This is a genomic window from Acinetobacter sp. WU_MDCI_Abxd143, assembly GCF_025514195.1.
GTDB classification, from domain to species: Bacteria; Pseudomonadota; Gammaproteobacteria; order Pseudomonadales; family Moraxellaceae; genus Acinetobacter; species Acinetobacter pittii_H.
In genome coordinates, this window is sequence record NZ_JAHPTH010000005.1 from 1 (window position 1) to 57,671 (window position 57,671).

The following is a 57,671-nucleotide window of genomic DNA, read 5'->3' on the forward strand; positions in this document are numbered from 1 at the left end:
GAAGCATAGTGATATGTGAAGCTGACCAATACTAATTGCTCGTGAGGCTTGACTATACAACACCCAAGCAGTTGTATATGAAGCATCAATCGATTCATAAACATGCAAAGCAACTTGATTTAGTTGAATGCTTAGTTAAAATGAACAACGTAAAATCAGACCAATCAGCCCAATCTGTAAAGATTTGGAAAACGCAACGTATCACATAGTGAATAAAACGAAGCAAGTATCCATACCAGTTGTGCTGGCGACCATAGCAAGAGTGAACCACCTGATCCCTTCCCGAACTCAGAAGTGAAACCTCTTAGCGCTGATGGTAGTGTGGGGTTACCCATGTGAGAGTAAGTCATCGCCAGCTCATTATTCTAAACACCCCCATTCTAATGAATGGGGGTGTTTTTTTATTGCGCGGGAAAAATATATTTGTAGGGAATAAATATAAAATAGTAAGGAAGAGCTGTGCTATAAATAATAAGAAAATTAATCTATTAAGTATGCATAATAAGGGAAGAGCAACTATGATAATTTATGGTGATGTCGGTTCGGGTAATTGCTATAAGATAAAACTATTACTTTCCTTATTAAATATTAATCATAGATGGATCCACGTTGATATTTTAAACAAAGAAACTCAAACAGCTGATTTTTTATCTTTAAATCCTAATGGAAAAATACCTGTATTAGTCCTAGAAGATGGTCGCGTTCTGAGTGAATCGAATGCTATCTTAGGTTACTTGGCTGAAGGAACAAAATTTATTCCTACAGATCCTTTTATTAAAGCCAAAATGTACCAATGGATGTTCTTTGAGCAGTATAGTCATGAACCATTTATTGCAGTTGCTCGTTTTATTAATAAATATTTAGGGTTACCACCAGAAAGAATAGAGGAATACCATAATTTACAGCCAAAAGGCCATAAAGCACTATCTATTATGGATAAAGCTTTAGTAGATCACAACTATCTTGTTGGAGATCAATTAACTATTGCTGATATTGCCTTGTATGCATATACGCATGTCGCGGAAGAAGGTGGTTTTGATTTGGAGCTATATCCAAATATTCAAGCTTGGTGTCAAAGAATTCGAAAATATTTAGGTTATGTAGATATGATTTAAATAAAAAAGAACTCATATAGAGTTCTTTTTTATTTCTGAAACTCTGATTTAGAAATGTGCTTCCAAGCCTACATATGGGCCTTTAAACTCAAATTTAAGGTCATTGTTATCGTAGTCATCTAAGTCGATATTAAGTACGCGATAGCCTGCTGTTAGGCCAAGATCAATTAGTAGGTTATCTGCAAATTTATATTTTACTTCTGCCAGTGCATCTGTAATTCGCGCATCATCAAAGTTTGTATAAGTTGCTTCACCTTTAGCACTTAAGCCTGTAAAAGGTAGTTTTACTTCACCTGACAAATAAGCAATAGGATATGTTTTATCAATATCCACGCGCTTACCTGTGTACGCAGTAATATCACCATTTAATATAGTTGCACCAAGACCAGCATCTACACTTACGATATTATCTAGTAACTCGTAGTAGAGGATAAAATCGCTATGATCTAAATCAACTTTATAATTGGCTTGACCTAAAGTTTCTGATTTAGTTTCGGTATCTAAATTTACATAACGAATTTTGGCATTGGGAATAAATGGAATTGGGTGCTCTACTGCTAATGAGATTTGAGCACTACCTTTTTGGTCTAAGTCTTGATCTTCGGATGATTGAGAAGACATATTCGCTTTACCGTCATAAAACCAGTAACTGACGTCTCCTTTTATTCCTACGAAGTCTGCTTGAGCAAAGCCACTTAAGCCCATCCCGAGCGTTAATAAAGATATTTTTAATATTTTCATTTTTACATCCACATAAAAGAAATCTTTGAGCGCATGATATAGACATCTTGCTACAGATGCATTGATAAAAAATAAAGATCTGAGGTGTGTGAGATGAGTAAATTTTTTATCCTTAAAAAAGTTTATTTATTTCAAAGAATTAATATTTTCTATCTAATTTAAATGAATTTAATCTTTTAGAAAATTTAGTATAAATTTTGTCAATCCTATCGGACTTATTAAATTTTAATTGATAACTGGAGAGTTAAAAATAAATTAGTGGATAAGTTGAGTAATTAAAGGAGCTTTTTTAAGAGTTGGCAGAAAATGTCATTGAACAATAATGTTGAGCTACAAGTAGTAGAACGTAAATATTAGCTGAAAAATAACCAATTGTGAAAAAAACTCAGAAAATTCGTAAAATTTCTGACGGAAATTACAGTAAAAAGAAATAAAAACAGGTATTGTTCAGCTATATAGGGGCAAAAAATGGACAAAAATCTTTAAGGAAGAATTTTCTATTTTTGCTTGTTTGTTAAGGGAATAAAAATACTCAAAAGGTGCTTTTTATTTTCTACAAACACAAAAGTATTTTTTGGTTCTTTTTTTGCATGCGGAATAACAATCAACAATAGCAGTAAAAATAAGTAATCTTTTAACATTAGGTGTTCTATGACAGATTCTCGTGAAAACTGGACGTCACGATCTGGTTTTATTATTGCAGCCGTTGGTTCGGCTGTAGGCTTAGGTAATATTTGGCGCTTCCCATACGTTGCTTATGAAAATGGTGGCGGTGCGTTTCTTATTCCCTATCTATTGGCACTCATTACTGCTGGTTTACCGTTGCTATTTTTAGATTATGCGGTAGGTCATCGTAGTACTAACTCCCCGCCTAAAGCTTATCGTGCCCTATTTAAAGGCGGAGAAACTTTAGGTTGGTGGCAGGTTTGTGTCTGTATTATCATTGGTTTGTACTATGCAAGTGTACTCACTTGGGCTGGTAGTTATGTTTATTTCTCTATTGGCCAAATGTGGGGAAGTGATCCAGAAGGTTTCTTCTTTAATACCTATTTGCAAACCACAAAAGCAACTGGTTTTGATTTACAGTTTGTAGGCCATTTATTCTGGCCGATTGTTGGGATTTGGGCACTTACTTTAATCATTCTTTATGGTGGTGTGAAAAAAGGTGTGGAATTATCAAATAAGATTTTCATGCCTTTATTATTTATTCTCTTCACTATTTTAGTGATTCAATCATTACGTTTACCAGGCGCGGTTCAAGGCTTAAATGCTTTCTTTACGCCGAACTGGTCAGCAATGATGGATTATAAAGTTTGGTTAGCGGCTTATGGCCATACTTTCTTCTCCCTCTCTGTCGGTTTCGGGATCATGGTGACTTATGCATCTTATTTGAAACCAAAAACGAATTTAACAGGTTCTGGTTTAATCGTTGGTTTTGCAAATGCATCAACAGAGATTTTGGCTGGTATTGGTATCTTCGCAGCGCTTGGTTTTATGGCACATGCTGCAGGTACTGAAGTTAAAGATGTGGTGAGTGGCGGGATTGGATTAGCATTTATTGCATTCCCTAAAATTATTTCAAGTTTAGGTGCAGGTGCCGATTTATTTGGCTTCTTATTCTTCTCTTCCCTTTTCGTCGCTGGTATTTCTTCGATGGTGAGTATTTTGGAAGTACCTATTGCAGCAATGCAAGATAAATTGAAATGGGGTCGTAAAAAAGCTGTAACCATTATTGGTGGTGGTAGTGCGCTTGTATCAATTATTTTATTCTCAAGTGTAAACGCAATTAAACTGGTTGATATCGTTGACCACTTTATCAATAACATCGGTATTATTGGCGGTGCTTTACTTTCTATTATTACCGTGGCTTGGTTTAAACGTTCTGCTCTAATGGAACTTCGTGATCACGTTAATCGCATCTCAACTATTCAATTAGGTAAGGGATGGGATTTCACTTTAACAGTCATTACATCATTAATCTTGTTAACTACACTCAGTATGACTGTATTTAATTTGATCAAAAATGGCTATGATACTTATAGTATGAGCTTACAAGGTGTATTCGGCTGGGGCAGTGTGATTTTCTGTGCAGTCGTTGCAATCGTTTTAAGCAAAATGAAAGATCGCTAGGAGAATAGAATAATGAATACTTCAGCAATCGTGATGATGGTAATTTCGATGGTGTTTTTATGGGGTGGCTTGGCTTTATCCATTATCCATTTATCGAAACATCCTGAAGAGTTAGATGACGTTTTAGAAGAAGTAAAAGATCAGCACACACTTTAATGCTGATCGAGTAAAAAAGCAGGCTTAAAGCCTGCTTTTTTTATGCAATTTTTTGGATTTTACAATAATAAAACCCATCACCAGACTGCCCTTCTGGCAGTAATTGTCGGCCATGAGTTTGCTCGATTCCCCAATCAGCTTCAATTTTAATCTCTTTTGCATTTGGATTTTCAGCAAAAAATTTCATCATCTGCTGTTCATTTTCAGCTTTTAAAATTGAACAGGTGATGTAAAGCAATATACCGCCAACTTTGAGTTGTTGCCACATGTGGTCCAATATCTGCTTTTGTAGCTCAATGGTTTGAGCTATATCACTAGATTGGCGTAATAGGCGTATGTCAGGATGACGACGAATAACCCCTGTAGCAGAGCAAGGTGCATCGAGCACAATACAATCTACTGGCTGTGCAGGTACCCATTGAGTTGCATCGGCTGCCAAAATCTCTGTATGACTTTGATCAAGTGCTAAGCGATTTAAGTTCTCAGTTACACGCAATAAACGGCTTGGGTCCTGATCAATCGCAATGAGCTGAGCAGGTTTAAATTTTTCAAGTAAATGAGCAGTTTTTCCACCTGGGGCAGCACATGCATCAACTACTATTTTATCGTTCAAATCTGGCAATAATGTTGCGCAAAGCTGAGCGTGTTCATCTTGTACAGAAAACCAACCTTGTTCAAAACCGGGTAGTTGAGTAATTTGTACAGGTTGTTCAAGAACAATACCTGCCTCAGACAAAGTACATGCACGTGCCTGAATTTCTAAACTCTGTAATTTTGCTAAATAAGCATCGCGGCCAATATGACGCTGGTTCACCCTTAAGGTTAAAGGCGCGACTTGCTTCAAAGATTGGCAGAGAGATTCCGTTTGTTCACCCCAATCCTTTTTTAAGCGTTTGAAAAGCCAACTTGGTAAGCCATGCGCCTGCTGTAAACCTTGCTGAAAGTCATCAGTTTCACGAGTAGCTCTGCGTAAAATTGCATTCACAATGCCGCTGAGTGCAGGGAATCCAAGTTGTTTTGTCGCATCTACTGTTTCTGAAATAGCGGCATGCGCTGCAATACGCGTGCATAAAACTTGATAAAGACCAACATAAAGACAGGTTTCTACTGTCTCATTATTTAAAGGCTTGCTGAGTAGAGGTAGGCTAATTGATTTAAGAGCAAACCATTGGCGCAATGTACCTAAAACAAGTTCGTGAAACAAAGCGCGATCACGCTCTGCGACCTGATTCAGCTGTGTATTTAAAATACTAGCGAGTGATTGGCCTTGCTGAACTTTTAATAATGTCTGGACGACTTGAGCACGCAGGTTAAAACGTGACGAATTTGAGGTAACCTGGCTCATGGCAAAATTTGTCCTACGTGAAGTTTTTGAGTTTGTGCAATTTGTTGAGCGTTTAATGCTTTACCACCCGGCCACTGCACGCTAGTCAGACAAATAAACGTATTTTCACCGCAAGCAACGTGCACACCTTGTTTATCGATTGCAATAATTTCACCAGCTTGAGCATTCGCTTTGCTTTGGCTAGAAACTAGAGAATTCCAGACACGCAGAGCATTATTTTCATCTAACTGAATGAAGGCAACTGGCCAAGGGTTGAATGCACGAATATTTCGGTCAATTTGGGTAGCATCAATTGACCAATCAATACGAGCTTCTGATTTTACAAGCTTATGAGCGTAGACCGTTAAGCTTTCGTCTTGAACTTCGCGTTCTGCCAAATATTTTTGTAGTGTTTCTTCTGACTCAAGTACCGTACAAATTGCTGTTGCACCTTGAGCTGCGAGTTTGTCATGCAAAGTCGCTGAGGTATCTTCGGCTGTGATTGGGCAGTATGTTTTATACATCATATCGCCTGTATCTAAACCGGCAGCCATTTGCATGATGGTGATACCAGTTTCGTCATCACCCGTTGCAATCGCACGTTGAATTGGTGCTGCTCCACGCCAGCGTGGTAATAATGAACCGTGAATATTTAAACAACCATATTTAGGTGTATCGAGCACAGTTTGTGGAAGAATTAAACCATAGGCTGCAACCACCATCACATCTGCGCCTAAAGCTGCAAGTTCTTGTTGAGCTGCTAAACCTTCTTCGGTTGAAGCTTTGAAGTGAAGAGGTTGATAAACAGGGATACCAGGTTCAAGCGCAAGCTGTTTTACGGGAGATGGCGTTAGTTTTTGTCCACGACCCGATTTACGATCTGGCTGAGTATAAACCGCGATAATTTCATGGGAAGTTTTTAATAAAGCCGCCAATGCTGTTGCAGCAAATTCGGGGGTGCCAGCAAAAATAATTTTCACAAATGCAATCCAAAAAGAGTTTAGGCGTAGTATACGTGAAAAACGATTGAAGCCCTAAACTCATGGCGATTGAGCATTTTAGTTTTTAAATAGTGAACAAAAAATTATTGAAAAACTTTTATTGATAAAAAAAGGTTATGAAAAAATAAAAAATTATTCATGTAAGTTTTGCTAAATATTGACTGTCTATTACTGTTCTTGGCTTTCAGAATATTATTTGCTTCTATAGAATGGAGAATGATCAAATTATGATGATGAGTCAATATTCCGACTGATCTAACGCTATATCAGTATCATCCGCCAGAGCGGGAAAAATTCCGCTCAAGCACAACTTGTTGGAAACACTAATGCCTGACTATCGTTCAAAAACATCTACACACGGAAGAAATATGGCTGGCGCACGTGGCTTATGGCGTGCAACAGGAATGAAAGATGAGGATTTCGGCAAACCGATTATTGCGGTGGTCAACTCATTTACCCAATTTGTGCCGGGCCATGTACATCTTAAAGATCTAGGGCAGCTTGTCGCAGCAGAAATTCAGGCAGCAGGTGGTGTTGCTAAAGAGTTCAATACGATCGCAGTAGATGACGGGATCGCAATGGGGCATGACGGCATGCTTTATTCATTACCATCACGTGATTTGATTGCTGATTCAGTTGAATATATGGTGAATGCACATTGTGCTGATGCAATGGTATGTATTTCTAACTGTGACAAAATTACTCCGGGAATGCTCATGGCTGCGATGCGCCTGAATATTCCTGTTGTTTTCGTGTCTGGCGGACCAATGGAAGCTGGTAAGGTTAAGTTCCGCGGTAATGAAAAAGCGATTGACCTTGTTGATGCAATGGTTGTTGCGGCTGATGAAAGTTATACAGACGAAGAAGTTGAAGAATTCGAACGTTCGGCATGTCCAACCTGTGGTTCATGTTCAGGGATGTTCACTGCAAACTCAATGAACTGTTTAACCGAGGCTTTAGGTCTATCTTTACCGGGTAATGGTTCGATTGTTGCGACACATGCAAACCGTAAGAAACTATTCTTAAAAGCAGGCCAACTTATTGTTGAATTGGCTAAGCGCTATTACGAACAAGAAGATGCAAGTATTTTACCTCGTTCGATTGCAACAAAGGCTGCATTTAAAAATGCGATGACCCTTGATATTGCAATGGGCGGTTCAACCAATACCGTTCTGCATTTATTGGCTGCGGCAAGTGAAGCAGAAGTTGATTTTACAATGGACGATATTGACGAGTTATCACGTCGAGTTCCTGTATTGTCGAAAGTAGCACCTGCAAAACAAGACGTTCATATGGAAGATGTTCATCGTGCTGGCGGTATTATGGCTATTTTGGGCGAACTTGATCGTGCGAAGTTGCTTGACGTATCTGTACCGACTGTACACGAGAAAACTTTAAAAGATGCGTTGGATAAGTGGGATATTATTCGTACTGAAGATGCAGACGTTTATGAATTCTATCGTTCATCACCAGGTGGTGTTCCAACTCAAGTTGCATTCTCGCAAAATCGCTATTATTCAACGTTAGATGGCGACCGTGAAAAAGGCGTTATCCGTAATGCAGAACATGCATTCTCTAAAGATGGTGGTTTAGCTGTTCTATACGGCAACATTGCGCTTGATGGTTGTATCGTGAAAACTGCAGGCGTTGATGAATCAATCTTGAAATTTACGGGCACAGCACGTGTATTTGAAAGCCAAGATGCAGCTGTAGATGCAATTTTGGGTCATGACATTAAAGCTGGTGATGTTGTTGTGATTCGTTATGAAGGTCCACGTGGTGGTCCAGGCATGCAAGAAATGCTGTACCCAACTAGCTATCTTAAATCGAAAGGTTTAGGAAAAGACTGTGCATTGGTAACAGATGGTCGTTTCTCTGGTGGTTCATCAGGTCTTTCGATTGGTCACGTTTCACCAGAAGCAGCTGAAGGTGGTGCAATTGGTTTGGTTGAAGATGGCGATACCATTGAAATCGATATTCCAAACCGTACCATTCACTTAAACGTTGATGATGCGACTATGGCACATCGTCGTACAGTGCAAGAAGCGAAAGGCTGGCATCCGAAAGAAGAACGTAAACGTAAAGTATCAAAAGCGTTAAAAGTTTATGCAATGCATACAACAAGTGCAGCGAAAGGAGCTGTACGCGTTCTATAAAATATTCAATTTTAATAATTGATTAGGAATCATGCACCCTTTAACACGATGAATTGCTATCATGTTAAGGGTGCATTTTTCATGTCTGGTAAAAAAAATCAGCTTGTAGAAAAAGGTGTTTTTAGATCATTCTATGGGTTTGCCATAAAATGGTGATAAAATCTTCACCTACGTAGAAACTTGCTAAAAACATGACTTATTTTCTGCGTGAACTAAGGTAGTTATATTTCAATCTCGACTACTGTTTTACCTTGCATTATGATCAAAACAATCTTTGATCTCGCTTAGGATTTATTTTTAGAGGCACAACTCATGTCACTGCTACGCCGTTGGTTTGACCCTATTCGATCGAGCTGGTTTTACCAAAAGCCTTCTCGTCAAGCGGTGTTACCCACGGAAAATGGTTTAAGTATTTATTTACGACTTGATGATGTGTATAGCTATTTGGCTGTTCAGCAATTGTCTCAGCTAGATGAAATTTTAAGTGATGAACTTAAGCCTTTAAAAATTATTATTTCCCATACGGCTTCTGAACCTCCAAACAGCATGTCGCATGAAGAGTGGCAGAATTATTGTCTGAATGATGCCAAGATATTAGCCAAACAACATCGTTTCGGTTTTGATGAATTTCCAGAAATCCCAAGCCCAGAATCTTTAAAACAAGCGGCAGTCATATTAAAAAGAACCCCATTACAAGGTCAGAATTTCTTCCATTTACTAGAAGATATTTTCCACATGCTTTGGCAGCAACAATATGGAAAGTTGCGTACTTTACATGCTATGGCAGTTAAACATCAGCTTCCTCAACATTTTTCAGAACGCATTTTTACGGATGAGCCTGTACCTGCGGCATACTTTGAATTTGGTGGACGTAAATATCACGCAGTAGATGATTTATTACGTTTAACTCGTCGTCTGAAGCAGCAAAAGTTACTGACGGGCAATCCAATTTTTTTAATTAATCATATCGAATGGCGTGAACATTTGATTAATGATGCTGAAGCACTTACCGAGATTCAGACCCTTCATCCTGAGCTTGATATCTATATTGCTTTAGAAGATCCAATGAGTTGGCTGTTACTTGCCTATATTAAGGAAGAACTGGCTGATTATTATGATATTCAACTAAAAGTTTACCCTTTAAGTTATCAAGGTCGAGACTGGTTTGACTGGAGTTTGGCGACACGTGTTTCTAAACGAACAGGTGTGGCCTTTACACCATTTTGTCGCCCTACTGAGGAAAGCACATTAGAGATGGCAAAGCTTTTCTATAGTGTGCAAGAGAATCAGCAAATCGATACAATTTTTACGATATTGCAGGCAGTTTGGACAAAAGGAAAAGATTTATCTTTCTTAAAACATTTCCAACAGTTACAGCAACAACTTGGGATTGAGCAGCTAACCGACCAAGATGTGCAATCTGTTTTGGAGCAGAATGATGCACTTTGCAAAGACAAGCATCAGCCTGATTTGCCAGTTTTAGAGCTGCGTATTGATGGTCAGAGCTACGTATTTAATAGCTTGTATCGTGTATGGATGATCGAAAGTATTTTTAGCAATGTATTAGAAGAGAAATATAAAACAGCCTCAACTTTTAATTGAGGCCTACTTCTAAAAACAAGAATAGGGCAATACCTGTTTTTTCCGTAGCATATCCTTTAAGGAATCGGAGATAAACAGTGACTTTTTTAGCAATTATTATGGTGGTCTTTGCCTTCGCTGGCATGATTAAAGGCATGATTGGTTTAGGATTGCCCGCAGTATCTATGGGCTTACTGACCATCGCAATGAGCCCTTTTCAGGCAGCTTCTCTTCTGATAGTTCCTTCAATGGTCACCAATGTCTGGCAACTTTTTGCTGAAGGACATGTCTGGGCTTTTATTCGCCGTTTCTGGACGTTGCTTGCGGGCATTGTTGTGGGCTCAATATGGAGCTTTCTACCCACTTTAAGTCAAAGTCATGGGCATAGTAGTGAAATTTTATTGGGCTGTATGTTGGCCTTATATGGACTCTATGGTCTGTGCGTGAAGAAACTTCCACACTTAGGGAAGTATGAACGTTGGCTATCACCGATTATTGGATATATCGGCGGGGCAGTGACTGTAGCAACTGGTGTCATTATTATTCCAATCGTTCCTTATTTGCAGTCTTTACATTTAAAGCGTGATGAGTTGGTTCAGGCTTTAGGACTAACGTTTACTGTCTCTACCATTTGTCTTGCAGTCTTTTTACACCACAACCCTATGTCGGGAATGACATTGGATTATCGTTTATCTTTTGCTGCATTATTGGCGGCTCTCGTTGGAATGTGGTTAGGTAAAAAAATCCGTTATCGGTTAAATGAGCAGTTATTTCGCCGTATCTTTTTTATAGGTTTGGTGTCATTAGGTCTTTATATGATTTTGCATTAAGCCAATTTTTCAGGACGATGCTGCAATAAAAAATCTGCAAACTGTTGGTAACTGCTAGGCAGCTGGTTAAAATTTTGGGTCGCCAAAAGTAGTTTGCGATTTGCCCACGCGCCTTGCAGTTGAATGGAATGAAAATTGTAGTTTGATTGCAAACGCTGTGCGGCACGAGCTGGCATAATCGCAATTCCGACACCTTTGGCGACTACCTCAGCAATCGCCCCAAAATTAGGTAAGCGCAAACGGTACTGTATGTTAAAGCCCAATAGCTTAGCTTGAGTTTCGATGGACTGTTGCAACGAATGGTGGGGTTTAAGACCAATAAAACCATAACTTAAAGCCTCTACCAAATTCAGCTCTTGGTGTTGAGCTAAATTGTGAGTAGGAGGACAAATCAGAACTAATGGATCACTAGCAAATTCCTTAGTTTGCAAATGGCGGGTATCAAAAAAACTTGAGACCAGCCCAAGATTTGCAACTCCTTGCGTTAATGCCTCTACAATTTCTGAACTTTCTGCCTCGTGTAAATCAATGTTCATTTCGGGATGAAGCACCAAATATTGTGGTAATAACGGAGGCAAATATTCACTTTGTGCGGAAGAGTTACACCAAAGTGTTAATGCTTCTGTTGTCGGCTGTCTGAACCGCTGCATTTCTTGTTCGAGTTGATCTTTTTGAGCTAAAAGCTGACGAGCATGCTCTACAAATGCATGTCCAGCTGTGGTGAGTTCCACTCCCGTCGTGTGGCGAATAAATAAGGGCGTTTCAAAATATTGTTCGAGTTTTTTGATGCGTTCGCTGGCAGCTTGAAGTGAAATTGCAGAGCGGTCTGCACCTTTGGTTAGGCTACCCGTAGAGACAATATGAAGAACCAGCTGTAAATCAAAAAAATCAAAACGCATGACAGGGAACGTATTGAAGGCTAAAAAGTCATCATACTAAATCGTAATAAAAAAAGGCAGCTTGCGCTGCCTTTTTGAATTTAGATTTTATCTTTTAAACTAAACAGCCAATTTAAAATAATGGCTGCAAAAGTTGCGGTACCAATACCACCTAAATTGAAGTTACCGAACAATAATTCAAAGTTACCGGCACCTAAAATAATCGTGACTGAAGCAACAATTAGATTTTTATTGTTAGAAAAATCAACTTTGTTTTCAATCCAGATTTTTGCACCGGCAATGGTAATTAAACCAAACACGACAATAGATGCACCTGTTAAAACAGCACTTGGAATCGTACTAATTACCGCACCAAATTTTGGAGATAAACCCAAGAAAATGGCGAAGACACCAGCGATGACGAAAACAATGGTTGAGTACACACGAGTGACTGCCATCACACCAATGTTTTCGCCGTAAGTGGTCATCCCTGGAGCGCCGACACTACCAGAAAGCGTTGTTGCCAAACCATCTGCAACAAATGCTTTACCTAATTGTGGAGTCAAGTTTTCACCAGTCATCGCGCCAACAGCTTTAATATGTCCTAGATTTTCTGCTACTAAGATGAGCGCAACTGGCGCAATAATTAGCATAGCATTCGTGTCAAAAGTAGGATGCGAAAAGCTTGGAATCCCAAACCATGCGGCTTGTGAGATCTGGCTAAAATCGATTGGTTTACCTAAACCTAGCCCATTGGTGGTGAGGGCATAAATCACATAAGCCAAGATCAAACCAATCAACAGAAGCAAGCGTTGCAACAGGCCACGAGTAAAGACTGCAATACTACCCATACAAAGTACGGTAATTAAGGCCATCCACATTTCAAATGGTTGGCCTGCAACACCTTTAATCGTAACAGGAGCAAGGTTCAGACCAATAATCATCACAATGGCGCCAGTCACGACAGGCGGCATGAGTTTTTCAATCCAGCGTGTACCCGTAAGCATCACAATAAAACCGATAATGGCATAAAAAACGCCACATGCTACGATTCCACCTAAAGCCATAGATAGATTTGGATTGGCACCTGAACCTGTAATATGCCCAGTTGCAGCTGCAACCACCCCAATAAAGGCAAAACTTGATCCTAAATAACTCGGAACACGACCACCTGTAATTAAAAAGAACAAGATGGTACAGATGCCAGACATTAAAATAGCAAGGTTAGGATTAAAACCCATGAGTAAAGGTGCTAAAACAGTTGCTCCAAACATGGCAAATGCATGTTGAATACCCAAAACAGCACTTTGAACGGGTGGGAGATATTCATTGGTAGAGACTGGCCGATGGTCAATATCACCTTGGTAAGGCTGCCATTTTGGAAACCAATTGGACATAAAATAAGCTCATTATTCTTTAATTGCTGCCATGATACTCTTTCTTGAGAGTGCATTTAATCTCTACAGAGAAGTATATGAGTGAAAAGTAATTATTTTTTAACGATTGGTATAATTTTAAAAAAACTAAATGTGCGTATTTAGTTATTTTTTTCTCATAAATATTAATTTTATGATTTTTAAAAAATATTCAAAAAAATAGAAAATCGGGGAAAATTTAAGAAAAATAGAGAATTTTGTAAGTAAAAAGCAGCACATCAAGATGCACTGCTTTATAAAACAATTGGTAAAATTAGCTTAGCCTGTATTACGTAAGCCAGCAGCGATACCCGCAATACTCACCATAAGTGCATGGTCAACAGGGGTGTTTTCTGCCTGACGCTCAGCAAGATAATCACGACGACGCTTCATGAGTTCAGCCTGTAAAAGATGCAAAGGAAGTAAGTATGGTTTACGAACCTGCATAGATTGATCAAGAACCTCGTTGTTACTCAGAAGCTTTGATTCATCTTTCAATTTAAGTAGCGTTTCAACAGCATCTTTTAGTCGTTGACGTAATTGATTACCGAGCACTTTTAAATCTTCATCTTCAGTCAAATGAGACTCGTAATAGAGTGCAATGTTGGCATCGGATTTAGACAATACCATTTCCAGCATATCAATCAGCGTCTGGAAATAAGGCCATTGCTGGAGCATTTCATCAAGCGTTGCTTTTTGCTGATCGGCAATCACTTCATTAATTGCTGCGCCAGTACCTAGCCATGCAGGTAACATCAAACGGATTTGTGTCCAAGCAAATACCCATGGAATCGCACGTAAAGACTCAATGCCGCCACTCACTTTTCGTTTTGCAGGACGCGAGCCTAAAGGTAACATTTGTAATTCAAGCTCAGGGGTAACCGTACGTAAATACTTCACAAAATGTGGGTTTTCACGAACTGTTTGACGGTAGACCTTAACAGAATGATCAGTCATGCGGTTCATGAGTTCACGCCATTCAGTTTTAGGTTCTGGTGGTGGTAATAAGGTCGCTTCAAGTGTTGCTGCGGTATAGATTTCAAGGTTTTGCATGGCAATACCTTCTAGACCGAATTTGAAGCGAATCATTTCACCTTGTTCTGTGACACGGATTGCCCCAGAAATTGAACCAGGAGGTTGCGAGAATAGAGCTTGTTGGGTTGGTGCGCCACCACGGCTAATTGAACCGCCGCGACCGTGGAATAATGTCAACTGTACGCCGTGTGTTTGAGCAATTGCTGTTAGCTCTTCTTGAGCACGATATTGCGCCCAGTTGGCAGACATGAAACCAGCATCTTTTGCAGAGTCGGAGTAGCCAATCATGACTTCGTGTTTACCCTGAATGTGCTGTTTATACCAATGCATATTGAACAGCGTATTCATGGTAGTTGCAGCGCCATCTAAATCTTTTAAAGTTTCAAATAGAGGAACTACACGTAAAGGGTGTTGAATACCTGCTTCTTTTTGCAATAACAACACAGCTAAAACATCACTTGGATATTCAGCCATCGAAATAATATATGCCCCTAAGGATTCAGGCGGTTGGTCTGCCAAAGTACGCATGGTTGCAAATACTTCTTGAACATCTGGATGACCAATTAAACTGCCCTCAGGTTCATTAATATATTTCGGTAAAAGCGGGCGCTTACTTTGTAATTCTTGAATGAGGAAGTTTTGGCGTGCTTGCTCAGTCCATGATTCAAAATTACCTAAACCTAAATATTCAGTAATTGCTGAAATTGCTTGGCGATGACGGCCTGATTCTTGGCGAATGTCGAGTTTAAGTAGTTCAATACCAAAACAGTTCACACGATAGATGAAGTCGAGAAGCTGACCATTCGCAATTTCAGGTAGGTTACTGTCGATTAAAGAACGGTAGCACAGCAATAAAGGCTGTAAGAGTTCGTCTTTGCTTTTAATGACATTGCTGTCGTCTGCTTCTAAGCCTTGTAAACGCTGAGCTAACCAGTGGCGAGTTGCTTTTAAACGCTCGCGTGTTGCACGTAAATATTCACGATAAGGTTCTGCATGTTGGCTACCAATTGCTTGAATCATTTCTTCAGAACAAGTCTGGATTGAAAGTTCCCAACGTAAATTTTCGATATCTCTTAAATAGAGGTCGGCAGCTTGCCAGCGTGATAACCAGAGTACTTCTTGGGTAATTTGATGAGTAACATTTGGGTTACCATCTCGGTCTCCACCCATCCAAGATGCGAAACGTACTGGTGCAATATTAAGTGGTAAATTGAGTTGACAGTTTTCTTGAACTAATTCATTTAACTCGCGAATGAATTTAGGTACAGCATTCCAAAGTGTTTGCTCAATTGTGGCAAATCCCCATTTTGCTTCATCGACTGGAGTAGGGCGGTGCTGTCTAATTTCATCTGTTTGCCAAGCTGAACTAATTTGTTGCTTTAAGTTCGCAAGTGCACTTTGACGTTCGCGTGGAGTAAGTTTTTGCTGATCAAGTTGTGAGAGACAAGCATTGATATCATCATATTTTTGAATGAGGGTACGACGACTCACTTCAGTTGGGTGCGCCGTAAGTACTAACTCAATCTTAAGATCACAAATTTGCTGGAACAGTTTTTCTGTTGAAATACTTTTATCTTTAAATTTTTGAAATAAGTGAACAAGCGGATTCGGAGAGTTTGCATCCGAATCAAATTCTGCCTGTCTGCGGCTACGGACCACATGATATTGCTCGGCAATATTGGCAAAATTGAGGAAGTGAGAAAAAGCGCGGGTGAGAGGTAATAGCTCTTCATCGGGCAGTTCTAAAAATAATTGTTCTAATTGCTTTTCGGCTTCAGCTTGACCATCACGTGCACCTTTGGCAAGAGCACGGATTTGCTCGATCTGATTAAACAGTTCTTGTCCTGCATGTTGTTTTAGGGTTTCACCTAACAAATTACCAAGTAAGCGGACATCCTCACGCAGTGGCGCATCGATTTGCTGAACCATGCTATTTTCTCCTGTTCTTATTCTTATCGAATATAGCGCGATTAACAAACATTCCAAGCTTTGAGCGTAAGAAAATGTGAATTTTTGCTTAAAAAATAACATTTAATTCACTTGTAGTGTCTTAAAAGCTGGCATGCACTCAGCGTAACTTTTGACAATCGGACTTTGGTTTAACTCCCATATTTGAGTAAGAATAAATGAATTGCATCGCGAATAATTTGCTCTAGCTCCTGAGCATTTGGGGCAGCAGTAATGCCCAGTAAAACCTTGTGATGACGTACACCAAGCAATAAAGACAAAAGAAGCTCGGTTTGATAGGTTGGGTTATCGGCTTGGATAAAACCTAATTCAGCCGCTTTTTGGAAGAATGCGGCTAATTGATTTTGCAGTCGAGTATGTGATGCATCAAAAAACTGTAGGGCGAGTGGGCTCTGTTCTGCTGCAAGCTCTAATAATACGTGATCAAGCTTTAATGCTTCAGGTGAATAAATAATCTGCAAAGCACGTGAACATACGATAAAGAGTGTTTGATAGAAGTCTGCTGATGTATCTAAGTCAAATTGTTTAGTATCCAGTGTCTCTTCACAAGTTTCTGTAATCGCACAGATAAATAGATTCACTTTATCTTGAAAGTGGTTATAAACCGTGAGTTTAGTAACGCCGGCTTCCTGTGCAATCTGGTTCATGCTAGTACCGTGATAACCGGATTTTAAAAAAATAGCTTTCGCGGCTTGTAGGATACGAGCACGCTTTTCCAGATCTTTGGGGCGACCACTTTGATTAACTGTTTGCACAAAATCCTCTAATAAAAGTTTAAAAAAATAAATATTTATAAGTTTTTTTTAATTAATGTACCCATAGGTATATTAATTAAAAAACAAACAAACTATGATGCAAGCATATTGTGCCTTAAAAAATCAGTTTGAATAAGAGCGATAAGATATGAATCTGTTAAAACCTCTCATCATGAGTATGGTGATTGTTTGTACGGTCACATTAATGGGATGCAGTAAAGAAGCACCCAAAACAGAAGAAATACCCTATGTGATGGTGGCGCAACCATTAACCACACTCAATGAACAAAAAAGCTATGCAGGGGATGTGCAGGCTAGACAACAAACGGCTTTGGCATTTCGGGTTGGTGGACAAGTTACTGCACGCTATGTGGATGTAGGCGACCGAGTTAAAGTTGGACAAGTATTAGCAAAACTCGATGTGGCAGATGCGCAGTTACAATTAAATGCTGCTAAAGCCCAACTGGATAATGCACAGGCTTCAGCGAAAACAGCAGCAGATGAACTTAAACGTTTTCAACAATTACTCCCTATTAATGCAGTGAGCCGTTCGCAATTCGATACGGTAAAAAATCAATACGATGCGGCACAAGCGGCACTACAGCAAGCTCGTTCTAATTATGAAGTTTCTGCCAACCAAACTGGTTATAACCAACTCGTTTCTAATAAAAACGGGGTAATTACTGCGCGAAATATAGAAATTGGACAAGTGGTTGCAGCAGGACAAGCTGCTTATCAACTTGCAATTGATGGAGAGCGTGAAGTTGTTATTGGTGTTCCTGAACAAGCGGTTACCGAGATTAAAGTTGGTCAAGCCGCTTGGATTACCTTGTGGTCTAAACCGAATGAAAAATTTGCTGGTTATGTACGTGAAGTTTCTCCTGCAGCGGATCAGTCTCGTACTTTTACAGTCAAGGTAGCACTTAAAGAAGGTCAATCTGTTATTCAGCTTGGACAAAGTGCACGTGTATTTTTTAGTTCGACTCAAACCAATGTGATGAGTGTGCCACTTTCGAGTGTTTCAGCAACAGATAATCAGCCTTATGTATGGGTCGTTAATGCGAACCAGACTTTGCGTAAAGTACCTGTTACGGTTGGTGCATATGGCAAAGATAGTGTACCTGTATTATCTGGCTTGGCTCCAAATGATTGGGTTGTGATTGGCGGTGTACATTTGCTACGTGATAAACAGAAGATTCACCCGATTGATCGTGAAAACCGTGCGGTGAAAATTCAGGGAGCAACCCAGCCATGAAATTCAATCTCTCGGAATGGGCGTTAAATAATAAAGGTATCGTCTTTTATTTTATGCTGTTACTTGGCATTATCGGCGCGATCTCTTATTCAAAACTTTCACAAAGTGAAGATCCACCATTTACCTTTAAAGTTATGGTTGTACAAACCTATTGGCCTGGAGCAACAGCGAAAGAAGTTTCAACGCTGGTGACTGACCGTATCGAAAAGGAACTCATGACAACAGGGCAGTATGACAAGATCATGGCTTACTCCCGCCCGGGTGAGTCGATGGTTACGTTTGTTGCCAAGGACTCGCTGACATCGGCACAGATCCCTGACGTTTGGTATAACGTCCGTAAGAAGGTGAATGATATTCGCCATGAACTGCCAAACGGTGTACAAGGCCCATTTTTTAACGATGAATTTGGGGACACTTTCGGTAATATTTATGTATTGACAGGCAAAGACTTTGATTATGCACTTTTGAAAGAATATGCAGATCGTTTGCAATTACAGCTTCAACGAGTCAAAGATGTCAGTAAGGTCGAATTGATTGGTCTACAAGATCAGAAAATCTGGGTTGAGATTTCTAACACTAAAGCGGTACAGCTCGGAATTCCAGTTACAGCGATTCAAGAAGCCTTACAAAAGCAAAATAGTATGGCAAGTGCAGGTTTTTTTGAAACAGGCACAGACCGTATTCAAATTAGAGTAAGTGGTCATCTACAAAACATTGATGAAATTAAAAAAACACCTTTATTGGTCGGTGATAAAACCATTCAGCTTGGTGACGTCGCTGATGTCTACCGTGGTTTTAGTCAACCTGCTCAGCCACGTATGCGTTTCATGGGTGAAAATGGTATTGGCATTGCTGTTTCGATGCGTAAAGGCGGTGACATTATTGCCCTTGGTAAAAATTTAGAAACAGAATTTGCCCAATTACAAAAGACCTTGCCACTCGGCATGAAATTGCAAAAAGTTTCTGACCAACCTGTAGCAGTACAACGCAGTATTCATGAGTTTGTGAAGGTACTCGCTGAAGCAGTCATTATTGTCTTGTTAGTGAGTTTTTTCTCTTTAGGCTTCCGTACGGGATTGGTGGTTGCTTTTTCTATTCCTTTAGTTTTAGCAATGACCTTTGCCGGTATGAGTTTATTCGATGTCGGACTGCATAAGATTTCACTTGGTGCTTTGATCTTGGCGTTAGGTCTGTTAGTCGATGACGCGATTATCGCCGTTGAGATGATGGCCATTAAGATGGAGCAGGGCTATAGCCGAATTAAAGCCGCCGGATTTGCGTGGAAAACTACCGCATTTCCAATGTTAACCGGCACCCTCATTACTGCGGCAGGTTTTTTACCGATTGCTACGGCTCAGTCTAGTACAGGTGAATACACGCGTTCTATCTTTCAGGTCGTGACCATTGCTTTATTAGTATCTTGGATTGCAGCAGTTCTATTCGTACCTTATTTAGGTGAAAAGCTATTACCAGATTTTACTAAGTTAGGACATCAGGTGCCTTGGTATGTTCGCTTATGGGCAAGATTAACGAAAAAACCGCAACCGCAAACTGTGGCAATTTCACAGGACCATCATTACGATCCTTATCAATCTAGTTTCTATTTACGTTTTAGAAAGATGGTCGAGTTTTGTGTGACCTATCGTAAAACCGTGATTGCAACGACGGTGGGGATTTTCGTGCTATCTGTACTTATGTTTAAGATGGTACCTCAACAGTTTTTCCCACCTTCAAACCGCGCTGAGATTTTAGTCGATTTAAAGCTTGAAGAAGGTGCTTCTTTAACAGCAACAGAACAAGCTGTGAAAAAGGTTGAGAACTTCCTGTCTAAACAAAAGGGTATTGATAACTATGTGGCCTATGTAGGGACAGGTTCACCACGTTTTTATTTACCTTTAGATCAGCAATTGCCGCAAGCCAGCTTTGCTCAGTTTGTTGTACTCGCATCATCACTTGATGATCGTGATGACATTCGACGCTCGTTAGAAACACAAATTAAGCAATTACTTCCGCAAGTCCGTACACGTGTGTCATTACTCGAAAATGGCCCGCCTGTTGGTTACCCATTGCAATATCGTGTGTCAGGTGAAGATTTAAATCTGGTACGTAAAGAAGCGCAGCAAGTCGCTAAAGTGATCAGCGAGAACCCGAATACCACCAATGTGCATTTAGACTGGGGCGAACCAAGTAAGATTATTTCTATTCAAATTGATCAAGACCGTGCTCGACAAATGGGTGTCTCTAGTCTGGATTTAGCGAACTTCATTAATGCATCAATTACAGGTAGTGCGATTGAGCAATATCGTGAAAAACGTGAACTGATTGAAATTCGTTTACGCGGGGACCAAGCAGAGCGCGTTGAAGTGGCTTCACTGGCAAGCTTAGCTGTGCCAACGAACAATGGAACCACTGTACCTTTAGCTCAAATCGCGAAAATTGAGTATAAGTTTGAAGATGGTCTGATCTGGCATCGTAACCGCTTACCGACGATTACTGTTCGCGCAGATATCCGAACTCAACTACAGCCAGCTACAGTAGTTGGTGAGTTAGCTGAATCAATGGATAAGTTACGTGCTGAATTGCCAAGTGGCTATCTAATTGAAGTGGGTGGAACCGTAGAAGAGTCTGCACGTGGGCAAAATTCTGTGAATGCGGGTATGCCACTCTTTTTGGCAGTGGTCATGACATTACTGATGATTCAGCTCAAAAGCTTGTCTCGTTCGACGATTGTGCTGTTAACAGCTCCACTGGGGTTAATTGGTGTTGTTTTATTCTTACTGTTATTTAACAAACCATTTGGCTTTGTGGCCATGTTAGGCACAATTGCGCTCTCTGGTATGATCATGCGTAACTCGCTTATTTTGATTGATCAAATTGAGCAGGACCGACAAGCTGGACATCCAACTTGGGAAGCAATTATTGAAGCGACAGTGCGTCGATTCCGTCCAATTATTTTGACTGCTTTAGCCGCAGTTCTGGCCATGATTCCACTTTCTCGAAGTATTTTCTTTGGTCCGATGGCTGTTGCAATCATGGGTGGATTGATTGTTGCCACCTTACTGACATTATTTTTCCTACCTGCACTCTACGCAGCGTGGTTTAAGGTGAAAAAAACCGCATAAAATACATAAATTTTTTGTGAATAAAGGTGCGAAATATTGAAAACTCCAATATAGTAGCACCTGTCTTTACACAAAAAATACAGGATTATTTCACTGCATAAAAAATAGGCAAAATGCAGTGAATTGAGGTGAAATACAGATGGGGCAAGACCATATCGAACAGCATCGCCGTTATATAGTAATTTCTTATGCGTTCATGTTTCTTGCATTGTTTACGGTTATTTTTGCGGCCTTTGCTTATTTGGTCGCTCGTAAAGTGGCAGTTGTAGATAATGCAGAAGTTTGGATTCATGCGCATGCGCTATGGATTATGCGCAACGGAATTCTATTTCTATTTATGGCAATTTTTGCTGTTGTCTGGTTCATTCCGCTCTTCTTCTTTGCATGGGATAGTAATCTTTGGGTCACAGCCTCTACGGTTGCTGGCGTAGTTTTTAGCGCTATTGCGTGGTTATTTCTATTAAATGCATGGTTAAAAGGCTTGTCTAAATATTTAAAAAATAAGGCAGTTTTTTAATATATCTATTTTTTAAACATTTCCCCCTTGTAAATTCGGCTAAAGCCCCCCATTTAGTCGGCAATAGAGTATTGATAAAATTCCGTGAGGAGCACCGCCAAAAATGGCTAAACGTGATTATTATGAGGTTTTAGGCATTTCAAAAACCGCAAGTGATGATGAGATCAAAAAAGCCTACCGTAAATTGGCGATGAAATATCATCCTGATAGAAACCCTGACAATGCCGAAGCTGAAGAGAAATTTAAAGAAGCTGCTGAAGCTTATGAAGTTTTATCGGACAGCGAAAAGCGTAGCATGTACGATCGCATGGGTCATAATGCGTTCGAAGGTGGCTTTGGCGGGGGCGGTGGTGGCTTCGGCGGATTTAGTGCAGAAGATATTTTTAGCCAGTTCGGTGATATCTTCGGTGGCGCATTCGGTGGTGGTGGACGTCAACAGCGTCAACGTCGCGGATCAGATTTACGCTATGTAATGGAACTTACCCTTGAAGAAGCTGTAAAAGGGGTGAAAAAAACTATTACCTTTACTGCTCCTGCACCATGTGATGTGTGTGATGGTAAAGGCTCTAAAAATCCAAAAGATGTTGAAACCTGTAAAACTTGTCATGGTTCAGGACAAGTTCGTATGCAGCAAGGCTTCTTCTCTGTACAACAAACATGTGGTACGTGTCGTGGCCAAGGTAAAATTATTAAAAACCCTTGTCAGGCATGTCATGGTTCAGGTGTTGCCGATCGCCAACAAACGTTGGAAGTTACAATTCCAGCGGGTGTAGATAATGGTGACCGCGTTCGTTTGAGTGGTAAAGGCGAAGCAATTCGTGATGGCCAATCAGGTGACTTGTACGTTGAAGTTGTCGTTCGTGAACACGAAATTTTCCAACGTGATGGTGCCGATCTTTATATGGATGTACCAGTAAGCATTGCTGATGCTGCGCTTGGTAAAGAAATTGAAATTCCAACTTTGGAAGGCCGTGTTAGCCTTAAAATTCCTGAAGGAACTCAAACAGGTAAATTATTCCGTTTACGTGGTAAAGGCGTTCGTCCAGTACGTAGCAGCATGGTCGGTGATTTACTTTGCCGTATTGTGGTAGAAACACCAGTCAACTTAAATTCTCGCCAACGTGAATTACTTAAAGAGTTGCAAGCTTCTTTTGATGGCGAAGACAGCGCTTCTTCACCGAAGAAAAAATCATTCTTTGATCGTTTATTTGATTAATACTTGATTAGACAAGAACTTAAAAAGAAGGCGGATATTTTATAAATATCCGCCTTTTTATTGCGCTGATGTATCTTATTATTTTTATTCTGCTTAAAAGAAAAATTATGTCTGTTTACTCTGTAGGGTGAGCAACATCAATATCATTAACACTTACAGTCGGTTCGCTAGAAGCAAGAGTCGGAGCATTTTCGATCACTGTTGCGGCTACTGCTTGTGACTGTACAGCTACTTTCGGTGCTTCTGCAGTAGTTTCGCCAATAATCGGGTCAATATCTTCAACTTTAACGTCAGCATTGGCATTGCTTGTTTGAGCTGTAGGCGTTGATGTTTGGGTATTTACGTTTGTTGTAATACGCGCTTTAGATAAACTTTCTAATGTGTCTCCTGGCTGGATTGCAGGCTCTGCAAATGCCACTGAACTCATAATCCCCATCATCACTGTGAAGCTAATAATTCTCGAATGCATGCTGAACTCCTTTATAGTCATCTTTTTCTCATTCGTGGCTTCGTAGTGTGCCGATCAATTCTTTAACTTTTGTGAAAACAGATTAAATTTCAGTTCATCTCAAAAAATAATTTTTACTTTTTAAGATGAGCAAAGAGTTTTGATATAGTAGGTAAATTACGTAAAACCGAAGATTGGGAAGATTATGTCAGCAGCTCCACGCATTGGTATTTTAGGTGCAGGCGGTCGTATGGGCCGTACGCTTATTCAAGCAGTTCAACAGGCAGGCTATCAATTAGCTGCTGCGGTAGAGCGTCCGGAAAGTAGTTTGGTGGGCACGGATGCAGGTGAGCTTGCTGGTATTGGTTCAGTGGGTGTGAAGGTTTCAGGAAACTTAGCAGAAGTTCTTAAAGACTGTGATGTAATCATTGATTTTACTGCACCAGTTGCAACTGCTCAGCATTTAAAGCTTTGTCGTGAAGCTGGGGTTGCCATGGTTATTGGTACAACAGGTATGTCAGATGAGCAAAAAGCTGAGTTAGACGAAGTTGCCACCCAGATACCTGTGGTTTACGCTGCGAACTATTCAGTAGGTGTAAATGTATCAATCAAGTTACTTGAGCTTGCAGCAAAAGTATTTGGCGATACAGTAGATATTGAAGTGATTGAAGCTCACCACCGTCATAAAGTAGATGCGCCGTCAGGTACAGCATTAATGATGGGCGAAGCAATTGCAGATACTTTAGGTCGTAACTTAAAAGAAGTTGCTGTGTATGGACGTGAAGGGCATACAGGCCCACGTGACCGTCAAACCATTGGTTTTGAAACTATTCGTGGTGGTGACATCGTTGGCGAACACACAGTGATGTTTATTGGTGAAGGTGAGCGCGTTGAAGTGACTCATAAAGCGACTAACCGTATGAACTTTGCTGCTGGTGCAGTACGAGCTGCTGCATGGGTTGTGGGTCGTGAAGCGCGTAAATATGACATGAAAGATGTTTTAGGATTGAACGACGTACAGGTATAAAACCCTGTACGTATTACATGTGTAGCGAGAAAAACAAGATAGAGCAGAACATGAATAAAAAACAAATTGCCTTGACCACTCTTCTTTGCTTAAGCAGTCTCTGGACGGGGGCTGCTTCTACTGAAAAAGCTAAACTCAGCTTAGACCGTAATAATATTAAAGTTTGGACCTATCAAAAAACTGATAATCCAGTCTTTCAATATAAAGCAGAAACCACATTTGATGTGCCACTTGAACGCGCTGTTGCTGTGATTTTAGATGTAAATCGTGCTGACCAGTGGGTGCCTTATATGGGCAAAGTTGAAATGTTGTCTCAAGATGAGAAAAAAGGTGAGTTCACACTGTATATGGTGTTGGATTTTCCGTTTCCTTTGAAAGATCGTGATGTCGTTGTAAAAGGAAAAATGAGCAAGGCCGCAAATGGTGTTGTGACAATTAAAAATACCGCAATTAGTGGAAATTATCCGATACAACCTGATGTGGTGCGCTTAACACGCTATGAAGGGGATTGGACATTCCAGAAACTTGGAAATAATAAGGTGAAAGTAACCACCAGTGGTTATGCTGATCCTGCTGGTGCAATTCCGTTGAGCTTTGTAAATATGTTTGTTCAACAGCAGCCTTACCAGATGTTGCTTAAAATGAAGCGGGAAGTGACTAGTCCGATTTATGAACACCCTAAATTACCAGATATTTTAAAATAAATAGCTTAAAAAAAAGCGCCTGAGATCAGGCGCTTTTTTTATTAATCTGAACACTGCTGTAAAGCTTGTGCAGGGCTACTTTCGCGTTTGATTTGAAATAAAACCAATAACAAACCTAAGCCAGCTAGTAATGCTCCAGCAAATGATACTGCGCTATAACCCCAACCTAAATCGAGTACTAACGCGCCTGCTGCTGCTCCAACTGCGTTACCTAAGTTAAACGCACCGATATTCACTGAAGAGGCAAGTCCCGGTGCTTCATGAGCAACTGACATTACACGCATTTGCAAAGGTGGTACTAAAGCAAAGGTTGCTGCACCCCAGATCACTAATGCAATGGCTGCTCCAATCTGGCTTTGTGCAAGAATTGGGAAAGTCACCATCATCACAATTAACAGAACCAAGAAACCAATCAAAGTTTTATTAATCGACAAATCTGCAAAACGTCCGCCTAAATGGTTACCAATTGAGAAACCGACACCAATCAATACCAACATAAACGTAATGAACGTCGGTGAAGCATGGGTAAACTCAGTCAAACTTGGCGCAATATAGGTATAGAGCGTAAACATTGCACCTGCACCGAGTACGGTAGTGAGTAGCGCAAGAACTACAGGAGTACGCGTTAATACCTTCAATTCAGCTTTCACATTTGGTTTTTGGGCAACCATCCCTTGTGGGAGTGCTTTCCATAAAGCGAGCATGGTAATCACACCAAGCAAGGAAATCGCAAGGAAAGACATACGCCAGCCAATGTTTTGGCCAACCCAAGTTGCCAACGGTACACCACCAATATTGGCAATAGTTAAGCCCATAAACATGGTGGCTACAGCACTGGCCTGTTTATGTGCGGGAACAATGCTTGCCGCTACAACAGAGCCAATCCCGAAGAAGGCACCGTGGTTTAAGCTTGTGATAAGACGTGCACCTAATAAGCTCATATAACTTGGTGAAAACGCTGCGATTAGGTTACCTACCGTAAAGATCGCCATCAGTAAAATAAGCGCATTACGTCGTGCAAAACCACCAAACCATAGGGTCATGAATGGGGCACCTAGCATTACACCAAGTGCATAACCTGTAATTAACATTCCGGCTGTTGGAATTGAAATACCTAAATCGTTAGCGATGTTCGGAAGTAACCCCATTGGAGAAAATTCCGTGGTGCCAATGGCAAAGGCACCTATTGCCAATGCCAATAACGAGAACGCCGTATTTGATTGAGTGTTCATGAGTTTAGTCCCAAACTGGTGCCCATGGCTCTGGGCTAACTTCACGACTGTTACGATCAAGTTCGGCAATCATTTGCATTTCAGCTGAAGTTAACTCGATATCCTGTGCTTTTAAGTTGCTAATCAGGTTTTCACGTTTAGTCGAAGATGGAATGACTGCAAAACCACGTTGCAATGCCCACGCTAGTGCAATTTGTGCTGTTGTTGCTTTATGCGCTGCTGCAATTTCAGCGAGAACTGGGTCTTGAAGCACTTTGCCGTATGCAAGAGTCATATATGAAGTCACATCAATATTCTTCTCTTGTAAGAAATTCACAAGCTTATGGTTTTGAAGATAAGGACTTAGCTCAATCTGGTTGGTTGCAATATGCTCTACACCAATTGTGTCAATTGCTTGTTGGGTAAGCGCAATATTGAAGTTTGAAATACCAATTTGTTTGGTAAGACCTTGTTGTTTCGCTTCAAGTAGAAGCTGCATAACTTCAGGAATAGAAACGCCTAAGTCCGGTGCTGGCCAATGAATTAAAGTGAGGTCAACATGGTCAGTACGAAGCTTTTGTAAGCTCTCTTTTAAGCTCGGAATAAACTTATCTTGAGCAAAATTATCTACCCAGATTTTTGTGGTTAAAAATAAGTCCTGACGTGATACACCGCTTTCGGCAATTGCTTGACCAATCGCAGCTTCATTATCATAAATTTGAGCAGTATCAATGACACGGTAACCTACGTCTAAAGCAGTTTTAACAGAATCAATAACTGCTTGTTCTTTAAGACGGAAAGTTCCTAGACCAAAACGTGGAATATTCATGTGTTTACCTAAATTTGAATAATCATTTAACTTGATGTGCATTTTGCTGTTTTTATTGTTGCGAAAAAATAGATGAATAAGCAAAATATCTTTGATCATTAGTCAATAATGGAATAAGACATGAAATCAACAATTGAAGAGCTAGTTGCCTTTATTGCAATCGTTGATACGGGTTCTTTTGTTGCAGCGGCAGAACATTTAAAACAAACGCCTTCGGGGGTCAGTCGATCGTTAACACGCTTGGAAGCGAAGTTAGATGTGACCTTATTGGAGCGCACCACACGTAAATTAAAACTCACACAAGAAGGGCAGCAGTTTCTTGTAAAGGCCCGTAAAATCTTAAATGAGCTGAACGCTGCCGAAGAAGAACTGCAAAAGTCTGATCAGGGCACTGCAGGGCTCATTCGCATTGATTCAGCAACGCCGTTTGTCTTACACGTAATTGCGCCATTAATGCATAAGTTTCGTGAGTGCTATCCAAATATTGAAATTGAGTTAAATAGTAATGATCAGGTGATTGACCTGCTGCAACATAAAACTGATGTCGCATTTCGGTTTGGGGAGCTCAATGATTCAAGTCTTCATGCCAAACTGGTGTGTAAAAGTCGCTTATTTATCGTTGCAAGCCCTGAGTATCTAGCAATTAAGGGTACACCGACACAACCTGAACAGCTTGAACAACATGATTTGATTGGTTTTACCAGACCTACATATATCAATAGTTGGCCGATTAAAGTTGGTGATGAATATTTTTTTGCGCAATCAAAAATTAAAGCATCGAGTGGGGAAACGGTACGTCAGCTGACGATTAGAGGACATGGTATTGCACGACTATCTGAATTTGAAATTTGGAAAGATATTGAAGAAGGGCGATTGATAGCCTTATTTGAAGACCAAATTGAACATCAATATCAAAGCATCCATGCTGTGTATTATCAACAAGAGCATTTACCAAAAAGAATTCGTTTATTTATTGAGTTTTTGGCAGAACAGTTAAAAGACGGTTTTAAAAACGCTCTCTAAAAGTAGTGTAACTGTCAGTTGGGAAATGAACTTCTAAAAGTGGAGTCGTTTGTCCTTCTGATGAATGTTGAGACAGAAAATAGCTTTTTTGATGTTCTCGGCAGCTAAAATATAAAGTCGAATAAACCGAGTTCACCATTACAACTTCATTTGAGCTATTCCGTTTATATTGATAATGAGAAATCGCATTGGTCTCGTCATCAGTGCGTTGCTCCATTTTATAGTCTTGTTGATTTGTCATTTTTAAATAACCTTCTATGAGGCTTTGGCAAACAGTATGTCTGTACTGCTCATCTTTTGGTTGTTGTTGGCAACCAGCTAAAACAATAGTAAATAACAATATAGCTTTTAATTTCATGAGTTTGCTACTTTCTGAGTTGATTTCTATAGCCTAAAGGTGTTCTATAAACCAGTACAGATACAGAAATTTTTAAAAAAGCAGCACAGAATGACTTTCCAATATCAGGTTCTTGCCAATCAATTAGCACATCGTATTTATCAAGATGAGCTTAAACCTCACCAGAAACTTATTTCTTTACGAGATTTTGCTCGTCAGCACAGCATTAGTTTAAGTACAGCAAAAAGTTGTTATGAGTTACTTGAGGCGAGGGGGCTTATTTATGTAAAGCCGAAGTCAGGTTATTTTGTGGTTGCCCGTGCACAAGCTGGCCCCATTCCTGAAAGTCCAGATTTCTTATCTTTACCTCGACAAGTTTCAAATCTGGAATTGCATAATCAAATTCAGGAAGCTGCCTTACAAAGCCATCTTGTACCATTAGGCTCTATTCAGTTGACGCCTCATTTTATTCCTGTGGAAGGTTTACGTCGTTCTATTCAACGGGCTTTAAAAAATTGTCAGCCTCAAGACTTTCTTTATTGTAATAAACAAGGGCATGAGCAATTAAGAAAAGCGTTATCTGATCATTGGCGTGAAGATGGGATTTTTATCGCGGCAGAAGATATTTTTATTACCAATGGCTGCATGCCTGCTTTGTCTTTGGTGATTCAACATCTAACAGAAGTAGGCGATAGTATTTTAATTCCGACGCCTACTTTTAATGGACAGCTACAGCTTATAGCAAGTTTAAAACGGCAGATTATTGAAATTCCAGCGCATCATCGTGGTATCGATCTTGGGCGCTTAGAATCATTTATGAAGCAAGGTTTGGCTAAAGTTTGCTTAATGACAGCCAACTATCAGAATCCATTAGGATACTGTTTAAGTAATACAGAAAAACAAAAAATTGCCGAATTAGCAGCAAAGTATCAGTGCTTTATTATCGAAGATGATATTTATGGAGAGTGTGGTTACAGCGGTGAGCGACCATTACCTATACGCTATTGGGACCGTGAAGGCTATGTGATTTGGTGTGGATCGGTTTCTAAGTCGTTATCGAGTGCGTATCGCGTAGGATGGTTCTGTTTAACAACAAAGTTAGAACATTTAAGGCTTGAGCTGTTAGCCAGTAATATTGGGGTCAATACACCGCTACAATTAGGTCTAGCTGATTTTATTTATAGCCGTGGTTATAGGGAGCATTTAGAGCAGTTAAGACCGAATTTGATGCGGCAAGTCGAGGAGTATCGTAGTTGTATTTTAAATGCATTTGAAGGTATTCCAATGGCACTGAGTCAACCAGAAGGTGGTTATGCTTTATGGATGCAGTTACCTAAAACTGTAGATAGTTTGGCGCTCTATTACACTGCAAAATCTCACGGAATTACTGTAGTTCCCGGTCATGTTTTTGGTGAGGATGAACGCTATCGGCATTTTATTCGTTTAAATGCAGGTCATGAGCTAACAGCAGATGTCCGCCAAGCAATTAAAGACTTAGCGGACTGGTCACGGCAACAGATTAAAACAGCGAGTTAGTCTTATTCTGCAAAGTCTGCTTTAAGCACAATGCGGTAGCGTGCCTGCCCTGAGTGTAGACGCTCAATTGCTTCATTGAGCTGTGACATTGGAAATAGCTCAATTTGAGGCGCAATTTTTTTACGTGCAGCAAACTTTAAAAGCTGACGTAGTGCAGCAGGTGAGCCCGTAGGTGAACCAGTCACTGACTTAGCACCACCAATAAGAGAGCCAACTGAAACAGGAACAGGCTCAAGCGTAAGGCCTAAGAAATGTAAGGTTCCGTTTGGAGCCAGTGTTGCAATAAAAGCAGACCAATTTAGAGTCACATTCACGGTACTCAGCAATAAATCGAATTTACCTTTTTGAGCTTTTACTGCCGCTGTATCGCGACTATTTACCACATGGTCGGCTCCCATTGCTTTGAGTTCTTCCGTTTTATCTGGGTTAGAACTAAAAGCAGTGATTTCACAGCCCCATGCTTTAAGTAGCTTAATGGCTATATGGCCTAAACCACCAATGCCAATTACACCGACATGATGCGTTGCCTGAATTTTGTGTTTGAGTAGCGGGTCAAAAACGGTAATTCCGCCGCAAAGTAAAGGGCCTGCACTTTCAGCGTCTAAATCGTCAGGGAGGGGAATAGCCCACTGCCAACCTGCGCGAACCTTATCGGCAAAGCCACCCGCATGTCCTACGATTGTTGCAACATTTCCACCTGTACACAGTACTTGCTGACCACCAATACATTCATCACAGGCTTGGCAACTTTCAGCTGTCCAACCAATACCGACACGCTGTCCAATTTGTAGACCTTTGGCTTCTGAGCCCAAAGCAACAATTCGTCCAATAATTTCATGACCTGCAACCACAGGATACACGGTTGAACGCCATTCATTGTTTAAAACAGAAATATCAGAATGACATAAACCACAATATTCAACTTTTACCTCAACCTGATGCGGTTGTAATTCACCTGCGTCAAATTGATAGGGAACTAGTTTTTCACCTGCCTGCATTGCAGCATAAGCTTGAATCGTATTATTGCTCATCGGAAACTCCTTAAGCGGCTTTGAACCGTTCTGGTGGGTTATGAAGCTTTAAATTGACAATCGTTTTCATGATCATCGACCATGCCTACTGCCTGCATAAAAGCATAGCAGGTGGTTGGTCCAACAAATTTGAAACCATTCTTTTTAAGAGTTTTGGAAAGTTTTACGCTCAGTTCGGTTTGAGCAGGGGCCTTACGATAATCTACAACATCATTGTTTTGTGGCGCTGCATCTACAAACTGCCAAAGCCATGTAGGAACATCACCGACTTGTGCTTTGAGCGCTTGCCAAGCAATTGCATTATCGCGAATAGCTTTGAGTTTCCCCAAGTGACGAATTAAGCCTGCATCAGATAATTTTAGTTCTAGAAAATCATCTGTAAATGAAGCAATGTCTGCAATCGGATGATTAAAAAAGTGTTGACGGTAGCTTTCTCTTTTCTTTAGTACGGTAATCCATGAGAGGCCGGCTTGCTGACCTTCGAGACAAAGCATTTCAAATAATCGTGCCTCGTCGTGTTCGGGTTTACCCCATTCCTCATCATGGTAGGCAATATAGAGTGGATCGTCGGAACACCATCCGCAACGTTGAGTTTTCATGATAATGCTCCTTATATTTATCTTAGAATTTTAAAGTTTAAATAAGACCCATTCATTTGGGCGAGTATCCCAATAATACAGTTCTGCTTGTGTTAAGTCTTCAAACTTCAGCCAAAAGTCTTTGCCGACTTTGTCTGAAAAACCAGTACTGATTAGTAGGGCATCATCGCTGATTTCCATGATCCAGCCTTGATAGCTATTGCCATTTAAAATGATCTTTTGCTGGTTACCAGACTCGGCAAACTCTACTAAGCGATTGATCAGCGCTTCCGACATAAAATGTTCCTAGCGTAAATATGAATAAGGATTAACAGCACCACGACCTTTACCATCTAGATAAAGACCATAATGAAGATGAGGTGAAGTATAACGTGCATTGCCCGTATTGCCGACATAACCAATGAGGTCGCCCTTTTTGACATAGTCGCCTACATTTAAGCCACGTTTGTGACCATCAAGATGGGCATAATAATGCCATGTTCCTGCTGGGCCTAAAATCCAGATCACTTTGCCACCTAGATTATTATTACGAAGATCTGCAACGAGTCCTTCGGTTGCACTGTACACTTTGGTTCCACGTGGAGCCAAAATATCAATTCCTTCGTGACTACGGCCCTGACTCCGAGCAGCTCCCCAAGTGTCTTTTAATTCATCGCGGTCAATACCTTTTACAGGCACAGGCAGTCGATTTGGAAGCTGCATACTTTTGAGTTTGATGACTTGAGCGGGTGGAAGTTGGGCAGGTTTTTTAGGTGCACTGGCACAGGCCGCCAAAAGAATAATTAGAAAACCAAGTGAGAAATGAGAAACAAAACGTCGCACAAAATACTCCCTGTCACAGCCATATCAAAATTATTTTACTCACTATGTCATGAACGGCTTGTCGAGATCAATTTTTTCATCGCGGTTGGAACACCTTTGGCAATGGCTTGTTCCGGACTCAACCATTGGCCTTCAAGTTCAATTGCCAGATGTTCTTTTTGATCAGGTTCCACGTGGAACATATGAGCATTAAGTAACCATGTAAAATGAGTGAAGCTATGACTGATCTGAAAAGTTTGTGCTTGAGGTTGTAGTTTAAATTGTTGACTTAAGCTCAGTCGTTCATGTTCATTTTCTAAAATAGGTAAACAGAATAAACCGCCCCATAGACCATGAGCTTGGCGTTGTTGCCAGAACCATTCACCTTCGCACTGAATAATAAGAACATCTGCTGTTTTAACAGGCGGTGTTTTTTTCGGTTTTTTAAAAGGTAATTCTTGTTCTAACCCTTGCTGATAAGCCTGACAATGAGCTTGCATTGGACAATATAAACAAAGCGGTTTTTTAGGCGTACAAATGGTTGCGCCGAGATCCATAATCGCTTGAGTGTAGTCATGGTTGCGATGTGTAGGGCAAAGCTCTTCAGCCAGTTTCCACATTTCACGTTCGTGCTGTGGTTTGCTTAAATCATCTTCAATGGCAAAGAAACGGGATAAGACGCGTTTCACGTTGCCATCCATGATGACGCCATACTGGCGTAAACCTAAAGACATGAGCGCGCCTGCGGTAGAGCGACCAATGCCAGGTAACGCAATCCATTCTTCTAGCGTTTCAGGAAATTTACCTTGCTGAGTGACAAGACCAGCCGCTTTATGCAAATTGCGGGCACGAGCGTAATAACCTAGGCCAGCCCAATAAGGTGCTACTTCATCCCAAGTTGCATGACCTAAAGCTTCTACCGTCGGAAAGCGCTCCATAAAGCGATCAAAATATTGCAAGACCGTTTTCACCTGAGTTTGCTGTAGCATAATTTCAGAAACCCAAACTTTGTACGGATCATCGGCAACTTGCCAAGGCAAATCGTGACGACCATGTTGGTCGAACCAATTTAAGAGGGCATCAGAAAAAGAAAATTCAGGCATGAACAGCTATAGAAGAAAAGTAAGGGGTAAATTATAGCTGAAATTTAGATGAAATTTTGTTTAAAGCAGGCAAACAAAAAGAGTGTATTAAAACAGAGACTACTTCAAAGCGCGTAATCTCTGTTTCAATCAGATAAAAGGATTAATCCTTTTGTACACCCCAACGTTGATCAAGTTTCAACGGTTGGTTTTTATAGTAAGGAATGACATGAATGTGGAAATGATCTGAAGTTTTTCCAAAAACTTCACCATCATTAAAACCAATGTGAAAGCCATCTGGTTGATGACGAAGCTGTGTCTCATGACGGGCAATTTCAAGAAGTGTAAGCAAGCCTTGATGTTCTTTAGACGTAATGTCAAAAAAAGAACTAACATGGCGCAGTGGTGTTACTACACAATGGCCTTTAGATAACGGATTAGAATCAGGCAAAATTACGGCAAATTCATTCTTATCAATGATGTCATATTCATCAAATTCGCAATACGGACATTTCTTGTCAGTCATTGTTGTATCCTCTCATGTTATTCCATTAAACCCCGAGTGCGGGAAATAAGACTAGGCTTTGCTCTAGCTCAACGGGAGTATAGTTATTGAAGTATGGTTTAAAAAATACAGTAAAAATATTGCAAAGTCATAAACATTTAAGGGAGCAAATGCAAAAAAAACCATTTGCTCCAAATTTGCTTCTTTTATTTTAGAGTACGATCTAATAAAGCGTACATTTTAGCAAGGCCTTGTTTTTCCGCTTCGCTATTGTAGCCAAGGTCCACACCGTTCGCTTTAGCTCTTTCATCGGCAAGCGGGTTACTAAAGCCATGTTTAGCACCTTCTAAAACCACTACCTCGTGTTTAACCTCAGCAGCTTGCATCTCTTTTTCAAAATTAGCAACATCTTCTAAGGTGACCATACTGTCTAGTTCACCATGTAGAACTAAAATTTCACCCTGAATGTTGCCTTTTTGAGCAGGAGCCTTCGGTGCTAATGTGGCATGGAACGTTATAATTGCTTTAAGTGGAGCACCTGAGCGAGCAAGATCCAACACGACTTTACCACCATAGCAAAAGCCAATCGCAGCCAATTTCTCGTTATTTACCTCTGGTTGGGCAGCAAGGGTTTGCAGTGCTGCATTAGCACGATCAGTCACCGTGTCTAAATCTTCAAATGTCTGCATCATCCATTCATAGGCTTGAGCTGCTGTTGTCGTGACTTTTTTATCGCCATACATGTCAATAGCAAGAGCTGCATACCCGTGTTCAGCAAGCTCACGTGCGCGTTGCTCAGTATATTCATTACGACCCCACCACTCAGGACCAATAATGATACCTGGTACCGGTTCTTCACTCTCTGGAGCCGCAAAGTAACCAATTAAATGGCTGCCATCTGGTGCAGTATATTGAATTTCACGGGTTTTAATTGCTGTACTCATGACATTAATCCTGAAATTAAACTTGGTTTAAACACGCTTGATTAAAGCATAAAAAATAAGAAGTAAAATAAAGAACTATGTAAAAAACTACATCAAAATAAAAAGATAGATATTTCTACGCAATAAAAAAGAAGGAAACCAGTTCCTTCTTTTTATATGGTGATGATTAAATTTAAGTCCGGCCTCGGGAAATGAACCCAATTACAGCTAGAATTACAGCCACAACTAATAAAATCACGGCAAAGTCTTTAGATAGTCCTGCAACACCACCAAACCCTAATAGACTGGCAATGAGTGCAATCACTGCAAAAATTATCGCCCAACGGAACATAATGCTGTCCTCCTTATTTTTCATTGTCATTTAACTATATAGTGTGTTTTTTAGCCAGAATGTGTCGTTTATGTGGTTGAAATGTATATTAAACAATCATTTTGTGATGCCAGAAATACAGCTTCTTTTTTAGTACAGGCCACTTCAATGCTATACTGATACACCGTTTTATCTCATCAACTGTTAAAAGATTATGTCTACCGAGACCTCCCTCCGACCACTCTTCTGGAAAAATTATCCATTAGAGCAACTGACTCAACTTGAGTGGGAAGCTTTATGTGATGGTTGTGGTTTATGCTGTCTGGTCAAACTAGAAGATGAAGATACACATGAGGTGGCTTATACCAAAGTGGCTTGTAAGTTACTCGATTGTGGTACAGGGCGTTGTACGGACTACCCAAATCGTCAGCAGCAAGTACCTGATTGTTTACAATTAACGGTAGAGTCTCTAAAAACAATTCATTGGCTGCCCTCAAGCTGTGCTTATAAGCGCTTGAATGAAGGAAAAAATCTACCTTCTTGGCATTATTTAAATACGGGTTCTAGACAAAGCGTGGTTAAGGCGAAAAAGTCAGTTGCAGGACGTTGTATTTCTGAAGTTGATGTACATGAAGATGATCTTGAAGATTATGTAGTACGTTGGGTACGTTAAATAGATCTTAAAAGGCGTTGTTTGATTACAGCGTATAATAAAGTAACATTTTTATCGTCATTTTTTTGCTCATCTCCGTTATATAACAATAAAAGCAAAAGGAGATAAAAACGATGAGACGATTAGCAGCCCCCTTATTATGTAGTAGTTTTTTTTTGTTAATGGCCTGTGGGTCTAATAATACCAACTCAAAAAATCTTGAACAAAATACGACTGCGAAAACAGATCAGTCTGTTGCTGTCAAACAAACTTATCAGGTCGAAGCAGTCGCACATTTTAATGAGCCTTGGGCTGTGACCAGTCTGCCTGATCAACGTTTATTAGTGACTGAACGGCAGGGTAAATTAAAAATTTTTAACCCTAAAAATAAACAAATATTAGATGTCCAGAATGTCCCTGCAGTGAACTATGGGGGACAAGGTGGTTTAGGAGATGTCATTTTACACCCTGACTTTGCCAAGAATCATTGGGTTTATCTTAGCTATGCTACAAAAGGACAAGGCGGATCTGGCGCAGTGATTTCACGTGCGAAATTAGATTTATCTAATCCTAATCAGCCAAAACTTAACGATATAAAGCAGATTTGGCAGCAAGTACCTAAAGTCTCAGGACAAGGCCATTATGGACATCGCATGCTTTTTGGTACAGATGGTAAGCTGTGGGTCAGTTCAGGTGAACGACAAAAGTTTGATCCTGCCCAAAACATGAAAAGTAACTTGGGTAAAATCTTGCGTTTAAATGAGGATGGCACCGCGGCTGTAGGTAACCCTTTTTATAAGCAAGGTGGGGTAACTGCTGAGATATGGTCACTTGGACACCGTAACCCGTTAGGTATGGCTTTTGACCGCCAAGGACAGTTATGGGTGGTTGAGATGGGGCCTAAAGGTGGTGATGAGCTTAATATTATTACTAAAGGTGAAAATTATGGTTATCCAATTGTTTCAAATGGAGACCATTATTCGGGCCAACCTATTCCAGACCATCACACTCGCCCAGAATTTAAAGCACCAGAAATTGACTGGACTCCTGTTATCTCTCCATCGAGTATGATCATTTATCGCGGACAACAATTTCCTGCATGGCAAAATAAAGCCTTAATTGGCGGGTTATCTTCCGAAGCGATTATTGTGGTGGATTTAGAGCATAAGCCCGTGAAAGAAGTGCAAAGATTGGATATGAAAAAACGTATTCGTGGGTTGCATGAAGCACAAGATGGTTCGATTTGGGTGATTGAAGATGGTTCAAATGCGCGTTTACTCAAGCTGAGTAAGAAATCCTCTTAATGCTAAGCAAGAGCCTGTAAATAAAGAACGTGTCTCATAGATTCAAATTGTAGATTTCTGTGAGACACAATAGACTATAGCGAAAAGACGATAAAGCCATTTGAGATGTCAGACACCCATATTCCACTTCCCGAACGCCTGCGCCCAAGAGACTTGTCTGAAATTATTGGGCAAGATCATTTATTAGGTGAACATGCACCATTGCGTCAAATGATTGATCAGGGTCATTTGCCTTCTATTATTTTTTGGGGACCACCAGGCGTTGGTAAAACAACCATTGCTTTGCTTTTGGCTCAGGCAATAGACCGTCCATTTGTGAGCTTGTCCGCGCTGAATACGGGCGTAAAAGAATTACGTGAAGTGATTGCAGAAAGTGGTGATTTACTGACACCTGTGGTTTTTATTGATGAAATTCATCGTTTTAATAAATCGCAGCAAGATGCTTTATTGGGTGCAGTTGAAAAAGGCAAAATTACTTTAATTGGCGCGACCACTGAAAACCCGTCTTTTGAAGTTAATAGCGCACTTTTATCACGCTGTCAGGTCTATACCTTAAATAGTTTAGATAGTGAGGCAATTCAAACACTACTCAACAATGCACTTCAAAGCGATAAATTCTTAAAAGAACGTTATATCCATATTGAAGAATATGATGCACTGATTCAGTTTGCAGCAGGTGATGCTCGAAAAGCGCTTAATTTACTGGACTTGATTGCAAGTACTTTTGAACCAGAAGTTGAAAACACGATTACTAATGCGGTTGTGGTAAAAGTCGCTCAGCAAAATATTGCGCGTTATGACAAATCTGGCGAGCAGCATTACGACCTTGTTTCTGCCTTTATTAAATCAATTCGTGGTAGTGATCCAGATGCAACCCTATATTGGATGGCACGTATGCTTAAAGGCGGAGAAGATCCGGTTTTTATTGCAAGACGTATGTTGATTGCCGCCTCAGAAGACATTGGAAATTCTAACCCTAATGCGCTATTGCTTGCAGGTGAGTGTTTCCGCTCCGTACAAGCGGTGGGCATGCCTGAGGCTCGAATTATTCTAGGCCAAACAGCGGTTTACCTAGCAACGAGTGCAAAAAGTAATAGTACTTATTTAGCGATTAATAAGGCTTTGGAACTTGCTGAAAAAACGGCAAATTTACCTGTGCCTTTGCATTTGAGAAATGCGCCGACCAAGCTTATGAAACAGCAAGGCTATGGAATTAATTATCTCTATCCTCATGACTACCCAGAACACTTTGTGCTGCAAGACTATTTGCCGCCTGAGTTGAAGGGAACCAAACTCTATGAGTCTGCAAGAAATAAGCGTGAGGTTGAAGGTGAGCGTTTACAGCAACGCAGATGGCAGCAGGAACAATAGTTCCTGCTTTATGCTATTCCAGCTCTTCAGTGACCTGACCATAAATCAGTAGCGTGAACACACCTGTACCGCCAATAATATTGCCGATAGTGGTTGGGATGAGGAAAGTAAACAGATACTTGCCAATAGAAGCTTCTCCTTGCCAGACCAGATAGGACATTTCTGTAGAACCAACCACTACATGAGTAAAGTCACCCAGTCCTATCAAATACGTCATAAAAAAGATGAGCAGGAATTTATTACTGACCGAGGGCAACATCCAGACCAATGCTGCAATTAATAGCCCTGACATAATGCCTTTAAGCAGATTCTGGGTTGCAGAAAAGGAGCCCACATGATGTGCGAGTTCATCCAATGCTTTGTCAATATCTGGAGTAAACAGGTGAGTAGTTAGGAAAAATAAACTCGCCAAAGCTGTTCCAATAATGTTGCATAGAATCACAATGCCCCATAAGCGTCCCACTGCTCGTAATTTATCGAAAGTAAAGGGATTAAATAAAGGCACAACTGTGGTGATAGTATTCTCAGTAAAGAGTTGCATGTGACTCAAAATAGCGATCAAGAACCCAATGGTATAACCCACATTAGTGATTAAATCGGTCCAGACTGCATCAGCTGGGAGATAAGCAGCAATAATCGCTTTAAATACAAATGAAAAACTGATGACTAAACCTGCGGCAATCCCTGAAAATATCAGTGCAGTTGTTGGACGATCAAGCTCTTCGGCACCATCACGGCGGATAATTTCATAAACTAAACGGGGAGACAGTTTCTCATGTTCTTCAACTGCCATTTTTTCACGCCAGCTTAAGGTTTTCTCGACTTTCTTTTCCTCTATTTCATGGTCCATTAGATTTACTCCTCACTGAATAAATATCTTATATTTATTGTTTTATTTATTGTTAAGGCAGTGTTCAGGATAAATCTAGTCTATTCATAACAGCTTTATGTGTCTTTTTATAAATTGAATGCACAATGGCTGGATCATCAACAACAAGATTAAAGAAAAGTATAAGCTCTTAAAGTACGGATGAGCGCCATATAGTCGCCTTGAGAGGCTTTAGCAATAACAGATTCAACCTCTGCCTGACTCCAGCCTTGTTTTAAGGCAGTAGTGCTAAAGTTGTTTAATAGGACCAGAGGATTTTCACCAAAATGGATTGGATGATCCGTTACTCTCTTTTCAAGCTTAGATAATTCCATAGGTTCACCCTAGTTTTTAAATTTAATTATTGTGAAGTACTTTGTGTTTTTCTAGATTTTAGTGTTTTAAATTAAGCTTATGCAAGTGTTAATTTATTGAAATAGACAAATCTGTCTACATTATTGGACTTGTATAGTACTGAACATAAAAAAAACCGGGCTTTGGCCCGGTTTTTTTTATGAAGTTTTACTGATTAGATGTCAGATAAATCTACGCCTAAACGAGCAGCAACTTCTTCATAAGCTTCAACAACACCGCCTAAACCTTGACGGAAACGGTCTTTGTCGAGTTTCTTCTTAGAGTCTTTATCCCATAAACGGCAGCCGTCTGGAGAGAACTCATCACCAAGCACGATACGGTCATGGAACACACCGAATTCAAGCTTGAAGTCCACCAAAATCATGTTGCCTTCAGCAAATAATGCTTTTAATACATCGTTTACTTTATAAGTTAAAACTTTCATTTGTTCTAACTGTTCAGCAGTCGCCCAACCTAAAGCAATCGCTTGAGATTCGTTAACCATTGGGTCGCCTAGACCGTCATCTTTATAGAACAATTCAAATGTAGGAGGAGTTAACTCTTTACCTTCTTCTACACCTAAGCGACGGCATAGAGAACCAGCTGCGTAGTTACGAATTACACATTCAACTGGGATCATTTGAAGTTTTTTAACAAGCACTTCAGTTGGAGAAAGCAATTTTTCAAAATGCGTTTCAATACCCGCAGCAGCAAGTTTTTCCATGATGAAGGCGTTAAAACGGTTGTTCACCTTGCCTTTACGATCTAGTTGTTCGATTTTTTCGCCGTTGAACGCAGAGGCATCATCACGAAAGACTAAAATCAGATGGTCGGCATTGTCTGTTTCATATACAGATTTTGCTTTACCAGTATAGAGCAAGGTTTGTTTTAACATGAGGGAACCTTTTTAAAAAAAATGCCTAGTAAACGACTAGGCTGGCCAATTTTGGTAAATCTGGTTTAGCACTTCAGCAGCCACATCTGGGCTTGCAAAAGTGTTATCTACATTAAATAGAGCAAGAGTATGACTAGAACCTACACCAGTAAGTTTAAGCACATAAGTATTGTCATTTACTTTAATCGTCGCCTGATTGCTGCCTTGAGCGATGATGTTGAAATTTAAAGTACTTAAAGTTGCTTTGGTGTATTGCCAGATCTCGGCTGTATTTCCATCAACTTTTAACAACGGGTTTTTATTACCGTCAGTCACAAGCTGAGGACGTCCAAGCGCAGTCGTCGTTTCAGCAGAGGCATCTAGTGTCGCATTACCTTGCGTTTGTTCAGGGCGTGGCAAGGCATAACGGTTGCCACGCTTGTTTTCAAACTTCGGTGCGTTATCGATAGCGCGCTGTTCTACAGTTGGTGCAGGATACAAAGGTGTCGCTGGTCGTACAGTTGCATCGGCAGGATACTCAAGCGGGGCAAGTTGCTTGGCATTTTTATAATCTAAAGAGTGATTATTAATTGCGAAGCGACCACAACCAGCTAAACTTAAGGCTGAAACTGCAAGGACTAAACCAAGACGTAATTGCATCATAAATTGCTCTTATTAAATAATTCCCGCATCTTTTAGGGCATTGCGGAGAGGTTCGCGATATTGCTCAGCGAGAGGAGTGAGTGGTAAACGAATACCAGTATCAATCAGTCCCATCTCATGTAGTGCCCATTTCACAGGAATTGGGTTTGATTCGCAAAATAGAATATTGTGTAAATTTGCAATCTTATTGTTAAGCGTCTTCGCTTGTTGTTCATCTTTGGCAATCGCAACAGCACATACTTCACTCATTGCTTTAGGTGCAATATTTGCAGTAACCGAGATATTACCATCAGCGCCAAGAAGCATTAGTTCCCATGCTGTTTCATCATCACCTGAGTACACAGCCATCTTGCCATTTAACGCCTCAATTAAAGCTTTACCACGAGGTACATCACCTGTTGCATCTTTAATACCAACAATATTTGAGATCTCTGCTAAGCGTACAGCTGTGTCGTTTGAAAGGTCTACGCCAGTACGACCAGGTACGTTATAGAGAATAAGTGGTAATTCAACAGCTTCAGCAATCGCTTTATAGTGTTGGTAGAGGCCTTCTTGGGTTGGCTTGTTATAATATGGTGTTACAAGTAAAGCAGCATCTGCGCCAAGCTCTTTAGCAGCTTTAGTTAATTCGATTGCTTCACGGGTTGAGTTTGCACCAGTACCGGCAATAATTGGAATACGTTTATTGGCTACACGAATAATTTCTTTAATAACCTGTGTGTGCTCTTCCATGCTCAATGTTGAGGCTTCGCCGGTTGTACCGACGGCTACAATACTGTTTGTACCTTGTTCTATGTGCCACTCAACCAGCTTCTCAAGACCCTTCCAATCTACACCGCCGTCTTTCAACATTGGTGTGACGATTGCGACGATTGAGCCTTGAATGGTCTGTGCTTGCTGAGTCATTTTTAAAAATATCCTATTTATCCATCCGAATCTGAGGTAAGAAAAACAAAATGTGGGATGGTTGCAGTATTTTGATTGTCCAGTTCTAACAATAACAGATTGTTGAATGACAATTATGCAAATTATGACTGATCAGACGCATAAGAACAATACGCCTAACGGATAATCGCGATGTAAACTTGAGGAAAAGATAGGATGTTTTCGTTATTGTGCATTAAGAACACCCACTAAACACAACAATACAGTCGGATTCAGCTGAGCCTTACTTAATATCGGCTATTTTTGTGGCAAGATAGAATGCAATTTCCCAGTTGGGATTGAAGATGACATGAAAATGAATAAACAACCACAAAATGCGGTTTTAATCGTAGTTGATGTACAAAATGGTTTTACACCGGGTGGAAATTTAGCAGTTGCTGATGCCGATAGAATTATTCCAACTATTAACCAACTTGCTGGTTGTTTTGAAAATGTCGTCCTGACTCAGGACTGGCACCCGGATAATCATATCTCTTTTGCAGCCAATCATTTTGGCAAGCAGCCATTTGAAACAATTGAACTCGACTATGGACCACAGGTGCTTTGGCCTAAGCATTGTGTACAAGGTACTCAAGATGCCGAGTTTCATCCTGATTTAAATATTCCGACAGCTCAACTGATTATCCGAAAAGGCTTTCACGCTCATATTGATAGCTACTCGGCTTTTATAGAAGCTGATCACTCTACAACGACGGGGTTAACGGGTTACCTAAAAGAGCGTGGCATTGATACGGTTTATGTGGTCGGAATTGCCACGGACTTTTGCGTAGCATGGACTGCCTTGGATGCAGTTAAACAAGGTTTTAAAACTTTAGTGGTTGAAGATGCTTGTAAAGGGATTGATCTGAATGGTTCTTTAGAACAAGCTTGGCAAACCATGCAGCAACAAGGTGTTATCCTTATTCAATCGAATGATCTGTTGAGCGAGTTTTAAGTATATTGCTCTAGTTTTTAACTTTCATATTTTATTTTTAGGGATAGAAAGTATGGATGCATTCCTGCGCTTTACCCAATTTATTCAAAAAACTTTTGCCCTATGGGTGATTATTTTTGCAGCATTGGCGCTATGGCAGCCTGAACTTTTTGTCTGGCTCAAAGCGTACATTCCATGGATTTTGGGCATTATTATGCTTGGCATGGGAATGACCATGACTGTAGACGACTTTAAAGGTGTATTACAAAGCCCTAAAGCGGTATTGATTGGCGTCGTAGCGCAGTTTGTCGTAATGCCTGGCTTAGCATATGTTCTATGTAAATTATTTAACTTACCGCCTGAAATTGCGGTTGGAGTCATCTTGGTAGGTTGTTGCCCAGGGGGAACCGCTTCAAACGTGATTACCTATATGGCCAAAGGCAATGTCGCTTTATCGGTAGCCTGTACATCGGTATCAACGCTTTTAGCTCCTGTATTAACGCCTGCGATTTTCTATCTGCTTGCTAGTCAATGGCTAAAGATTGACGCAGCTTCGATGTTTATTTCGATTTTGCAGGTGGTGCTACTACCTATTGTAGTCGGTCTAATTTTAAGAACATGGCTTAAACGTCAGGTCGAATCTTATATTCAAGTCATGCCTTTAGTTTCGGTCATTGCAATTGTCGCGATTGTGGCAGCCATTATTGGTGGAAGCAAAGCAGCAATTTTACAGTCGGGTTTGCTTATTTTAGCTGTGGTGATCTTACATAACGGGCTTGGATATTTATTAGGTTTTACCGCGGCACGTTTCTTTAAACTACCTTATGCGGACAGTAAGGCCATTGCTATTGAGGTAGGGATGCAAAACTCTGGCTTAGGTGTTGCGCTTGCAGCAGTACATTTTGCTGCTTCTCCGATTACAGCAGTACCAAGCGCGATTTTCAGTCTTTGGCATAATATTTCTGGGCCTGCACTAGCGACTTATTGGGCAAGTAAACACAAACAAGAATAACTGTATAAACAACATACATGACAAAAGAAGGCCAAACGAATAGTTTGGCCTTTTCATTTAAAGCAGATTTTATAGGAGCTTAATTTAGAACTGGTATGTCTTTTGCTTTGGATTGATGCACTAAAAATAACGTGAATATGAGTATAAATCGTAAAGAAAAATAAGGCATTTCCTTGATGAACCAGATTTTTAAATTATTTATTCCCATGCTCTCAAGCAATTTAATTCTAGTTTTAAGTGGATTGGTTGATATTGCTTATGTAGGGCATTTTAGTAACGATCATGTAGCAGCATTATCGGTGACCTTATCTCTATATACAGTGATCTATGTCATTGGTATGGGGATTCTACAAGGTGTGATACTTAAGCTTTCAGAAGCTTATGGTTGCCATGACATACCACGTATTCGTCAAATTTTTATTCAAGGCATTTGGCTGATGTTATGTTCGGCATTGCTGAGTATTGGCTTGCTTTACTTGTTCCGTGATTTGCCCAAATTGTTTGGTGCATCTGAACATGTTGTTTCAATTACTAAAAACTGTATTTGGCTTTTGGTATTTATTTTACCCGCGCATTTATTAATGCGCTTATTTACAGCTTTGTCTCAGGTCACTGAAAATGCGCATAAGGTTTTATTATCAGATAGTGTTTTCTTCATTCTTAAAATTATTTTGTCCTATCTTTTGATTTATGGTGTCGCTTCATTTTCAATTCCGCCACTTGGTGCAATAGGGGCTTTGTTAGCCACTCTCATTGTACGGTGGTTTATGTTGGCTGTTTATTACGTATTTTTCTTGGAAAAAGGATACCTCTTTATTGAGCATCCCGAACAGTCGATTGAAGATAGCCGAGAAAGTCTGCGGATGATTTTAAAAATAGGTATCCCGACAGCAATTATGGCGTTGATGGACGTTATTGCATTTTGTTCGGTTGCTATTCTGATTCTGCCTTTTGGGAGTGTGGTGTCAGCAGCACATCAAGTTGTCACAAGCACTGGCGGGTTCATGTTTATTATCCCTTCATCGATTGCCTCGGCTTATAGCATTTTGGTATCGCGATCAATTGGTAGCGGGAACATGGAAGAAGCCGATAAAATTGCCAGGCAAAGTATATGGGTGATTATGACAGTGAGTGGCTGTCTGTCTCTGTGTTTATGGTTGGAGAGGGACTTAATTGTTACGTTCTATTCAGATGATTTGGCCGTGCAGATTTTGGCTGCATCCTTGTTGTTGATTGTCTGTATGTTTCATTTTCTAGATGGCTTAATGGCGTTATTGACCTCTTTGTTACGCTGTTGGGATGTGTCGATTTTACCGATGCTAATTTTCTTGGTCGTGGTGTTATGTTTCGGATTAGGTGGTGGTTGGTGGATGGCCTATAAAGGGCTGCATTGGCAGGATATCTCGATTTCTGCGATGGGAGTTTATGGTTTTTGGTGGATGGCTGCCATAAGTTATTTAGTTGCTTGTCTATTGAGTGCCATCTGTTTCCGTTTTAGAAAACAATTAAGAGGGTTTTGATTAGGTAGATCAACACAATCTTAAAGAGGATGTTCTACTAACCAATCTTCAATCTCATTTTCAGAAATCACTTCAAAACCATGGCGTTGTAAAAGCGCTGTGGTGATTCCAACTCCCGTAATTTTTTCACCTTGAAAAGTACCGTTATAAATTTTTTGACTACCGCAAGATGGGCTATTTTCTTTTAAAACCACACAAGTTGCTTTTATTTGCTGTGCAACTTCTAGGGTGCGGTAAGCACCTTTTAAATATAATTCTGTTACATCTAAACCAGATGAATCGGTAATTTTTGCTTTGCCATCTAGCACATCTTGACCTGTTCCTCCCACAATTTCTGCGGGTAAACGGGGAGTGGTAAAACCACCTAATAGCTCTGGGCATAATGCTTGGGCTTTTTTATTGATTAATAGCTGCTTAAGTAACCTATTTGGACAGGATTTACCATCATATCGAACAGGTTCACCAATTAAACATGCACTGACTAAAAGCATAGTTTTCCAAACTCAAAGCAAGAGAGATTTTTGAAGCTAAAGAATCATAAACAGAATATCGAATATGACAATTGATTTTAAAAACAGGCAAATTAAAAGATTACTAAAATTATGCAATTCATAATTAAGTTATGTATTGCATAATTTAATTGTTTTTAGTAGCATCTAATTCAAGGTAAATGGCCATTGGAGATCCAACAAGGATGTTGGTCTCCATAAATCTATAAATGATTTTTAGGAAAAGACGATTTTTAAAGGTTTATTGAAAAATCTCAATCGTACTTTTAGATAACAAAGGACAGTGTGTATGGAAAACAAACACCACATGGAACGGAAATTAATCATCAAAGGTTCTACGCTCATCATATCTTCGTTTTAATGACTCGTTTTTTTCTCATAGGATGCGTTGGGTTAAGCCAATTTGACGGTTCAAGTCTTCGCCCAATGACAACGTATTCTATAGAGAAAGGAGCTGAGTTCATCAGCAATAGAGATAAACGGAACAGGTAATCACCAGAGGGAAACTAGATGGATATTTTAGAGAACCCATTAGAATTATGCGGTTTTGCATTTATTGAGTTTGTTTCAAAAGAAAATGAATTAGATCCAGTTTTTGAAACAATCGGCTTTTCAAAAGTAGCCAAGCATAAATCGAAAGAAGCGTACTTATGGCGTCAAGGAAATATCAATATTATCCTGAATTATCAGCCAGAATCTTATGCTTCATTCTTCTTTAATGAACATGGTCCATCTGCTTGTGCGATGGGTTTTAAAACACGTGATGCAGCAAAAGCTTTCCAAAAAGCAGTAGAGCTTGGTGCTGAACCAATGTATTCAAAAGTTGGGCCAATGGAGCTCAACATTCCGGCAATTAAAGGTATTGGTGGTATGCCAATCTTTTTAGTTGACCGTGATATTTATGAAAATGACTTTGTTTTCTTTGATGATGCTGAGAAACGTCCAGTAGGGGCAGGCTTAAACGAGATTGACCACTTAACTCATAACGTCTACAAAGGCCGTATGGAGTATTGGGCAAACTTCTATGAAAAAATCTTTAACTTCCAAGAAATTCGCTACTTTGATATTAAAGGTGAATATACAGGTTTAACGTCTAAAGCATTAACTGCACCAGACGGTAAGATCCGTATTCCGTTAAACGAAGACTCTGACAAAGGAAACGGCCAAATTGCAGAGTTCCTATCTGATTTTAATGGCGAAGGTATTCAACATATCGCGTTTATTTGTGATGACTTAATCTCGACTTGGGATAAGTTAAAAGGCCTTGGTCTGAAATTCATGACACCGCCACCAAATACGTATTATGAAATGCTAGAAGATCGTTTACCTGAGCATGGTGAACCGACTGATGAATTAAAACAGCGCGGTATTTTGCTTGATGGTAATACTAAAGACGGTCAGAAAAAGCTTTTATTGCAAATTTTCTCTGAAAACATGATTGGTCCAGTTTTCTTTGAATTTATTCAACGTAAAGATGATGATGGCTTTGGTGAAGGTAACTTCAAAGCGTTATTTGAGTCGATTGAACGTGACCAGATTCGTCGCGGCGTTTTAGAAGCTAAATAAGCTGAGCCTTATCTCTAATCTAAAAAAACCAAGAGTTTGATCTCTTGGTTTTTTATGGCTATTCATTAGCGGCTTTTAATATATTGATTGATGAGGTTCACTTCATTTTTTAAGATTTCAATCGTTTTACTATGAGGGTCGACTGGTAAAAACATTTCGCTATCCAGTGCGACAATACAAAACTCAATACTCTGGTTTGAATTAAATACAGGTAAACCCACCGCATTAATTCCCGTCAGTAAATCACCTTTCGCTGCCGACATTTGTTGCTGGCGAATGGTGTCTTTAAGCTCTGTAAATACTTGCCAGTTTTGTGGTGCGATGTTTAGACCAAGCTCTTGATGCTTTTGCCATTCTGCTTCCATTAATGGACGAACAAAATGTTCTGGAAGATAAGAAGCAAATAGTCGTCCCGCAGCAGAATTGACTAAAGGCATAATCGAGCCGACTTTAGTAACAATCGAAATAGGGTGGTTTGATTCAATCGACTGAACCACGACAGGGCCTTTTGGTGACCATTTACTAATTTGTATACCGCAACCAATTTTGTTTTGTAGGTCGTAAATTAAATGCTGTACCAGCTGTAGTGTGTCGCTATGTTGAACACAGTTGAGACCTAAGCGCCATGCCTGATCACCTAAAGCATATTGTCCATCATCAAGCTGTTTTGCATATTCCATACGAATAAGGCTGACCAGATAGCGGTGAACCTTGGCAGGATGCATTTCGAGCTTGCTCGATAGATCTTTGAGAATAATAGGTTGATTGTGCTCTAAAAGGGCGTTTAGTACAGATAAACCGACTTCAAGTGATTGAACCCCCCCAGATACTTTTTCTTCAATCATTTAAATACCCTTAATAAATTTACTTCAGCTGTTAAACAGTGACGATCAAAACATAAATTGAAATTGGTGCGTTTTACATCATGCCTGAGCCTAGTGAAAAATAGAAATCACCTTTTTCTATTAGCGAAATTGACATGTTTAATAACCAACAACTTTCTAAAATCACTATGCTCTTATTTATAGCGCAATTTTCTAGAAATTTAGCAGTTTTAAATAATATAAATCGGCATTGATATAGAACTGCTCTTAAAACAATTCTAATCAATGCCGATTTTTTAGTGCGCTCTTTAAAAATTAGGTTCCTAACTCTTCTTCATGCAAGAAATGAGTGTGGTGTGGAGCGCGTTTGGTTTTGCTCCATTCCTCTAGCATTTCAGCTTTCATTTCTTCAGTAATTTTTGCAATTTTTTCTTCAGCATGCGCATCGTTATAAGTCAGTTCTAAACGATGGCCATTTGGGTCAAAGAAGTAAATTGAGTGGAAAATGCCATGGTTAGTTACACCTAAGACTTTCACACCATTTTCTTCTAAATGTTGCTTGGCAGCCATCAACGCATTTAAGTCTTCAACTTCAAAAGCAATATGTTGTACCCATTGAGGCGTATTTTCGTCTCGGCCCATTTCTGGTTGAGTTGGCAATTCAAAAAATGCCAAAACGTTGCCTTGTCCTGCATCTAAGAATAAATGCATATATGGGTCAAAGGCTTTAGTTGATGGCACGTGGTCTTCAGCAAAAGCTAAAATGAAATCCATATTGAGCATTTTTTTATACCACTCAACAGTTTCTTTCGCATCCTTACAACGATATGCAACGTGATGTATTTTTTTAATGGCAAATGTCATATTAAAACTCCTTTTTACTATTCCCAATCTGGTTGTTGTTCTGGCGCCGCGTTATAGAAGGCTGGGATAGACAAACAATGGTGATAAATCGATTCAATTTTTGGAAACGCAGATAAATCAATCTTGAAGCGTTTCGCGTTGTAGACCTGTGGAATCAGACAGCAATCGGCAATGGTTGCTTGTTCTCCAAAGCAAAATTGTCCATTTGAATCTTGAAGTTGCTGTTCGAGATTTTGAAAGCCTTCAATAATCCAGTGCTGATACCAATAATTTTTCTGCTCATCTGAAACATTTAAGTCATTTTTTAAATATTTCAGTACGCGTAAGTTGTTTAATGGGTGAATATCACAGGCGATTGCTTGAGCAAAAGCGCGAACTTTTGCTCTCTCTTGCACATCACTTGGAAGTAGTTTGGTTTCTGAGTATTGTTCATCCAGATATTCCAAAATACTTAACGATTGAGACAAGGTTAAATCGCCGTCAATTAAAGTCGGAACTAGAGCACTACGGTTTAACTTTAAATAGTCTTCGCTTTGCTGTTCGTTTTTTACCAGATGAACTGGAACAGTCTCATAAGCTAATCCTTTAATGTTTAGACCAATCCGTACTCTGTAGGCTGCAGAGCTACGAAAGTAACTATACAGCTTCATAGTCAGGCTCCGAAGTTTCTGCAAAATCGAAATTTAATGCAGGAAGGACTGTATTTCGAACTTCACCGAAGCCAATGCGAATACCATTTTTCTCACAATGACCTTTCATGATCAGGGTATCGCCGTCTTGCAAGAAACCACGAGTTTCGCCATTGGCAAGTGTTAAAGGCTTGGTGGTGTTCCATGTAAGCTCAAGCAAGCTGCCATACGAATTTGGTGTAGAACCTGAAATGGTACCTGAACCCATTAAATCACCAACCTGAACATTACAGCCGCCAATGGTGTGGTGAGTAAGCTGTTGAGCCATAGACCAATACATATATTTAAAATTGGTTTTACAGATCACGTCAGCTTGTGCCGATTTCGGGCTTTGAATTTCAACACTCAAATTAATATCGTAACTATTCGCGATATTTTCTTGTAAATACGTTAAAGGTTTAGGCTCTTGTTTTGGGCCTTCCACTTTAAATGGCTCAAGTGCTTCAAGTGTGACTACCCAAGGTGAGATGGCACTAGCAAATGATTTTGAATTGAAAGGACCTAGAGGCACATATTCCCATTGCTGGATATCGCGTGCTGACCAGTCATTGAGTAATACCATTCCAAAAATATGGTCCCACGCATTTTCAATTGAGATTGGCTGGCCAAGCTCGGTTGGTTTACCAATAACAAATGCTGTTTCAAGTTCAAAGTCGAGTTTACGCGTAGCTGAGAAAACTGGACGCTCTTCATTTGGAAGTTTAATTTGTCCAGATGGACGCACGACTTGAGTACCACTGACTACCACAGAGCTAGCACGGCCATTGTAACCAACAGGCAATTCAGTCCAGTTTGGAAGTAAGGCATTTTTAGGATCGCGGAACATACAGCCTACATTGGTGGCATGTTCTTTAGAAGAATAGAAATCGGTATAACCAGGTACTTGAAGTGGTAAATGCAACGTAACGCTGTCTTGCTTAACCAAAACTTCCTGACGCAATGCTTCATTTTCTTGAAGCGTTAAATTTTCAACCGAGAGAAGAGACTGTAGTGTCTTACGAACTTTTGACCAGTTGGCTTTGCCAGACTCGATAAATTTATTGAGTGTTGGCTGGTTAAAATATGTGTCTTGTTCTGAAAGTTTTAAAAGACCGTGCTTTTCAAGAGCAGCGAGATCAATCACCCAATCACCAATAGCTACACCAACTTGACGCTCACTTTCGTTAGCTCTGCTAAAAACACCGTAAGGCAAATTATGAATAGTGAAATCTGATTGAGGTGAAACTTCAATAAAAGAGTTTAGTTTTTGTTCCATTTTCGCTTCCTTGTCTTTATCTCGGGTCTTATACAAATAAAAGTTCGGTCTAGGACTGAGCTACTCAATAAGTTTTAACCTTTGCTTAGATCATCTTTTGTCTTATGAGTTTGATATAGACCGAGCACAACCAATTACTTCATGTCTCTATAATACTGAATTCATCAAATTACGCAATACATAATTTAATTACACATTTCATAATAATTGTCATTTCTTGTATTTTCTGTTTTCATTCGCGCTTATGAGAAAAGTCACGCAATTATTTTTTCATGAATCTCTATGAAAATCTGATCAATTTATGATATACGTAATTTATTGGAAAAAAATTACGTGACACGGATGAGAATAATCATATGTCAGCACAAGAGCAAGGAAACCTGAAACATGGTTTGAGTAATCGGCACATCCAGCTTATTGCATTGGGTGGGGCGATTGGCACAGGGCTTTTTCTTGGTATATCACAATCGATTAAATTAGCAGGTCCATCGGTCATCCTCGGTTATGCCATTGCAGGATTTATTGCTTTTTTAATGATGCGTCAGCTTGGCGAAATGGTGGTTGAAGAGCCAGTCAGTGGATCTTTTAGTCATTTTGCCTACAAATATTGGGGACCATTTGCAGGGTTCATGTCAGGATGGAACTATTGGGTACTCAATGTTCTCGTCTGTATGGCTGAACTAAGCGCAATTGGTCTTTATATTCAATATTGGTGGCCGCAAATTCCGACGTGGGCATCTGCTTTAGCCTTCTTTGTCTTAATTAATGGCATTAATTTGCTACACGTTAAGTTTTTTGGCGAAATGGAATTTTGGTTTTCTATTGTCAAAATTTTAGCAATTCTTGCAATGATTGGCTTTGGTTCATATTTACTTGCAACAGGCACGGCAGGTCCACAGGCAAGCATTTCGAACCTTTGGGCACTTGGTGGTTTCTTCCCATTTGGTGTTGAAGGCTTAGTAATGGCAATGGCAGTCATTATTTTTGCTTTCGGTGGTATTGAGCTTTTCGGTATTACTGCAGCTGAAGCACGTGACCCTGATAAAACTTTACCTAAAGCTGTGAATCAAATTATTTACCGTATTTTGATTTTCTATATTGCGACGCTTTTTGTTTTATTCTCGCTATTCCCATGGAACCAAATGGCACAAGGCGGAAGCCCTTTTGTGATGGTCTTTGCTTCTTTAGATAGCCAAGGCATTGCAACATTATTGAACTTTGTCATTTTGACAGCTGCGGTTTCAGTTTATAACGGCACAAGTTATTGCAGTAGCCGTATGTTATTAGGCCTTGCACAACAAGGAAATGCACCAAAAGTATTTGCACGTATTAATAAACGCGGTATTCCAACCAATGCAGTAATCCTTTCTGCGGCAGTCACTATTTTATGTGTACTGTTAAACTATATTTTCCCTGAAAAAGCATTTGGTTTGCTCATGATGCTGGTAGTTGCAGCGATTGTAATTAACTGGGTAGTAATTTCATGGACGCATTTAAAATTCCGCAAATATATGCAGCACCAAGGGCAAACAACGAAGTTCCCAAGCTTTATGTATCCGTTTAGCAACTATTTATGCATATTATTTATGCTTGGCATTTTGATCGTGATGTCTTTAACACCAGATATGCGTGTTGCAGTCATGATGATTCCTGGTTGGATCTTATGTTTAATGGTGGCGTACCAATTTAAACGCCGAAAATTAAAAGCTGAGCAGTCTGTACCTGCCTTAGAAGCAGATATTTAATAATTTATTGAGTTGTATCTAAAAAGGACGTCTGACAGGCGTCCTTTTTTATTTTTAAAATTTAGCAACAGAAATTAAAGGATTTTATTATTGTTATAATATAACATTTCATTAATTTAATGATGAGCAATTTTCCCATTTTTGGTGAAGATAGAGCATATTTATGAAGCGTTATTTAGGTTTAATTTTATTATCTCTCACAGCATGTAGCACTCAAACTCCCAAGCCAACAATTCCTCAACACACCCAAACAACTTTACCTCAACCTACAAAAACAGTGGTCAGAATAAAGCCTCAACCCGAGGCGTATGTTGCGTGGTTAGCAACAGCAGACCATCGACAGTCTGTGCAAGCTTACAAGCAATTTCTTAAGCAAAAGGGACTTGCCGATTTAGTGCCAGACCATGAGTTATTACGCTCAGCTCGAGATTGGCAAAAATGTGGAGTTGAGCCTTACGCAGTGCCACCACGCGAGATTTGGTCCAATATCGTTCCGACACTTAGTATTTTAAAAGCGTTAGTTGAGGATGGTGTAATTAATGATTTTGAAGTGACTTCGGTCTACCGAGCGTTATCTCTAAACCGCTGTGCGGGTGGTGCTGATGCTTCTCGACATGTCTTTAATGCAGCGCTTGATTTTCGAATTGGCCCAGAACAGCCGAGTGATTTAGACCAGTTTAATATTCAACAAACCAAAACCAAACTTTGTCAGTTTTGGGCCACAAAAGGTCAAGCGCTTAATATGGGACTAGGTGTTTATGCTTCGGGACAAATTCATATTGATAGCCAAGGATTCCGTGCATGGGGGCCTGACCATCACTACAAAACCTCAATTTGTCAGGGACTATAAAAGCAATTTTTTCAAAGACTAACTGAGTTGTTTTGAATAAAAGCGGAATAAAAACTTGATCAATAGTTATGTTATAACATAACATTATTGTGGTTTAGAAATAGATTACGCCTGTGATCTGGTCATATTAAATGGCCAGCCATGATCAGTTTAAATATTATTCAAAGAGATCAAGCCATGCGCACTGCAATCGCCAACTCATTTGCCAAGCTTCCTGTCACTGTTTTATCGGGCTTTTTAGGTGCAGGAAAGACCACATTACTCAACCATATTTTAAATAATCGTGAAGGCCGCCGTATTGCCGTGATTGTCAATGATATGTCTGAGGTGAATATTGATGCGGCATTAGTACGCGAAGGTGGGGCGGAGCTTTCAAGAACAGATGAAAAGCTGGTTGAAATGAGTAATGGCTGTATCTGTTGTACGCTACGAGAAGATTTACTGGTTGAGGTAAGACGTTTAGCTGATGAAGGACGCTTTGACCAGTTAGTTATTGAGTCAACTGGCATTTCAGAACCTTTACCTGTGGCAGAAACCTTTACCTTTGAAGATGAAGATGGAAACTCACTCAATGAGTTCGCTCGACTCGACACCATGGTCACGGTAGTCGATGCTTTTAACTTTCTTAAAGATTACAGTTCAGTTGACTCCCTGCAACAACGCGGCGAGTCATTAGGCGAACAAGATGAGAGAACTGTGGTTGACCTCCTTATCGACCAGATTGAGTTTTGTGATGTGATTGTGCTGAATAAAATTGACCTGATTGATCAGGTTCAGCAAGACCAACTCATCGCCATTTTAAAAACATTAAACCCGCGTGCCCGAATTGAAATTGCACAATTTGGAAACATCGCTTTAGATAAAATTTTAAATACGCAGTTATTTGATTTTGATGAAGCTGCGCAAGCACCAGGCTGGTTAAAAGAGTTACGCGGCGAGCATACGCCAGAGACTGAAGAGTATGGAATCAGTAGCTTTGTTTACCGCGCGCGTCGACCTTTTCATCCAGAGCGTTTTTATGATTTGGTACAGGCTGAATGGCCGGGAGTCGTGCGTTCCAAAGGCTTTTTCTGGTTGGCTGCCGAACCGACATTGGCTTATTCATGGTCACAAGCGGGTGCAATGGCTCGACATGGCTTAGCTGGTTATTGGTGGGCGGCCGTTGCAGAAGAAGATTGGCCGAGTGACCTAGCCAGCATTGAACAAATTAAGAAAAACTGGGATGCCCGCACAGGTGATGCGCGTCAGGAACTGGTTTTAATTGGTATGCAAATGGATGAGCAAGCGTTAATACAGCGCTTAGATCGTTGCTTGTTAAGCGATGAAGAAATGGCTTTAGGACCACAAGTTTGGCAGAGCTGGTCTAATCCTTTTAAGCAAGATGATGAAACCATGTTGATTGCTTAATTAAATAAGCCCCTATTTTAAAGGGGCTTATTTTTATGATTTATCTTTAATAAAAACCTTTCGAATATAGTTGTTGAACGGTGTGGAATAATATTTTTCAATCGCTGCGCTGATGATAAAAGTCAAAACCAGATAGCCAATTAAAAGCATAATTTTGATGCTAGCATCGGTTTGAGCCGGAACAAAGGCAACTTTCATAAGGCCTAGTACTACCAGATGGAACAGATAAGTCTCATAACTTCTTTGCCCCAACCAGACCATCACTTTGGTAAGTAGAGTATGTGCCTGTGTTTCGGAAGGATGCTGAAAACACAAAATCAGTAAGCCTGTCGCAAGAGCAAATAAGCTAATACCCCATGTACTGACTTCTTTAATTGGTGCATATAAATAAAGAGCGACCATATTCAAAATAATCAACCAAGAAAGAGGTTTTTTATAGGGCCAATTTGGCTGATATTTATGAGAGAAAATCGCCGTTAAACAGCCAATTGCTATGCCGTCAAAACTTGAAAAATAATGATATAAATAAGCGCCGCTTTCTTCTCCAAAATGCAGAGATCTAAAATAAGGGCCATATAAAATTACGCCAACAAGTAAAGCAATAAAGACCTTATTACTACGTGTGAGTAGGCACAATAATGGGAAAACAAAGTAAAAAACTTCTTCTACAGAGAGTGACCACAACACGCCCAAAGCGTAGTTTACCCAACCGAATTTAATAATCAGGATATTCATCCAGAAGGTTAAAGCCGCAAAAATTGTTAGTGGATAGGAAACCTCAATGCCATTCGGTGCTTGGTTCATAAAGGGTTTTAAGTCAAATGAACCAAGTACACTTACACCTAAAATGAGTAATACCAGACACGGTAAAATACGCGCTGTCCGTCGGATATAAAAATGCTTGAGGTTAATTGCGGAAAATTGTTTATCTCTTTTTAAAGTGTGATGGGTAATTAAAAAACCCGAAATCACAAAAAACATGGTAACGCCATAATTTCCATTTCTTGCGATAACTGTGCTAAATGCTTCACCTAAGAAATCAAAACCTAACCATGTATCTTTGAGTTTATAGGGAATATTAAAATGATGTAAAAGAACTAAAAGGATAGAGATTCCTCGAAGAATATCTATTTTATAATTACGCATTCGATGTGCTTCCAGTTTTATTAATATACTGTGTGGCAGAAGAATACTATCGATCAGTTATTTTAAATAAAAGTTTTAAGCATCATTTCGTAAATTAGAAAAGACGATACTTTTTATATCCTTGAATTGAGCATAGACTTAGCAGAAATAACTATTAAATAAATATTGATAAAATACTAATATATTTGAATTTCTCTACATAAAACTTTAAATTAGCTCTTATCGAGCGATGTTTATTTTTTAAACTTTTTGAAATCTATTTAATTCATAAATTAACATGTTGTATGTGGTTGTATATACATAGCATGTCAAATAAAATACCTTTTTGCCTGCTGCCTTTTTGAGTAATTAGTTATGCCCAGAACATCAAAACAAGAACATACTGAGCTTTCGATTGAAGCTGATAGTCCAGTTCCTCTATACCAACGCGTCAAACAGCTGATTTCACAAAAGATTTATGAAGGCTCGTGGGCTGTAAATAAAAAAATTCCTTCGGAAAGTGAACTCGTTAATCAACTCGGCTGTAGCCGTATGACGGTAAACCGTGCGCTACGTGAGTTAACAACAGAAGGCTTACTTGTTCGAATTCAAGGCGTTGGTTCTTTCGTTGCTGAAGGGCAAGGCCGAACTGCACTTTTTCAAATTAATAATATTGCCGATGAGATTATTGCACGAAACCATAAGCACCACGCTGAAGTTTTGGTCTTAGAACAAATTTATGCAAATGCAGAACAAAGCGTGTTAATGCAGACTCGCGA

At 39.9% G+C, this 57,671-nt stretch carries 55 protein-coding genes and 1 rRNA gene (1 of these 56 running past the window's edge); 26 read left to right on the forward strand and 30 right to left on the reverse strand.

Annotated elements, in window-relative coordinates:
- Positions 1-243: 243 nt before the first annotated feature.
- Positions 244-358 (forward strand): 5S ribosomal RNA (gene rrf, locus KTI79_RS11200).
- 160 nt (positions 359-518) lie between these two features.
- Positions 519-1,115 carry a glutathione S-transferase family protein gene (locus KTI79_RS11205; protein WP_086375989.1) on the forward strand — a complete coding sequence of 199 codons (597 nt, stop codon included), beginning with the start codon at positions 519-521 and terminating at the stop codon, positions 1,113-1,115.
- 48 nt (positions 1,116-1,163) lie between these two features.
- On the opposite strand, the gene KTI79_RS11210 is transcribed toward KTI79_RS11205, so the two are convergent.
- Entirely contained in the window at positions 1,164-1,868 is a 705-nt protein-coding gene (locus KTI79_RS11210; RefSeq protein WP_086375990.1) for a TIGR04219 family outer membrane beta-barrel protein, read from the reverse strand.
- Positions 1,869-2,507: 639 nt separating this feature from the next.
- On the opposite strand from KTI79_RS11210, the gene KTI79_RS11215 reads away from it, so the two are divergent.
- Together KTI79_RS11215 and KTI79_RS11220 are read left to right on the forward strand one after the other, a co-directional pair.
- Positions 2,508-3,986: a sodium-dependent transporter gene (locus KTI79_RS11215; RefSeq protein ID WP_086375991.1), complete on the forward strand. Its 1,479-nt coding sequence runs from the start codon at positions 2,508-2,510 to the stop codon at positions 3,984-3,986.
- Between the two features lie 12 nt (positions 3,987-3,998).
- The gene (locus KTI79_RS11220) at positions 3,999-4,142 is read left to right on the forward strand and encodes a methionine/alanine import family NSS transporter small subunit (RefSeq protein WP_002119126.1); all 144 of its coding nucleotides are present in this window, start codon (positions 3,999-4,001) and stop codon (positions 4,140-4,142) included.
- A 40-nt stretch (positions 4,143-4,182) separates the two neighbouring features.
- On the opposite strand, the gene rsmB is transcribed toward KTI79_RS11220, so the two are convergent.
- Both rsmB and fmt read right to left on the reverse strand, forming a co-directional pair.
- Positions 4,183-5,487, reverse strand: coding sequence for a 16S rRNA (cytosine(967)-C(5))-methyltransferase RsmB (rsmB, locus tag KTI79_RS11225; protein WP_086375992.1), 1,305 nt, complete (start codon positions 5,485-5,487; stop codon positions 4,183-4,185).
- Positions 5,484-6,446 (reverse strand): methionyl-tRNA formyltransferase, encoded by a 963-nt coding sequence (fmt, locus tag KTI79_RS11230; protein ID WP_086375993.1) that lies wholly within the window; start codon positions 6,444-6,446, stop codon positions 5,484-5,486. The genes rsmB and fmt overlap by 4 nt, the downstream gene beginning before the upstream one ends.
- A 347-nt stretch (positions 6,447-6,793) precedes the next feature.
- Between fmt and ilvD the strand changes: the two genes are divergently transcribed.
- The 3 genes from ilvD to KTI79_RS11245 all read left to right on the forward strand — a co-directional run bounded on the left by ilvD (position 6,794) and on the right by KTI79_RS11245 (position 11,034).
- Positions 6,794-8,623: a dihydroxy-acid dehydratase gene (ilvD, locus tag KTI79_RS11235; RefSeq protein ID WP_013196516.1), complete on the forward strand. Its 1,830-nt coding sequence runs from the start codon at positions 6,794-6,796 to the stop codon at positions 8,621-8,623.
- A gap of 312 nt (positions 8,624-8,935) precedes the next feature.
- A complete protein-coding gene (locus KTI79_RS11240) occupies positions 8,936-10,225 on the forward strand; it encodes a hypothetical protein (protein WP_086375994.1) in 1,290 nt (429 codons plus the stop codon).
- A 77-nt stretch (positions 10,226-10,302) separates the two neighbouring features.
- Positions 10,303-11,034, forward strand: a complete 732-nt coding sequence (locus tag KTI79_RS11245) for a sulfite exporter TauE/SafE family protein (RefSeq protein WP_199964044.1) — start codon at positions 10,303-10,305, stop codon at positions 11,032-11,034.
- On the opposite strand, the gene KTI79_RS11250 is transcribed toward KTI79_RS11245, so the two are convergent.
- The 4 genes from KTI79_RS11250 to KTI79_RS11265 all read right to left on the reverse strand — a co-directional run bounded on the left by KTI79_RS11250 (position 11,031) and on the right by KTI79_RS11265 (position 17,085).
- Positions 11,031-11,933, reverse strand: coding sequence for a LysR family transcriptional regulator (locus KTI79_RS11250; protein WP_086375995.1), 903 nt, complete (start codon positions 11,931-11,933; stop codon positions 11,031-11,033). The two genes, KTI79_RS11245 and KTI79_RS11250, sit on opposite strands and share 4 nt — an antisense overlap.
- Positions 11,934-12,013: 80 nt before the next feature.
- Positions 12,014-13,309 carry a solute carrier family 23 protein gene (locus KTI79_RS11255; protein WP_086375996.1) on the reverse strand — a complete coding sequence of 432 codons (1,296 nt, stop codon included), beginning with the start codon at positions 13,307-13,309 and terminating at the stop codon, positions 12,014-12,016.
- 297 nt (positions 13,310-13,606) lie between these two features.
- The gene (ppc, locus tag KTI79_RS11260; RefSeq protein WP_086375997.1) at positions 13,607-16,291 is read right to left on the reverse strand and encodes a phosphoenolpyruvate carboxylase; all 2,685 of its coding nucleotides are present in this window, start codon (positions 16,289-16,291) and stop codon (positions 13,607-13,609) included.
- A 170-nt stretch (positions 16,292-16,461) separates the two neighbouring features.
- The gene (locus KTI79_RS11265) at positions 16,462-17,085 is read right to left on the reverse strand and encodes a TetR/AcrR family transcriptional regulator (protein WP_086375998.1); all 624 of its coding nucleotides are present in this window, start codon (positions 17,083-17,085) and stop codon (positions 16,462-16,464) included.
- A 148-nt stretch (positions 17,086-17,233) separates the two neighbouring features.
- Between KTI79_RS11265 and KTI79_RS11270 the strand changes: the two genes are divergently transcribed.
- The 4 genes from KTI79_RS11270 (at position 17,234) to dnaJ (ending at position 23,195) form a co-directional block, all read left to right on the forward strand.
- Complete coding sequence (locus KTI79_RS11270) at positions 17,234-18,340, forward strand: efflux RND transporter periplasmic adaptor subunit (RefSeq protein ID WP_086375999.1); 1,107 nt, start codon at positions 17,234-17,236, stop codon at positions 18,338-18,340.
- Complete coding sequence (locus KTI79_RS11275; protein ID WP_086376000.1) at positions 18,337-21,462, forward strand: efflux RND transporter permease subunit; 3,126 nt, start codon at positions 18,337-18,339, stop codon at positions 21,460-21,462. The genes KTI79_RS11270 and KTI79_RS11275 overlap by 4 nt, the downstream gene beginning before the upstream one ends.
- 139 nt (positions 21,463-21,601) lie before the next feature.
- Positions 21,602-21,979 (forward strand): membrane protein, encoded by a 378-nt coding sequence (locus tag KTI79_RS11280; RefSeq protein ID WP_005804326.1) that lies wholly within the window; start codon positions 21,602-21,604, stop codon positions 21,977-21,979.
- Positions 21,980-22,082: 103 nt separating this feature from the next.
- Positions 22,083-23,195 carry a molecular chaperone DnaJ gene (gene dnaJ / locus KTI79_RS11285; protein WP_086376001.1) on the forward strand — a complete coding sequence of 371 codons (1,113 nt, stop codon included), beginning with the start codon at positions 22,083-22,085 and terminating at the stop codon, positions 23,193-23,195.
- Between the two features lie 115 nt (positions 23,196-23,310).
- Here dnaJ and KTI79_RS11290 read toward each other — a convergent pair whose 3' ends face one another.
- Entirely contained in the window at positions 23,311-23,664 is a 354-nt protein-coding gene (locus tag KTI79_RS11290) for a hypothetical protein (protein WP_199964046.1), read from the reverse strand.
- 184 nt (positions 23,665-23,848) lie between these two features.
- Between KTI79_RS11290 and dapB the strand changes: the two genes are divergently transcribed.
- The gene (gene dapB, locus KTI79_RS11295; protein WP_086376003.1) at positions 23,849-24,670 is read left to right on the forward strand and encodes a 4-hydroxy-tetrahydrodipicolinate reductase; all 822 of its coding nucleotides are present in this window, start codon (positions 23,849-23,851) and stop codon (positions 24,668-24,670) included.
- Between the two features lie 50 nt (positions 24,671-24,720).
- Complete coding sequence (locus KTI79_RS11300; RefSeq protein WP_033849210.1) at positions 24,721-25,374, forward strand: START domain-containing protein; 654 nt, start codon at positions 24,721-24,723, stop codon at positions 25,372-25,374.
- Positions 25,375-25,415: 41 nt separating this feature from the next.
- Here KTI79_RS11300 and KTI79_RS11305 read toward each other — a convergent pair whose 3' ends face one another.
- Both KTI79_RS11305 and dkgB read right to left on the reverse strand, forming a co-directional pair.
- On the reverse strand, positions 25,416-26,606 hold the full coding sequence (locus KTI79_RS11305) for an MFS transporter (protein ID WP_005066574.1): 1,191 nt from the start codon (positions 26,604-26,606) through the stop codon (positions 25,416-25,418).
- Positions 26,607-26,610: 4 nt separating this feature from the next.
- A complete protein-coding gene (gene dkgB, locus KTI79_RS11310; protein ID WP_017481886.1) occupies positions 26,611-27,414 on the reverse strand; it encodes a 2,5-didehydrogluconate reductase DkgB in 804 nt (267 codons plus the stop codon).
- A 120-nt stretch (positions 27,415-27,534) separates the two neighbouring features.
- Between dkgB and KTI79_RS11315 the strand changes: the two genes are divergently transcribed.
- Entirely contained in the window at positions 27,535-28,437 is a 903-nt protein-coding gene (locus KTI79_RS11315; RefSeq protein ID WP_057069173.1) for a LysR family transcriptional regulator, read from the forward strand.
- Here KTI79_RS11315 and KTI79_RS11320 read toward each other — a convergent pair.
- Entirely contained in the window at positions 28,421-28,795 is a 375-nt protein-coding gene (locus tag KTI79_RS11320; protein ID WP_086265730.1) for a hypothetical protein, read from the reverse strand. The genes KTI79_RS11315 and KTI79_RS11320 overlap by 17 nt on opposite strands.
- Before the next feature lie 90 nt (positions 28,796-28,885).
- Here KTI79_RS11320 and KTI79_RS11330 point away from each other — a divergent pair, with 90 nt between their 5' ends.
- The gene (locus KTI79_RS11330; protein ID WP_086376004.1) at positions 28,886-30,310 is read left to right on the forward strand and encodes a PLP-dependent aminotransferase family protein; all 1,425 of its coding nucleotides are present in this window, start codon (positions 28,886-28,888) and stop codon (positions 30,308-30,310) included.
- 2 nt (positions 30,311-30,312) lie between these two features.
- On the opposite strand, the gene KTI79_RS11335 is transcribed toward KTI79_RS11330, so the two are convergent.
- The 8 genes from KTI79_RS11335 to KTI79_RS11370 all read right to left on the reverse strand — a co-directional run bounded on the left by KTI79_RS11335 (position 30,313) and on the right by KTI79_RS11370 (position 35,603).
- Positions 30,313-31,341: an NAD(P)-dependent alcohol dehydrogenase gene (locus KTI79_RS11335; RefSeq protein WP_086376005.1), complete on the reverse strand. Its 1,029-nt coding sequence runs from the start codon at positions 31,339-31,341 to the stop codon at positions 30,313-30,315.
- Between the two features lie 38 nt (positions 31,342-31,379).
- Positions 31,380-31,940: a DNA-3-methyladenine glycosylase I gene (locus KTI79_RS11340; protein WP_005066585.1), complete on the reverse strand. Its 561-nt coding sequence runs from the start codon at positions 31,938-31,940 to the stop codon at positions 31,380-31,382.
- A gap of 30 nt (positions 31,941-31,970) precedes the next feature.
- Entirely contained in the window at positions 31,971-32,216 is a 246-nt protein-coding gene (locus KTI79_RS11345; RefSeq protein WP_001287364.1) for a hypothetical protein, read from the reverse strand.
- Between the two features lie 9 nt (positions 32,217-32,225).
- The gene (locus KTI79_RS11350; protein ID WP_086376006.1) at positions 32,226-32,762 is read right to left on the reverse strand and encodes a M23 family metallopeptidase; all 537 of its coding nucleotides are present in this window, start codon (positions 32,760-32,762) and stop codon (positions 32,226-32,228) included.
- A 47-nt stretch (positions 32,763-32,809) separates the two neighbouring features.
- Positions 32,810-33,844: an A/G-specific adenine glycosylase gene (mutY, locus tag KTI79_RS11355; RefSeq protein ID WP_086376007.1), complete on the reverse strand. Its 1,035-nt coding sequence runs from the start codon at positions 33,842-33,844 to the stop codon at positions 32,810-32,812.
- A 142-nt stretch (positions 33,845-33,986) separates the two neighbouring features.
- Positions 33,987-34,349, reverse strand: a complete 363-nt coding sequence (locus KTI79_RS11360) for an HIT family protein (RefSeq protein ID WP_014207996.1) — start codon at positions 34,347-34,349, stop codon at positions 33,987-33,989.
- A 185-nt stretch (positions 34,350-34,534) separates the two neighbouring features.
- Positions 34,535-35,272 (reverse strand): dienelactone hydrolase family protein, encoded by a 738-nt coding sequence (locus KTI79_RS11365; protein ID WP_086376008.1) that lies wholly within the window; start codon positions 35,270-35,272, stop codon positions 34,535-34,537.
- Between the two features lie 172 nt (positions 35,273-35,444).
- On the reverse strand, positions 35,445-35,603 hold the full coding sequence (locus KTI79_RS11370; protein WP_002053759.1) for a DUF1328 domain-containing protein: 159 nt from the start codon (positions 35,601-35,603) through the stop codon (positions 35,445-35,447).
- A gap of 193 nt (positions 35,604-35,796) precedes the next feature.
- Here KTI79_RS11370 and KTI79_RS11375 point away from each other — a divergent pair, with 193 nt between their 5' ends.
- The 3 genes from KTI79_RS11375 (at position 35,797) to KTI79_RS11385 (ending at position 38,909) form a co-directional block, all read left to right on the forward strand.
- Complete coding sequence (locus tag KTI79_RS11375) at positions 35,797-36,255, forward strand: YcgN family cysteine cluster protein (protein WP_032063516.1); 459 nt, start codon at positions 35,797-35,799, stop codon at positions 36,253-36,255.
- Between the two features lie 113 nt (positions 36,256-36,368).
- On the forward strand, positions 36,369-37,538 hold the full coding sequence (locus KTI79_RS11380) for a PQQ-dependent sugar dehydrogenase (protein WP_199964047.1): 1,170 nt from the start codon (positions 36,369-36,371) through the stop codon (positions 37,536-37,538).
- Positions 37,539-37,643: 105 nt separating this feature from the next.
- Positions 37,644-38,909 (forward strand): replication-associated recombination protein A, encoded by a 1,266-nt coding sequence (locus KTI79_RS11385; protein WP_002119242.1) that lies wholly within the window; start codon positions 37,644-37,646, stop codon positions 38,907-38,909.
- 13 nt (positions 38,910-38,922) lie between these two features.
- Here the strand turns inward: KTI79_RS11385 and KTI79_RS11390 are convergent, their stop codons facing one another.
- The 5 genes from KTI79_RS11390 to dapA all read right to left on the reverse strand — a co-directional run bounded on the left by KTI79_RS11390 (position 38,923) and on the right by dapA (position 42,574).
- Positions 38,923-39,759: a formate/nitrite transporter family protein gene (locus KTI79_RS11390; protein WP_060465143.1), complete on the reverse strand. Its 837-nt coding sequence runs from the start codon at positions 39,757-39,759 to the stop codon at positions 38,923-38,925.
- Positions 39,760-39,908: 149 nt separating this feature from the next.
- Complete coding sequence (locus KTI79_RS11395) at positions 39,909-40,112, reverse strand: hypothetical protein (RefSeq protein ID WP_075383276.1); 204 nt, start codon at positions 40,110-40,112, stop codon at positions 39,909-39,911.
- A 194-nt stretch (positions 40,113-40,306) separates the two neighbouring features.
- Positions 40,307-41,026 carry a phosphoribosylaminoimidazolesuccinocarboxamide synthase gene (gene purC / locus KTI79_RS11400; protein ID WP_002119240.1) on the reverse strand — a complete coding sequence of 240 codons (720 nt, stop codon included), beginning with the start codon at positions 41,024-41,026 and terminating at the stop codon, positions 40,307-40,309.
- A gap of 36 nt (positions 41,027-41,062) precedes the next feature.
- Positions 41,063-41,665 (reverse strand): lipoprotein-34 precursor (NlpB), encoded by a 603-nt coding sequence (locus KTI79_RS11405; RefSeq protein WP_086376074.1) that lies wholly within the window; start codon positions 41,663-41,665, stop codon positions 41,063-41,065.
- 15 nt (positions 41,666-41,680) lie between these two features.
- Positions 41,681-42,574 carry a 4-hydroxy-tetrahydrodipicolinate synthase gene (dapA, locus tag KTI79_RS11410; protein WP_002119253.1) on the reverse strand — a complete coding sequence of 298 codons (894 nt, stop codon included), beginning with the start codon at positions 42,572-42,574 and terminating at the stop codon, positions 41,681-41,683.
- A gap of 328 nt (positions 42,575-42,902) precedes the next feature.
- Between dapA and pncA the strand changes: the two genes are divergently transcribed.
- The 3 genes from pncA to KTI79_RS11425 all read left to right on the forward strand — a co-directional run bounded on the left by pncA (position 42,903) and on the right by KTI79_RS11425 (position 46,058).
- Complete coding sequence (gene pncA / locus KTI79_RS11415) at positions 42,903-43,547, forward strand: bifunctional nicotinamidase/pyrazinamidase (RefSeq protein WP_086376009.1); 645 nt, start codon at positions 42,903-42,905, stop codon at positions 43,545-43,547.
- A 52-nt stretch (positions 43,548-43,599) separates the two neighbouring features.
- Complete coding sequence (locus KTI79_RS11420; protein WP_033849173.1) at positions 43,600-44,538, forward strand: bile acid:sodium symporter family protein; 939 nt, start codon at positions 43,600-43,602, stop codon at positions 44,536-44,538.
- Between the two features lie 176 nt (positions 44,539-44,714).
- A complete protein-coding gene (locus tag KTI79_RS11425) occupies positions 44,715-46,058 on the forward strand; it encodes an MATE family efflux transporter (protein ID WP_086376010.1) in 1,344 nt (447 codons plus the stop codon).
- Positions 46,059-46,078: 20 nt separating this feature from the next.
- Here the strand turns inward: KTI79_RS11425 and KTI79_RS11430 are convergent, their stop codons facing one another.
- Positions 46,079-46,549, reverse strand: coding sequence for a DUF523 domain-containing protein (locus tag KTI79_RS11430; protein ID WP_086376011.1), 471 nt, complete (start codon positions 46,547-46,549; stop codon positions 46,079-46,081).
- A 528-nt stretch (positions 46,550-47,077) separates the two neighbouring features.
- On the opposite strand from KTI79_RS11430, the gene hppD reads away from it, so the two are divergent.
- Positions 47,078-48,133 (forward strand): 4-hydroxyphenylpyruvate dioxygenase, encoded by a 1,056-nt coding sequence (gene hppD, locus KTI79_RS11435; RefSeq protein ID WP_086265719.1) that lies wholly within the window; start codon positions 47,078-47,080, stop codon positions 48,131-48,133.
- A gap of 65 nt (positions 48,134-48,198) precedes the next feature.
- Here hppD and KTI79_RS11440 read toward each other — a convergent pair whose 3' ends face one another.
- The 4 genes from KTI79_RS11440 to fahA all read right to left on the reverse strand — a co-directional run bounded on the left by KTI79_RS11440 (position 48,199) and on the right by fahA (position 51,765).
- Positions 48,199-48,978: an IclR family transcriptional regulator gene (locus KTI79_RS11440; RefSeq protein WP_086376012.1), complete on the reverse strand. Its 780-nt coding sequence runs from the start codon at positions 48,976-48,978 to the stop codon at positions 48,199-48,201.
- Positions 48,979-49,272: 294 nt separating this feature from the next.
- Entirely contained in the window at positions 49,273-49,821 is a 549-nt protein-coding gene (locus KTI79_RS11445; protein WP_005066622.1) for a VOC family protein, read from the reverse strand.
- 17 nt (positions 49,822-49,838) lie between these two features.
- On the reverse strand, positions 49,839-50,471 hold the full coding sequence (gene maiA / locus KTI79_RS11450; RefSeq protein WP_086376013.1) for a maleylacetoacetate isomerase: 633 nt from the start codon (positions 50,469-50,471) through the stop codon (positions 49,839-49,841).
- Positions 50,458-51,765 (reverse strand): fumarylacetoacetase, encoded by a 1,308-nt coding sequence (gene fahA / locus KTI79_RS11455; protein WP_086376014.1) that lies wholly within the window; start codon positions 51,763-51,765, stop codon positions 50,458-50,460. Before fahA ends, maiA begins: the two co-directional genes overlap by 14 nt.
- A gap of 356 nt (positions 51,766-52,121) precedes the next feature.
- Here fahA and KTI79_RS11460 point away from each other — a divergent pair, with 356 nt between their 5' ends.
- The 3 genes from KTI79_RS11460 to zigA all read left to right on the forward strand — a co-directional run bounded on the left by KTI79_RS11460 (position 52,122) and on the right by zigA (position 55,767).
- Positions 52,122-53,510, forward strand: coding sequence for an amino acid permease (locus tag KTI79_RS11460; protein WP_046812110.1), 1,389 nt, complete (start codon positions 52,122-52,124; stop codon positions 53,508-53,510).
- 163 nt (positions 53,511-53,673) lie between these two features.
- Positions 53,674-54,360: a D-Ala-D-Ala carboxypeptidase family metallohydrolase gene (locus KTI79_RS11465; RefSeq protein ID WP_086376015.1), complete on the forward strand. Its 687-nt coding sequence runs from the start codon at positions 53,674-53,676 to the stop codon at positions 54,358-54,360.
- Between the two features lie 141 nt (positions 54,361-54,501).
- A complete protein-coding gene (gene zigA / locus KTI79_RS11470; protein WP_086376016.1) occupies positions 54,502-55,767 on the forward strand; it encodes a zinc metallochaperone GTPase ZigA in 1,266 nt (421 codons plus the stop codon).
- Between the two features lie 33 nt (positions 55,768-55,800).
- On the opposite strand, the gene KTI79_RS11475 is transcribed toward zigA, so the two are convergent.
- Positions 55,801-56,913 carry an acyltransferase family protein gene (locus tag KTI79_RS11475; RefSeq protein ID WP_086376017.1) on the reverse strand — a complete coding sequence of 371 codons (1,113 nt, stop codon included), beginning with the start codon at positions 56,911-56,913 and terminating at the stop codon, positions 55,801-55,803.
- A 354-nt stretch (positions 56,914-57,267) separates the two neighbouring features.
- Here KTI79_RS11475 and hutC point away from each other — a divergent pair, with 354 nt between their 5' ends.
- Positions 57,268-57,671, forward strand: partial view of a histidine utilization repressor gene (hutC, locus tag KTI79_RS11480; RefSeq protein WP_086376018.1) — the 5' portion only. 349 nt of this gene lie beyond the right edge of the window; 404 of the gene's 753 nt are visible here — the first part of the coding sequence; it begins with the start codon at positions 57,268-57,270; its stop codon lies off the right edge, out of view.

What these genes read in the sequence shown, in the direction of transcription:
- KTI79_RS11335 (WP_086376005.1), bottom strand. Translation starts at nt 31,341, where the DNA reads ATGAGCAATAATACGATTCAAGCTTATGCTGCAATGCAGGCAGGTGAA.
- KTI79_RS11215 (WP_086375991.1), top strand. Translation starts at nt 2,508, where the DNA reads ATGACAGATTCTCGTGAAAACTGGACGTCACGATCTGGTTTTATTATT.
- fahA (WP_086376014.1), bottom strand. Translation starts at nt 51,765, where the DNA reads ATGGAACAAAAACTAAACTCTTTTATTGAAGTTTCACCTCAATCAGAT.
- KTI79_RS11340 (WP_005066585.1), bottom strand. Translation starts at nt 31,940, where the DNA reads ATGAAAACTCAACGTTGCGGATGGTGTTCCGACGATCCACTCTATATT.
- KTI79_RS11270 (WP_086375999.1), top strand. Translation starts at nt 17,234, where the DNA reads ATGAATCTGTTAAAACCTCTCATCATGAGTATGGTGATTGTTTGTACG.
- mutY (WP_086376007.1), bottom strand. Translation starts at nt 33,844, where the DNA reads ATGCCTGAATTTTCTTTTTCTGATGCCCTCTTAAATTGGTTCGACCAA.
- KTI79_RS11360 (WP_014207996.1), bottom strand. Translation starts at nt 34,349, where the DNA reads ATGACTGACAAGAAATGTCCGTATTGCGAATTTGATGAATATGACATC.
- dapA (WP_002119253.1), bottom strand. Translation starts at nt 42,574, where the DNA reads ATGACTCAGCAAGCACAGACCATTCAAGGCTCAATCGTCGCAATCGTC.
- maiA (WP_086376013.1), bottom strand. Translation starts at nt 50,471, where the DNA reads ATGAAGCTGTATAGTTACTTTCGTAGCTCTGCAGCCTACAGAGTACGG.
- KTI79_RS11385 (WP_002119242.1), top strand. Translation starts at nt 37,644, where the DNA reads ATGTCAGACACCCATATTCCACTTCCCGAACGCCTGCGCCCAAGAGAC.
- KTI79_RS11445 (WP_005066622.1), bottom strand. Translation starts at nt 49,821, where the DNA reads ATGACATTTGCCATTAAAAAAATACATCACGTTGCATATCGTTGTAAG.
- rsmB (WP_086375992.1), bottom strand. Translation starts at nt 5,487, where the DNA reads ATGAGCCAGGTTACCTCAAATTCGTCACGTTTTAACCTGCGTGCTCAA.
- KTI79_RS11370 (WP_002053759.1), bottom strand. Translation starts at nt 35,603, where the DNA reads ATGTTCCGTTGGGCGATAATTTTTGCAGTGATTGCACTCATTGCCAGT.
- KTI79_RS11280 (WP_005804326.1), top strand. Translation starts at nt 21,602, where the DNA reads ATGGGGCAAGACCATATCGAACAGCATCGCCGTTATATAGTAATTTCT.
- ppc (WP_086375997.1), bottom strand. Translation starts at nt 16,291, where the DNA reads ATGGTTCAGCAAATCGATGCGCCACTGCGTGAGGATGTCCGCTTACTT.
- KTI79_RS11465 (WP_086376015.1), top strand. Translation starts at nt 53,674, where the DNA reads ATGAAGCGTTATTTAGGTTTAATTTTATTATCTCTCACAGCATGTAGC.
- KTI79_RS11300 (WP_033849210.1), top strand. Translation starts at nt 24,721, where the DNA reads ATGAATAAAAAACAAATTGCCTTGACCACTCTTCTTTGCTTAAGCAGT.
- dkgB (WP_017481886.1), bottom strand. Translation starts at nt 27,414, where the DNA reads ATGAATATTCCACGTTTTGGTCTAGGAACTTTCCGTCTTAAAGAACAA.
- KTI79_RS11460 (WP_046812110.1), top strand. Translation starts at nt 52,122, where the DNA reads ATGTCAGCACAAGAGCAAGGAAACCTGAAACATGGTTTGAGTAATCGG.
- KTI79_RS11420 (WP_033849173.1), top strand. Translation starts at nt 43,600, where the DNA reads ATGGATGCATTCCTGCGCTTTACCCAATTTATTCAAAAAACTTTTGCC.
- pncA (WP_086376009.1), top strand. Translation starts at nt 42,903, where the DNA reads ATGAAAATGAATAAACAACCACAAAATGCGGTTTTAATCGTAGTTGAT.
- KTI79_RS11425 (WP_086376010.1), top strand. Translation starts at nt 44,715, where the DNA reads ATGAACCAGATTTTTAAATTATTTATTCCCATGCTCTCAAGCAATTTA.
- KTI79_RS11315 (WP_057069173.1), top strand. Translation starts at nt 27,535, where the DNA reads ATGAAATCAACAATTGAAGAGCTAGTTGCCTTTATTGCAATCGTTGAT.
- hppD (WP_086265719.1), top strand. Translation starts at nt 47,078, where the DNA reads ATGGATATTTTAGAGAACCCATTAGAATTATGCGGTTTTGCATTTATT.
- KTI79_RS11305 (WP_005066574.1), bottom strand. Translation starts at nt 26,606, where the DNA reads ATGAACACTCAATCAAATACGGCGTTCTCGTTATTGGCATTGGCAATA.
- KTI79_RS11250 (WP_086375995.1), bottom strand. Translation starts at nt 11,933, where the DNA reads ATGCGTTTTGATTTTTTTGATTTACAGCTGGTTCTTCATATTGTCTCT.
- KTI79_RS11365 (WP_086376008.1), bottom strand. Translation starts at nt 35,272, where the DNA reads ATGAGTACAGCAATTAAAACCCGTGAAATTCAATATACTGCACCAGAT.
- KTI79_RS11405 (WP_086376074.1), bottom strand. Translation starts at nt 41,665, where the DNA reads ATGCAATTACGTCTTGGTTTAGTCCTTGCAGTTTCAGCCTTAAGTTTA.
- KTI79_RS11345 (WP_001287364.1), bottom strand. Translation starts at nt 32,216, where the DNA reads ATGTCGGAAGCGCTGATCAATCGCTTAGTAGAGTTTGCCGAGTCTGGT.
- KTI79_RS11430 (WP_086376011.1), bottom strand. Translation starts at nt 46,549, where the DNA reads ATGCTTTTAGTCAGTGCATGTTTAATTGGTGAACCTGTTCGATATGAT.
- dapB (WP_086376003.1), top strand. Translation starts at nt 23,849, where the DNA reads ATGTCAGCAGCTCCACGCATTGGTATTTTAGGTGCAGGCGGTCGTATG.
- KTI79_RS11290 (WP_199964046.1), bottom strand. Translation starts at nt 23,664, where the DNA reads ATGCATTCGAGAATTATTAGCTTCACAGTGATGATGGGGATTATGAGT.
- KTI79_RS11380 (WP_199964047.1), top strand. Translation starts at nt 36,369, where the DNA reads ATGAGACGATTAGCAGCCCCCTTATTATGTAGTAGTTTTTTTTTGTTA.
- ilvD (WP_013196516.1), top strand. Translation starts at nt 6,794, where the DNA reads ATGCCTGACTATCGTTCAAAAACATCTACACACGGAAGAAATATGGCT.
- KTI79_RS11255 (WP_086375996.1), bottom strand. Translation starts at nt 13,309, where the DNA reads ATGTCCAATTGGTTTCCAAAATGGCAGCCTTACCAAGGTGATATTGAC.
- KTI79_RS11275 (WP_086376000.1), top strand. Translation starts at nt 18,337, where the DNA reads ATGAAATTCAATCTCTCGGAATGGGCGTTAAATAATAAAGGTATCGTC.
- KTI79_RS11475 (WP_086376017.1), bottom strand. Translation starts at nt 56,913, where the DNA reads ATGCGTAATTATAAAATAGATATTCTTCGAGGAATCTCTATCCTTTTA.
- KTI79_RS11395 (WP_075383276.1), bottom strand. Translation starts at nt 40,112, where the DNA reads ATGGAATTATCTAAGCTTGAAAAGAGAGTAACGGATCATCCAATCCAT.
- dnaJ (WP_086376001.1), top strand. Translation starts at nt 22,083, where the DNA reads ATGGCTAAACGTGATTATTATGAGGTTTTAGGCATTTCAAAAACCGCA.
- KTI79_RS11330 (WP_086376004.1), top strand. Translation starts at nt 28,886, where the DNA reads ATGACTTTCCAATATCAGGTTCTTGCCAATCAATTAGCACATCGTATT.
- KTI79_RS11220 (WP_002119126.1), top strand. Translation starts at nt 3,999, where the DNA reads ATGAATACTTCAGCAATCGTGATGATGGTAATTTCGATGGTGTTTTTA.
- KTI79_RS11320 (WP_086265730.1), bottom strand. Translation starts at nt 28,795, where the DNA reads ATGAAATTAAAAGCTATATTGTTATTTACTATTGTTTTAGCTGGTTGC.
- KTI79_RS11205 (WP_086375989.1), top strand. Translation starts at nt 519, where the DNA reads ATGATAATTTATGGTGATGTCGGTTCGGGTAATTGCTATAAGATAAAA.
- KTI79_RS11440 (WP_086376012.1), bottom strand. Translation starts at nt 48,978, where the DNA reads ATGATTGAAGAAAAAGTATCTGGGGGGGTTCAATCACTTGAAGTCGGT.
- KTI79_RS11390 (WP_060465143.1), bottom strand. Translation starts at nt 39,759, where the DNA reads ATGGACCATGAAATAGAGGAAAAGAAAGTCGAGAAAACCTTAAGCTGG.
- KTI79_RS11240 (WP_086375994.1), top strand. Translation starts at nt 8,936, where the DNA reads ATGTCACTGCTACGCCGTTGGTTTGACCCTATTCGATCGAGCTGGTTT.
- purC (WP_002119240.1), bottom strand. Translation starts at nt 41,026, where the DNA reads ATGTTAAAACAAACCTTGCTCTATACTGGTAAAGCAAAATCTGTATAT.
- KTI79_RS11375 (WP_032063516.1), top strand. Translation starts at nt 35,797, where the DNA reads ATGTCTACCGAGACCTCCCTCCGACCACTCTTCTGGAAAAATTATCCA.
- zigA (WP_086376016.1), top strand. Translation starts at nt 54,502, where the DNA reads ATGATCAGTTTAAATATTATTCAAAGAGATCAAGCCATGCGCACTGCA.